At 39.6% G+C, this 57,671-nt stretch carries 58 protein-coding genes and 5 pseudogenes (2 of these 63 running past the window's edge); 37 read left to right on the plus strand and 26 right to left on the minus strand.

Annotated elements, in window-relative coordinates; all coding sequences use genetic code 11:
* A protein-coding gene (gene glyQ / locus JEU79_RS04265; protein ID WP_198265854.1) for a glycine--tRNA ligase subunit alpha crosses the window boundary here: on the minus strand, positions 1 to 752 show its 5' portion. 145 nt of this gene lie to the left of the window's left edge; only the first 752 of its 897 coding nucleotides appear in the window; its start codon is at positions 750 to 752; its stop codon lies beyond the left edge, outside the window.
* Positions 753 to 1,323: 571 nt separating this feature from the next.
* Between glyQ and JEU79_RS04270 the strand changes: the two genes are divergently transcribed.
* From JEU79_RS04270 to ntrC, 8 genes are all read left to right on the plus strand, one after another.
* Entirely contained in the window at positions 1,324 to 1,608 is a 285-nt protein-coding gene (locus tag JEU79_RS04270; RefSeq protein WP_198263103.1) for a DUF6559 family protein, read from the plus strand.
* 344 nt (positions 1,609 to 1,952) lie between these two features.
* On the plus strand, positions 1,953 to 3,014 hold the full coding sequence (locus JEU79_RS04275; protein WP_198263104.1) for a tRNA (5-methylaminomethyl-2-thiouridylate)-methyltransferase: 1,062 nt from the start codon (positions 1,953 to 1,955) through the stop codon (positions 3,012 to 3,014).
* Entirely contained in the window at positions 3,002 to 3,268 is a 267-nt protein-coding gene (locus JEU79_RS04280; protein ID WP_246539989.1) for a sulfurtransferase TusA family protein, read from the plus strand. The genes JEU79_RS04275 and JEU79_RS04280 overlap by 13 nt, the downstream gene beginning before the upstream one ends.
* Before the next feature lie 114 nt (positions 3,269 to 3,382).
* A complete protein-coding gene (locus JEU79_RS04285; RefSeq protein WP_198263105.1) occupies positions 3,383 to 3,808 on the plus strand; it encodes a hypothetical protein in 426 nt (141 codons plus the stop codon).
* A gap of 415 nt (positions 3,809 to 4,223) precedes the next feature.
* Positions 4,224 to 6,398 carry a glutamine synthetase III family protein gene (locus JEU79_RS04290; RefSeq protein WP_198263106.1) on the plus strand — a complete coding sequence of 725 codons (2,175 nt, stop codon included), beginning with the start codon at positions 4,224 to 4,226 and terminating at the stop codon, positions 6,396 to 6,398.
* 181 nt (positions 6,399 to 6,579) lie between these two features.
* Positions 6,580 to 7,728, plus strand: coding sequence for a cation diffusion facilitator family transporter (locus tag JEU79_RS04295; protein ID WP_198263107.1), 1,149 nt, complete (start codon positions 6,580 to 6,582; stop codon positions 7,726 to 7,728).
* Positions 7,729 to 8,150: 422 nt separating this feature from the next.
* Complete coding sequence (gene glnL / locus JEU79_RS04300; RefSeq protein WP_246539990.1) at positions 8,151 to 9,305, plus strand: nitrogen regulation protein NR(II); 1,155 nt, start codon at positions 8,151 to 8,153, stop codon at positions 9,303 to 9,305.
* Positions 9,302 to 10,705, plus strand: coding sequence for a nitrogen regulation protein NR(I) (gene ntrC / locus JEU79_RS04305; RefSeq protein ID WP_198263109.1), 1,404 nt, complete (start codon positions 9,302 to 9,304; stop codon positions 10,703 to 10,705). The genes glnL and ntrC overlap by 4 nt, the downstream gene beginning before the upstream one ends.
* 73 nt (positions 10,706 to 10,778) lie before the next feature.
* On the opposite strand, the gene JEU79_RS04310 is transcribed toward ntrC, so the two are convergent.
* Positions 10,779 to 11,525 carry an MlaC/ttg2D family ABC transporter substrate-binding protein gene (locus tag JEU79_RS04310; protein WP_198263110.1) on the minus strand — a complete coding sequence of 249 codons (747 nt, stop codon included), beginning with the start codon at positions 11,523 to 11,525 and terminating at the stop codon, positions 10,779 to 10,781.
* A gap of 132 nt (positions 11,526 to 11,657) precedes the next feature.
* Positions 11,658 to 12,561, minus strand: a pseudogene (locus tag JEU79_RS04315) (IS1595 family transposase).
* 284 nt (positions 12,562 to 12,845) lie between these two features.
* Here JEU79_RS04315 and trhP point away from each other — a divergent pair.
* The 4 genes from trhP (at position 12,846) to aroE (ending at position 16,588) form a co-directional block, all read left to right on the plus strand.
* Complete coding sequence (gene trhP / locus JEU79_RS04320; protein WP_198265856.1) at positions 12,846 to 14,219, plus strand: prephenate-dependent tRNA uridine(34) hydroxylase TrhP; 1,374 nt, start codon at positions 12,846 to 12,848, stop codon at positions 14,217 to 14,219.
* A gap of 23 nt (positions 14,220 to 14,242) precedes the next feature.
* Positions 14,243 to 15,250 carry a porphobilinogen synthase gene (hemB, locus tag JEU79_RS04325; protein ID WP_198263111.1) on the plus strand — a complete coding sequence of 336 codons (1,008 nt, stop codon included), beginning with the start codon at positions 14,243 to 14,245 and terminating at the stop codon, positions 15,248 to 15,250.
* Between the two features lie 214 nt (positions 15,251 to 15,464).
* Positions 15,465 to 15,728: a hypothetical protein gene (locus JEU79_RS04330; RefSeq protein ID WP_198263112.1), complete on the plus strand. Its 264-nt coding sequence runs from the start codon at positions 15,465 to 15,467 to the stop codon at positions 15,726 to 15,728.
* On the plus strand, positions 15,725 to 16,588 hold the full coding sequence (gene aroE, locus JEU79_RS04335; RefSeq protein ID WP_198263113.1) for a shikimate dehydrogenase: 864 nt from the start codon (positions 15,725 to 15,727) through the stop codon (positions 16,586 to 16,588). The genes JEU79_RS04330 and aroE overlap by 4 nt, the downstream gene beginning before the upstream one ends.
* A gap of 113 nt (positions 16,589 to 16,701) precedes the next feature.
* Here the strand turns inward: aroE and JEU79_RS04340 are convergent, their stop codons facing one another.
* Positions 16,702 to 17,292, minus strand: coding sequence for a transposase (locus JEU79_RS04340; RefSeq protein ID WP_343075002.1), 591 nt, complete (start codon positions 17,290 to 17,292; stop codon positions 16,702 to 16,704).
* Between the two features lie 90 nt (positions 17,293 to 17,382).
* Here JEU79_RS04340 and istA point away from each other — a divergent pair.
* Positions 17,383 to 18,874 (plus strand): annotated as a pseudogene (gene istA, locus JEU79_RS04345) (IS21 family transposase).
* 1 nt (position 18,875) lies between these two features.
* Positions 18,876 to 19,624: pseudogene (gene istB / locus JEU79_RS04350) on the plus strand (IS21-like element helper ATPase IstB).
* Between the two features lie 235 nt (positions 19,625 to 19,859).
* Here the strand turns inward: istB and JEU79_RS04355 are convergent.
* A complete protein-coding gene (locus JEU79_RS04355; RefSeq protein WP_198263114.1) occupies positions 19,860 to 20,576 on the minus strand; it encodes a helix-turn-helix domain-containing protein in 717 nt (238 codons plus the stop codon).
* Between the two features lie 329 nt (positions 20,577 to 20,905).
* Between JEU79_RS04355 and JEU79_RS04360 the strand changes: the two genes are divergently transcribed.
* The 7 genes from JEU79_RS04360 to JEU79_RS04390 all read left to right on the plus strand — a co-directional run bounded on the left by JEU79_RS04360 (position 20,906) and on the right by JEU79_RS04390 (position 28,757).
* Complete coding sequence (locus JEU79_RS04360) at positions 20,906 to 22,162, plus strand: cyclic di-GMP phosphodiesterase (protein WP_198263115.1); 1,257 nt, start codon at positions 20,906 to 20,908, stop codon at positions 22,160 to 22,162.
* 40 nt (positions 22,163 to 22,202) lie between these two features.
* Complete coding sequence (locus JEU79_RS04365; protein ID WP_198263116.1) at positions 22,203 to 24,584, plus strand: ATP-binding protein; 2,382 nt, start codon at positions 22,203 to 22,205, stop codon at positions 24,582 to 24,584.
* Positions 24,585 to 24,666: 82 nt separating this feature from the next.
* Positions 24,667 to 25,053 carry a substrate-binding domain-containing protein gene (locus JEU79_RS04370; RefSeq protein ID WP_198263117.1) on the plus strand — a complete coding sequence of 129 codons (387 nt, stop codon included), beginning with the start codon at positions 24,667 to 24,669 and terminating at the stop codon, positions 25,051 to 25,053.
* An 84-nt stretch (positions 25,054 to 25,137) separates the two neighbouring features.
* Complete coding sequence (locus tag JEU79_RS04375; protein ID WP_198263118.1) at positions 25,138 to 26,082, plus strand: IS1595 family transposase; 945 nt, start codon at positions 25,138 to 25,140, stop codon at positions 26,080 to 26,082.
* 12 nt (positions 26,083 to 26,094) lie between these two features.
* A complete protein-coding gene (locus JEU79_RS04380) occupies positions 26,095 to 26,736 on the plus strand; it encodes an ABC transporter substrate-binding protein (protein WP_198263119.1) in 642 nt (213 codons plus the stop codon).
* Positions 26,737 to 26,753: 17 nt separating this feature from the next.
* Positions 26,754 to 28,286: a sensor histidine kinase gene (locus JEU79_RS04385; protein ID WP_198263120.1), complete on the plus strand. Its 1,533-nt coding sequence runs from the start codon at positions 26,754 to 26,756 to the stop codon at positions 28,284 to 28,286.
* Positions 28,287 to 28,316: 30 nt separating this feature from the next.
* Positions 28,317 to 28,757: a response regulator gene (locus JEU79_RS04390; protein ID WP_198263121.1), complete on the plus strand. Its 441-nt coding sequence runs from the start codon at positions 28,317 to 28,319 to the stop codon at positions 28,755 to 28,757.
* 11 nt (positions 28,758 to 28,768) lie between these two features.
* Here the strand turns inward: JEU79_RS04390 and JEU79_RS04395 are convergent, their stop codons facing one another.
* Together JEU79_RS04395 and gorA are read right to left on the minus strand one after the other, a co-directional pair.
* Entirely contained in the window at positions 28,769 to 29,296 is a 528-nt protein-coding gene (locus JEU79_RS04395) for a gamma carbonic anhydrase family protein (protein WP_198263122.1), read from the minus strand.
* A 60-nt stretch (positions 29,297 to 29,356) separates the two neighbouring features.
* The gene (gene gorA / locus JEU79_RS04400) at positions 29,357 to 30,709 is read right to left on the minus strand and encodes a glutathione-disulfide reductase (protein WP_198263123.1); all 1,353 of its coding nucleotides are present in this window, start codon (positions 30,707 to 30,709) and stop codon (positions 29,357 to 29,359) included.
* Between the two features lie 115 nt (positions 30,710 to 30,824).
* Here gorA and JEU79_RS04405 point away from each other — a divergent pair, with 115 nt between their 5' ends.
* Positions 30,825 to 31,340, plus strand: a complete 516-nt coding sequence (locus JEU79_RS04405; RefSeq protein ID WP_198263124.1) for a sugar O-acetyltransferase — start codon at positions 30,825 to 30,827, stop codon at positions 31,338 to 31,340.
* A 13-nt stretch (positions 31,341 to 31,353) separates the two neighbouring features.
* On the opposite strand, the gene JEU79_RS04410 is transcribed toward JEU79_RS04405, so the two are convergent.
* Positions 31,354 to 32,538 (minus strand): tetratricopeptide repeat protein, encoded by a 1,185-nt coding sequence (locus JEU79_RS04410; protein WP_198263125.1) that lies wholly within the window; start codon positions 32,536 to 32,538, stop codon positions 31,354 to 31,356.
* A gap of 239 nt (positions 32,539 to 32,777) precedes the next feature.
* Between JEU79_RS04410 and prlC the strand changes: the two genes are divergently transcribed.
* The 4 genes from prlC to JEU79_RS04430 all read left to right on the plus strand — a co-directional run bounded on the left by prlC (position 32,778) and on the right by JEU79_RS04430 (position 38,178).
* On the plus strand, positions 32,778 to 34,853 hold the full coding sequence (gene prlC / locus JEU79_RS04415) for an oligopeptidase A (RefSeq protein ID WP_198263126.1): 2,076 nt from the start codon (positions 32,778 to 32,780) through the stop codon (positions 34,851 to 34,853).
* 81 nt (positions 34,854 to 34,934) lie between these two features.
* On the plus strand, positions 34,935 to 35,771 hold the full coding sequence (locus tag JEU79_RS04420; protein WP_214660490.1) for an SH3 domain-containing protein: 837 nt from the start codon (positions 34,935 to 34,937) through the stop codon (positions 35,769 to 35,771).
* A gap of 290 nt (positions 35,772 to 36,061) precedes the next feature.
* Entirely contained in the window at positions 36,062 to 37,525 is a 1,464-nt protein-coding gene (gene ubiD, locus JEU79_RS04425; protein ID WP_198263128.1) for a 4-hydroxy-3-polyprenylbenzoate decarboxylase, read from the plus strand.
* Between the two features lie 119 nt (positions 37,526 to 37,644).
* Complete coding sequence (locus tag JEU79_RS04430) at positions 37,645 to 38,178, plus strand: lipid-binding SYLF domain-containing protein (protein WP_198263129.1); 534 nt, start codon at positions 37,645 to 37,647, stop codon at positions 38,176 to 38,178.
* Positions 38,179 to 38,928: 750 nt separating this feature from the next.
* Here JEU79_RS04430 and JEU79_RS04435 read toward each other — a convergent pair.
* Positions 38,929 to 40,311: a sigma-54 interaction domain-containing protein gene (locus JEU79_RS04435; protein ID WP_198263130.1), complete on the minus strand. Its 1,383-nt coding sequence runs from the start codon at positions 40,309 to 40,311 to the stop codon at positions 38,929 to 38,931.
* 97 nt (positions 40,312 to 40,408) lie between these two features.
* The gene (locus JEU79_RS04440; RefSeq protein WP_198265857.1) at positions 40,409 to 40,597 is read right to left on the minus strand and encodes a Tn3 family transposase; all 189 of its coding nucleotides are present in this window, start codon (positions 40,595 to 40,597) and stop codon (positions 40,409 to 40,411) included.
* A 371-nt stretch (positions 40,598 to 40,968) separates the two neighbouring features.
* Here JEU79_RS04440 and JEU79_RS26000 point away from each other — a divergent pair.
* Positions 40,969 to 41,208 (plus strand): annotated as a pseudogene (locus JEU79_RS26000) (ribbon-helix-helix domain-containing protein).
* A gap of 384 nt (positions 41,209 to 41,592) precedes the next feature.
* Positions 41,593 to 42,420 carry a transposase gene (locus JEU79_RS04445; protein WP_246539994.1) on the plus strand — a complete coding sequence of 276 codons (828 nt, stop codon included), beginning with the start codon at positions 41,593 to 41,595 and terminating at the stop codon, positions 42,418 to 42,420.
* Positions 42,421 to 42,733: 313 nt separating this feature from the next.
* On the opposite strand, the gene JEU79_RS04450 is transcribed toward JEU79_RS04445, so the two are convergent.
* The 14 genes from JEU79_RS04450 to JEU79_RS04515 all read right to left on the minus strand — a co-directional run bounded on the left by JEU79_RS04450 (position 42,734) and on the right by JEU79_RS04515 (position 50,011).
* Entirely contained in the window at positions 42,734 to 43,093 is a 360-nt protein-coding gene (locus tag JEU79_RS04450; protein WP_198263131.1) for a helix-turn-helix domain-containing protein, read from the minus strand.
* Complete coding sequence (locus JEU79_RS04455) at positions 43,083 to 43,391, minus strand: type II toxin-antitoxin system HigB family toxin (RefSeq protein WP_198265858.1); 309 nt, start codon at positions 43,389 to 43,391, stop codon at positions 43,083 to 43,085. Before JEU79_RS04455 ends, JEU79_RS04450 begins: the two co-directional genes overlap by 11 nt.
* Positions 43,392 to 43,534: 143 nt before the next feature.
* Positions 43,535 to 43,834 (minus strand): NadS family protein, encoded by a 300-nt coding sequence (nadS, locus tag JEU79_RS04460; protein WP_198263132.1) that lies wholly within the window; start codon positions 43,832 to 43,834, stop codon positions 43,535 to 43,537.
* Positions 43,827 to 44,102 carry a type II toxin-antitoxin system RelE/ParE family toxin gene (locus JEU79_RS04465; RefSeq protein WP_246539996.1) on the minus strand — a complete coding sequence of 92 codons (276 nt, stop codon included), beginning with the start codon at positions 44,100 to 44,102 and terminating at the stop codon, positions 43,827 to 43,829. Before JEU79_RS04465 ends, nadS begins: the two co-directional genes overlap by 8 nt.
* A 205-nt stretch (positions 44,103 to 44,307) precedes the next feature.
* Positions 44,308 to 44,754 carry a hypothetical protein gene (locus JEU79_RS04470; RefSeq protein ID WP_198263133.1) on the minus strand — a complete coding sequence of 149 codons (447 nt, stop codon included), beginning with the start codon at positions 44,752 to 44,754 and terminating at the stop codon, positions 44,308 to 44,310.
* 314 nt (positions 44,755 to 45,068) lie between these two features.
* Positions 45,069 to 45,341, minus strand: coding sequence for an addiction module antidote protein (locus tag JEU79_RS04475; RefSeq protein WP_198263134.1), 273 nt, complete (start codon positions 45,339 to 45,341; stop codon positions 45,069 to 45,071).
* Positions 45,342 to 45,344: 3 nt separating this feature from the next.
* Positions 45,345 to 45,641 (minus strand): type II toxin-antitoxin system RelE/ParE family toxin, encoded by a 297-nt coding sequence (locus JEU79_RS04480; protein ID WP_198265860.1) that lies wholly within the window; start codon positions 45,639 to 45,641, stop codon positions 45,345 to 45,347.
* 334 nt (positions 45,642 to 45,975) lie between these two features.
* Positions 45,976 to 46,254 (minus strand): helix-turn-helix domain-containing protein, encoded by a 279-nt coding sequence (locus tag JEU79_RS04485; RefSeq protein WP_198265861.1) that lies wholly within the window; start codon positions 46,252 to 46,254, stop codon positions 45,976 to 45,978.
* Complete coding sequence (locus JEU79_RS04490) at positions 46,251 to 46,571, minus strand: type II toxin-antitoxin system RelE/ParE family toxin (RefSeq protein ID WP_198263135.1); 321 nt, start codon at positions 46,569 to 46,571, stop codon at positions 46,251 to 46,253. The genes JEU79_RS04485 and JEU79_RS04490 overlap by 4 nt, the downstream gene beginning before the upstream one ends.
* A 726-nt stretch (positions 46,572 to 47,297) precedes the next feature.
* Positions 47,298 to 47,816 (minus strand): hypothetical protein, encoded by a 519-nt coding sequence (locus tag JEU79_RS04495; RefSeq protein ID WP_198263136.1) that lies wholly within the window; start codon positions 47,814 to 47,816, stop codon positions 47,298 to 47,300.
* Between the two features lie 87 nt (positions 47,817 to 47,903).
* The gene (locus JEU79_RS04500; RefSeq protein WP_198263137.1) at positions 47,904 to 48,533 is read right to left on the minus strand and encodes a hypothetical protein; all 630 of its coding nucleotides are present in this window, start codon (positions 48,531 to 48,533) and stop codon (positions 47,904 to 47,906) included.
* A gap of 86 nt (positions 48,534 to 48,619) precedes the next feature.
* Positions 48,620 to 49,024: a transposase gene (locus JEU79_RS04505; RefSeq protein WP_198263138.1), complete on the minus strand. Its 405-nt coding sequence runs from the start codon at positions 49,022 to 49,024 to the stop codon at positions 48,620 to 48,622.
* On the minus strand, positions 48,982 to 49,449 hold the full coding sequence (locus JEU79_RS04510; protein ID WP_198263139.1) for a hypothetical protein: 468 nt from the start codon (positions 49,447 to 49,449) through the stop codon (positions 48,982 to 48,984). The genes JEU79_RS04505 and JEU79_RS04510 overlap by 43 nt, the downstream gene beginning before the upstream one ends.
* Before the next feature lie 55 nt (positions 49,450 to 49,504).
* Positions 49,505 to 50,011, minus strand: coding sequence for a transposase (locus JEU79_RS04515; protein ID WP_198263140.1), 507 nt, complete (start codon positions 50,009 to 50,011; stop codon positions 49,505 to 49,507).
* Positions 50,012 to 50,274: 263 nt separating this feature from the next.
* On the opposite strand from JEU79_RS04515, the gene JEU79_RS04520 reads away from it, so the two are divergent.
* The 9 genes and pseudogenes from JEU79_RS04520 to JEU79_RS04560 all read left to right on the plus strand — a co-directional run bounded on the left by JEU79_RS04520 (position 50,275) and on the right by JEU79_RS04560 (position 56,384).
* Positions 50,275 to 50,592: a hypothetical protein gene (locus tag JEU79_RS04520; RefSeq protein WP_198263141.1), complete on the plus strand. Its 318-nt coding sequence runs from the start codon at positions 50,275 to 50,277 to the stop codon at positions 50,590 to 50,592.
* A 343-nt stretch (positions 50,593 to 50,935) separates the two neighbouring features.
* Positions 50,936 to 51,931 carry an IS30 family transposase gene (locus tag JEU79_RS04530; protein ID WP_198263143.1) on the plus strand — a complete coding sequence of 332 codons (996 nt, stop codon included), beginning with the start codon at positions 50,936 to 50,938 and terminating at the stop codon, positions 51,929 to 51,931.
* 42 nt (positions 51,932 to 51,973) lie between these two features.
* Positions 51,974 to 52,342: a hypothetical protein gene (locus JEU79_RS04535; protein ID WP_198263144.1), complete on the plus strand. Its 369-nt coding sequence runs from the start codon at positions 51,974 to 51,976 to the stop codon at positions 52,340 to 52,342.
* A 44-nt stretch (positions 52,343 to 52,386) separates the two neighbouring features.
* Positions 52,387 to 52,764: a hypothetical protein gene (locus tag JEU79_RS04540; RefSeq protein WP_198263145.1), complete on the plus strand. Its 378-nt coding sequence runs from the start codon at positions 52,387 to 52,389 to the stop codon at positions 52,762 to 52,764.
* A gap of 92 nt (positions 52,765 to 52,856) precedes the next feature.
* Positions 52,857 to 52,982 carry a hypothetical protein gene (locus JEU79_RS27325; RefSeq protein ID WP_281400831.1) on the plus strand — a complete coding sequence of 42 codons (126 nt, stop codon included), beginning with the start codon at positions 52,857 to 52,859 and terminating at the stop codon, positions 52,980 to 52,982.
* A 341-nt stretch (positions 52,983 to 53,323) separates the two neighbouring features.
* Positions 53,324 to 53,562: pseudogene (locus tag JEU79_RS04545) on the plus strand (DUF4160 domain-containing protein).
* Entirely contained in the window at positions 53,522 to 53,788 is a 267-nt protein-coding gene (locus tag JEU79_RS04550) for a DUF2442 domain-containing protein (protein ID WP_198265862.1), read from the plus strand. The pseudogene JEU79_RS04545 and the gene JEU79_RS04550 overlap by 41 nt, the downstream one beginning before the upstream one ends.
* A gap of 867 nt (positions 53,789 to 54,655) precedes the next feature.
* Positions 54,656 to 55,915: a dissimilatory-type sulfite reductase subunit alpha gene (gene dsrA, locus JEU79_RS04555; protein ID WP_198263146.1), complete on the plus strand. Its 1,260-nt coding sequence runs from the start codon at positions 54,656 to 54,658 to the stop codon at positions 55,913 to 55,915.
* 124 nt (positions 55,916 to 56,039) lie between these two features.
* Positions 56,040 to 56,384 (plus strand): hypothetical protein, encoded by a 345-nt coding sequence (locus JEU79_RS04560; RefSeq protein ID WP_198263147.1) that lies wholly within the window; start codon positions 56,040 to 56,042, stop codon positions 56,382 to 56,384.
* Positions 56,385 to 56,439: 55 nt separating this feature from the next.
* Here JEU79_RS04560 and JEU79_RS04565 read toward each other — a convergent pair whose 3' ends face one another.
* Together JEU79_RS04565 and JEU79_RS04570 are read right to left on the minus strand one after the other, a co-directional pair.
* Positions 56,440 to 56,811 (minus strand): cupin domain-containing protein, encoded by a 372-nt coding sequence (locus JEU79_RS04565; protein ID WP_198263148.1) that lies wholly within the window; start codon positions 56,809 to 56,811, stop codon positions 56,440 to 56,442.
* Positions 56,812 to 56,822: 11 nt separating this feature from the next.
* Positions 56,823 to 57,671: the 3' portion of a DMT family transporter gene (locus JEU79_RS04570; protein ID WP_198263149.1), read on the minus strand. 75 nt of this gene lie beyond the right edge of the window; the window shows 849 of its 924 coding nt (coding positions 76–924); the start codon falls outside the window, past its right edge; its stop codon occupies positions 56,823 to 56,825.

A 57,671-nucleotide genomic window follows, 5' to 3' on the forward strand; every position in this document is an offset into this window, starting at 1 on the left:
TTAAATGCATGAGAGGCCTTGACCATCATTTCATAAGCAGGCAAGGGCAGATTGACTTCAATCAAGCGTTTGCTTTCTGCCTCTAGGTGATCAAATTGGGTGAACAAAGCATCAACTGGAGCTTGTTCAAAATTGTAGGTCGACATTTCGACTTCATTTTGATGAAAAACATCACCATAAGTGACTTTGCCCAAGGGACCATCAGTCCAGACCAGATCATAGATACTTTCTGCACCCTGTAGATACATGGCAATCCGTTCTAGACCATAAGTGATTTCACCGGTAACGGGCTTGCATTCAAGACCGCCCACTTGTTGGAAATAGGTAAATTGTGAGACTTCCATACCATTAAGCCAGACTTCCCAGCCTAAACCCCAGGCACCTAACGTGGGCGATTCCCAATTGTCTTCAACAAAACGAATATCATGCACTAAAGGATCTAAGCCCAGCATCTTCAACGAGCCCAAATACAGTTCCTGAATTTCCAGTGGTGACGGCTTAATCACTACCTGAAACTGATAATAATGTTGCAGGCGGTTAGGATTCTCACCATAGCGGCCATCTGTCGGGCGACGACAAGGCTGAACATAGGCTGCACTCCAGGGCTCAGGGCCAATGGCGCGCAAAAAAGTAGCGGGGTGAAAGGTGCCTGCACCCATTTCCATATCATAGGGTTGCAGTAGGACACAGCCCTTCTCTGCCCAGTAGTTTTGTAGGGATAGTATCAGACCTTGAAAGGTAGACACATCCATGGGATCGGATGAAGGCATATTTGTAGACGATTTAGACATTGTATTATTTGTTTTCTAATGAGTTTATTAAAGTTGGGTGCATAAAAATGGTCGTAATTATACCTTAAATCCATCACTGGCTGTAGGTTTAACTGACTTATAAGACAAATAAATTCCACGGCTTAAAGTTGTTTTATTTTGTGATGTTCATCACGTTCTTTGGTGCTGGCGGGTATTCCCCAATCTTTGCATAAAAGTTAGATCCATTAGACTGAGCAGTAGACAAATGGATGAAAAGAAAAATAAAACTGCATTCATTTAAAGCGGAGCAGAGCCGCAGAGAACCAGCAAAGTCCTGATTGGCTAAGAGCCAATCAGGTAAAACAAGGAGGTATTATGGTTATCGAGCAGTATTCAGCGGTATCGCGACCACAATTTGGTCTAAGAGCCATTAAAGAACAGATTAGAAGTCAGATTTCCTTCTGGCTTTGGGATCGAAAGTTATCTAAGCAATATAATGACATCATGAAGCACAATAGTGATCTTGAAAGAACTGTTGTGAATAGCGCTGTTATAAATAATGGGGTTAATCATGCTTAAATTGCTTGCCAATACCCGACAATATCTAGCTCAACGAGCCTACCATAGCAAGCTCCCCTATCAGCTTCGTGCCTTATATGGCGATCGAGTGCAATATACACCGACTCAAATTACTATTGCTATTCGTAAGGCGGGTTTGTGTGTGGAGCACCGACAGTTAGCTTATGAAATGTATCTCAGCAAAGAAGAAATTATCGCTTTTCGTAAAAAAAGTAATGTGCATCGTTCTAATGCCCCTTTGCCCAGAGTGACTTTAAACAAAAGCGTTTTTAATTAGTGTCCATCCGTTTATTCTAAAATTATTTGTTAATTTTGACCGTAGGGTGGGCACGCTGAAAGTGTTCATAATAAGCGCTTGAGTCAGCGTGGGCAGATAAAGCCATGCCCACCCTACGGTTCTTTATATAAAAAACCTATTTACGGATGAGCACTAATTAGGCTATTATCAAGCTTTAATCATCACCTTTCCTCTCCTCTCCTCTTAATAAAGGGGCGTTATAGCGTCCCTGAATCTTATATCGTATCCCACTTATATAACTGGTCTCTTTTTAAGCAAATTTTCGTTATAATAGCCGCTTGATTTTTTATTCCTAATATAAAGTATGAGTAGAGCGGTCGTTTATGAAACAACAAGCAGCAGAAAAACAACGTAAAGCCGTGGCTTTAATCTCCGGTGGTCTGGACTCCATGTTAGCGGTCAAAGTCATACAGGAACAGGGCATCCATGTTGAAGGGATTAACTTTTTTACCGGTTTTTGTGTTGAAGGTCATACGCATGCCGTTAGAAAAAAACATAAGGATAAGCAAAAACGTAATAATGCCTTATGGGTGGCTGAGCAGTTGGGCGTTAAACTGCATATCATTGATGTGGTTGAGGAATACAAAGACGTATTACTAAACCCAGTGCATGGTTATGGCAAAAACGTTAATCCCTGCTTAGATTGTAAAACCTTTATGGTGAAAAAAGCAGTGGAATGGATCAAAGCAAATGACTTTGACTTCATTATAACAGGTGAAGTGGTAGGGCAGCGTCCGATGTCACAGCGTCGGGAAACCATGCCGATTGTTGCCAAAGAATCTGGAAGTGATGACTTGCTGGTCAGACCCTTAAGCGCACAGCAATTACCTGCGACCTTGCCGGAGCGTGAGGGTTGGCTGGATCGGGACAAAATGTTTGATTTTAATGGCCGTACCCGTAAGCCACAAATGGCCCTGGCGGCTCAGTATGGATTCAAAGACTATGCCCAGCCTGCAGGGGGTTGTTGTATGCTGACCGATGAAAATTATGCCGTCAAGTTGCAGGATATGTGGACCAATCGTCCGACCCGTGAATATGAGCTGGATGATATTATTATGCTAAAAATGGGACGTCATTTCCGCCTCGCATCGCACTTAAAAGTGATCATTGGTCGTGAAGAGGGTGAGAACAACTTTATGCAAGGCTACAAAAATCAATTTGTCAGTATTTTTCCGACCAGTCATCATGGTGCTTTGTGTCTGGTTGATGGTGTATTTAAAAGTGATGAAGAACTGCAACAGGCTTTGGGCTTAGTGGCACGTTATAGTCAGGGAAAAAATGCCTCGGAAGTGATATTAAAAGTGCGTCAGGCAAATGGCACTGAAGAGGAACATACGATTGCACCCATGGCTGCCGATGCGATTAAAAGGGAATGGGTAATATGAGTATCGATGAAAACTACAGTGAAGCACATCAATTGGATGCTCGCCGCTTGCTCTGTCCTCTGCCGGTGATCCGTACTCAGGATGCTGCGCTGGAACTCGCAAGCGGTGAATTGCTGACGGTGACCTGTACCGATCCGGGTACTAAAATGGACATTCCTAGTTGGTGTCGCATTAATGGTCATGAAGTCCTGGCGATTAAGGAGCAGGATCTTGAAGTTATTATCACCCTCAAGGTCAATCATGACACAGAATAAAAAAATCTAAAAAAAGAATATTAAATGTTGCTTATATTAATACTATCTAATATACTGAGCGCATGTTGTAAGGAATTTACACATTAAAATAAAAAACGTACTGGAGAGTATAAAATGAAAACATTAATGATCGCTACAGCTATCGCAGCCTCTATTGCTTCTATGACAGCAAGTGCTTGGTGGGGTGATGACAGCAATTCAAACACCAACTGGAATGGCAATGGCTATAACAACATGAACAACAATGCTTCTAGTAATGGCTATGGCAATGGTTGGGGTGATGGTAGCATGGACAGTGATATGGATGGTGATTTTGAAATCACTATCAAAGCACGTGGTCGCGGTCGTGGCAAAGGCAACACTAAAGGTTCAGCTTATGGTAATGCTTATAGCAACTATAATGGTAGCAATGACATGAATAACCGTTTTAATGGTTATAACAACTATGCTAACCAACAGCAGGGATATGGTTATTATCCTCGCCCTGTTGCTGCACCCGCTCCTGTAGCACCTGCACCAGTTGCGCCTGCTGCAAAATAAGTGCTTAATAGGCTGAGACTTATCTCAGCTTAGTTTAGCTTAAAAAAGCCGTCACCTGAATTTCATGTGATGGCTTTTTTTGGCCAAGAAAAGACCTCTTTATAAAAATTAAAGAATGATTGTACGCCCAAGTATCACGGCTATATTTGGCTTTTGATGAAAATCGCAGTATGATTCTAGTCCTTAATTATAAAGCAGCGCTGAATTTCGCACTGTTTTAGGGCAAAAAAACCAGATTTGAGTATAAAGAACACTGTGTTTTGATATGGTGATTCGTTTAATGACGCCTTAAAGAATGCCGTTATTAGCTTTGGGCAATGGTGGTACAATAATTGCTCAAAAGATTTAAAGTTAACATGATCATACAAGCTAAATTTTTTAGCTATCTATTAGTTACAGTAGAGGAAAATAAGCAATGAGTGGAAATGAGTCACGCCTTCAGGCAATTTACCAAATTACCAATCGTGAAAGCGCAGCAATGGAAAAAGCCGGTACTCTGAGTGAGATCTGGGCAAGTGATGTCTTTAATCTTGCAAAAATGGAAGATTCTCTTTCCAAAAATGCTTTTAAAGCCATTAAGAAAACAGTACAGACAGGTGAAGCGCTAGATTCATCCAATGCTGATATTGTTGCAGCAGCAATGAAAGAATGGGCTGTCTCTAAAGGTGCTAAATTTTACTCACACATTTTTTACCCACTGACACATGCGACTGCTGAAAAGCACGACGGTTTTATTATCACCAATTCTGATGGTAATGCCATTACAGAATTCACCGGTAGTTTATTGATTAAGGGCGAGCCAGATGGTTCATCTTTCCCTAATGGTAGTATCCGTATGACTAATGCAGCACGTGGTTATACTGCATGGGATCCCACTAGCCCGGTTTATATTCAGGAAACTGAAATCGGTGCGACTCTAATGATTCCAAGTGTTTTTATGTCTTGGACGGGTGAAGCTTTAGATAAGAAAATTCCTCTACTACGTTCTAACGATGCAATGAACAAAGCCGGTAGCCGGGTACTATCTTTAATGGGCGAAACAGATATCGCACCATTGAATTCAAGCTGTGGTGCTGAGCAAGAATACTTCCTAGTTGATTCAAACTTTGCCAATAGCCGCCCTGATTTATTATTAACGGGTAGAACTTTATTTGGTGCACCTTCTGCGAAGGGGCAAGAATTTGATGACCATTATTTTGGTGCTATTCCTGCCCGCGTTCAACTTTATATGCAGGACATCGAAGATCAACTTTATAAATTAGGTATTCCCGCTAAGACCAGCCACAATGAAGTGGCACCGGGTCAGTTTGAAATTGCCCCTTATTTTGAAGCAGCCAATGTTGCCGCTGATCACCAGCAGCAATTAATGACCACTCTAAAAGCCACCGCTAAGAAGCACGGCTTTATTTGTTTGTTACACGAAAAGCCTTTTGCCGGTATCAATGGTTCAGGTAAACACGTTAACTGGTCAGTCGGTAATGCGACTCAGGGTAATTTATTAGATCCCGGTCAAACACCTCATGATAACCTGAACTTCTTATTATTTTGTGGTGCGGTTATTCGTGGCGTACATAAGTTTGGTCCATTATTGCGTTCAGTTATTGCTTCTGCAGGTAATGACCATCGTTTAGGCGCTAACGAAGCACCTCCTGCGATTCTTTCTGTTTACCTAGGTGAGCAATTAGAAAAAGTCTATGAAGACATTAAAGAAGGTAAATTGACCCCAAGTAAAGCCGGTGGTGAAATGGACTTAGGTTTGTCTCAAATCTTGAACTTCGAACGTGATCCTGGTGATCGTAATCGTACTTCTCCTTTTGCTTTTACTGGTAACCGTTTTGAGTTCCGTGCAGTGGGTTCAGCTCAGTCTGTTTCTGGACCTCTGGTGGCAATGAACACGATGCTTGCTGATTCACTGAACTGGATTGCGGATAAATTAGAAGGTGCGCTAAGTGGTGGTACGGATAAAACAGTTGCTGTGATTGAAGTCTTGAAGCAACTGATTGAAGAAAACGGCAACGTCGTTTTTGGTGGCGACGGCTATTCGAGCGAATGGCATGAAAAAGCCGTATCAGAACGTGGCTTGAAAAACATTCCGACGACTGCTGATGCTTTACCAGCTTTGCAAGAAGAGTCAGTTAAAGAATTATTCTCTAGCACTGGCGTACTTTCTCCTATAGAACTGGAGAGTCGTTACGAAGTGTATGCAGAACAGTATATTCTTGCTATTGAAGTAGAAGCGAAGCTGGTTGTTGATATGGCAACAACCATGATTTATCCAGCAGCAACCCGTTATTTATCTGAATTGACAATGACCAACTCCGGCTTAAACGAAATGGGTATCGAAATGGACAACTCCATTGCGATGACCGTTGCAACTGAAGCCAGTGCGATGATGACTGAAGTGGCAAACTTGAAAGAAGCCATGGCAAAAGAAGATTTTGCTGACACGGATGAGCATACACAATACTTTGCCAATACTATTCTTGGTTTAATGGTTGCTGTTCGTACTCATGCAGATACTCTGGAAACAGTGGTTGCTGATGAATTATGGCCTCTACCTAAGTACCATGAAATGTTATTTATCAAGTAAATAACAGGTAATATTATCAAGTTTGAGTCAGTAAAATAGTTCAAGCCTGATAAGGTTGTACAATAAAAAAGCCACTATTTATAGTGGCTTTTTTTGTTAAATCACGTATGATCTAAACCTTAAATCACATCGATTTGAACCTTTTTCCCTAGTTTGAAGCTTTAAGCATTACCACAAAAATATGACAACCGAAAAGAATCATTCTGAAGATCGTTATAAGATCACTGCCAAAGTCACTATAGTTGGCGCAGTAATCAATTGTATCCTGGCAGTGCTAAAAATTGTTATTGGTGTAATCGGTCACTCCCATGCTTTAATCGTTGATGGTATCCACTCTTTCTCTGACCTACTCAGTGATGCGCTAGTCGTTTTTGCGGCCAAAAAAGGCAATCAATGTCCTGATGAAGATCACCCCTATGGCCATGCTAGAATCGAAACCGCCTTCGCTGCGGTATTGGGTGGTATTCTTATTGCTGTTGGTATCGGTATTGTTATCGATGCCCTAGATCGCTTAACGAGCGGTGATATCGTTACTCCGCAAAGCATGACCATTTGGGTGGCTTTACTCTCGGTATTATCCAAAGAAGCACTCTACCGTTATACGCTTGTTTATGCTGAACGGCTGAATTCCAATATTCTCAAAGCTAATGCCTGGCACCATCGCAGTGATGCGATTTCATCTATCGTCGTTTTAGTCGGTATTATCGGCAGTATTTCCGGTATCCCCTATTTAGATGCTGCTGCCGCTGTGATTGTGTCAATGATGATTGCTAAAATTGGTTGGGATATTGCTAAAGAAAGCATAGAGCAATTAGTTGATAAGGGACTTGATGGTGAAAAAGTGCGCTTTATTAGTTCACACATTACCGAAATCCCCGGTGTTAGACACATGCACATGCTACGTACTCGACAAATGGGCGCTGAAGCCTTATTGGACGTACACATTGAAGTAGCCCCCCAATTGAGTGTCTCCGAAGGTCATCGTATCAGTGATGAAGTAAGCAAAGAACTCACTAAAGAATTCCCCGATATTTCCCAGGTATTGGTTCATATCGACCCGGAAGATGATGAAGAAGACTCTACTTGTTCAAACCTGCCTTTAAGAAAAGAAATATTATCTGATTTAGATCAGTTATGGGCCGATATCGAACAATCTAAACTCATTGAGGAAGTGACGCTACATTACTTATACGGTAAAGTCAGCGTACAAATCATTATGCCCTTATCGGTGTTATCGTCATTTGAAGAACCCGCCTTGCTTGCCAAGCACTTTGTTTCATCGGTCGAAAAACTGGATTATATTGATAAATTAGAATTATTATATCGATAAAATGCACCCCATTTGTGCAAAATGACATTTGTTGCACAAATAGGGTGCACCCCGAATAGTGACCTCTAGGAAAAACTAAGCCATATATTCTACTCTTGCCATTTTTACCTCAAATACTTTTAGCTCAAGAACCGCAATGGAAGACAACGAATGTCTGATGGCGGTGGTGGTCAGGTATGGCATTACCTAGCCAATCAAACTATTAATAGATCTTCGCACCATAAAAGAGCATTATAATAAATATAAAGTATCCAATAAGCTTCATAATGAATGATAAATCATTGTTTTCTAGTTAAAATAATAGTTAAAACAACAGCTTAAAAATATACTATTATCTTTATAAACGTTGGTTTAATTATTGCATTGAAGCAAAATGACGCATAAACAATGGACTAGCTAATGGTGCAGTGGATAATTAAATGGTGAACAGCTCTAAACGACAGCAATATGAATTTGCTGAAACAGTGCTGGATAATTTAAACACAGCCGTGGTATTGCTCGATAGTCAATTAAATGTACTTTATATTAATCCTTCCGCTGAAATGCTCTTGGGCGTTAGTTCCAACAAAATTACTTCAAAGCCCATCAGTAAACTACTTACCGATGAAGCATTAATTACTGCAGTAAAAGATACTCTGCTCAGTAACCATCCCTTTACTCAACGTGAGCGTATCATTCTCATCAATGACCGCAGGCTAACGGTTGATATCAGTGTGCAGCTTATTTTATCTGAAAATATGCCGGATAAAAATGACAAGCGTTTACTCATTGAGTTCAGTCAGCTTGATCGGCACTTAAGGATTTCCAGAGAAGAAAATTTACTGGCACAACATGAAACCATTCGTGCCCTATTACGCAGTATGGCGCATGAAGTTAAAAATCCTTTGGGTGGGATTCGTGGTGCCGCTCAATTACTCGAGCGAGAATTAAAAAATTCTGAGCAGACTGAATATACCCAAGTCATTATTGATGAGGCGGATCGATTAAAAAATCTGGTGAATCGGATGTTAGGGCCCAATGCCCGACCGAATCAGACCCTGGTGAATATACACTCAGTTTCAGAGCGAGTACGAAGCTTACTTAAAGCGGATAAAAGCCGTGATGTTAATATTTATTTTGACTATGATCCCAGTATCCCAGAAGTTACTTTTGATCCGGAACATTTGATACAAGCTGTATTAAATATTGTGCGTAATGCGGCACAGGCGCTGACAGAACAAGATAAAAATAGTCCTTTGAATGAAAGCCATTCGAATTCAGAGCAGGAAAAAACCATTACCATAAAAACGCGGATCATGAGGCATTTTAATATCGGTCATAAGCGTTACAAATTAGTCGCTAAGATGGACATTATTGATAATGGTCCAGGTATTTCAGAACATATGCAAGAAAGAATTTTTATGCCCCTAATCACAGGCCGTGCTGAAGGGACGGGGCTTGGTCTTTCTATTGCGCAATCATTGATTAGTCAAAATGGCGGCCTAATTGAATGTCATAGCAAACCCGGCAATACAGTATTCAGTATATTGTTACCCATCAATGATAACAGTAATAAACCACATCGGAGTTTTACGTGAGCGAACAAAATATAGTTTGGGTGATTGATGATGATCGTTCAATTCGTTGGGTATTAGAGAAAGCATTTAAGCAAGCTGATCTACACGTTGAGAGCTTTGAAAATGCCGAAAGTGTATTAAGTGCTTTGAAAAAAGCACAGCCAGATACTATCGTGACGGATATTCGTATGCCCGGCATGGATGGCTTTGATTTATTAAAAAAATTACAACTAGATTACAAGGATATTCCGGTCATTATTATGACCGCACATTCTGATCTGGATAGTGCTGTTTCTGCATATGAAGGGGGAGCTTTTGAATACCTGCCTAAGCCTTTTGATGTCGATGAGGCAGTAGAATTAGTACAACGCGCATTGAGCTTGCGTAAGACAGAAAAAAATCGCCAGCATAAAGAAGTTCAAGACAATGCCACACCAGAGATTATCGGTGAAGCGGCTTCTATGCAGGAAGTCTTTCGTGCCATTGGCCGATTATCCCGTTCCAATATTACCGTGATGATCAATGGTGCTTCGGGTACGGGTAAAGAATTAGTGGCGCAGGCACTACATCGTCATAGTCCCCGCTCCGATAAACCTTTTATCGCACTGAATACCGCTGCAATTCCTAAAGACTTATTAGAATCTGAATTTTTTGGTCATGAACGTGGTGCTTTTACCGGTGCTCAGGCACAGCGCGTGGGACGTTTTGAACAAGCGGATGGTGGTACCTTATTTTTAGATGAAATTGGTGATATGCCGGCAGAATTGCAAACCCGTTTATTACGCGTTTTATCTGACGGTGAATTTTATCGTGTGGGAGGGCGCTCACCCATTAAAGTGGATGTGCGCATCATTGCTGCCACTCATCAGGATTTAGATAAACGAGTGGAAGAAGGCTTATTCAGAGAAGATTTATTCCACCGTCTTAATGTGATCCGAATCCACATGCCCACCCTGAGTGAACGTCAGGAAGATATTGCCCTGCTGGCCAGCTATTTTTTAAACCGGGCAGCCTTAGAGCTGAATGTAGAAAAGAAAACGCTGGATAGAGAAAGTGAAATCTTTTTAAGCAAGCAACCCTGGCCGGGCAATGTGCGCCAATTGGAAAATGTGTGTCGCTGGTTAACGGTGATGTCACCCGCCCAAGTGGTACACATTGAAGATATGCCACCGGAGTTACAAGGCACAAACCTTGAAGAAACGGTTAATAGCAATTGGGAAGATGCGTTAAGACTCTGGCTGGATTCTCAATTGTCAGCCGGTGCAGAGAATGTATTGGACACATTAATGCCTAATATGGAACGCATCATGATAGATGTTGCGTTGAAGAGCACTGGTGGTCGTAAACAGGATGCTGCACGCTTGCTTGGCTGGGGCAGAAATACCCTGACGCGTAAGATCAAAGAATTAAATATTGAATAAAGTGACTAAGAAGTAATGTCCATGCTAACTTATTTTGTGTAACATAAGTTAGCATGGTTGAGACTCGCGTATTTTAACTTTTTTCTGCGATTTGAGGCTCATTCGCTTTGTTTGAACTTGAATTTTTGCTTGCCAATTCCATCAATAAAGCATCCATGCCTTTCTTAGAGATAATTTGCTTAAAACTAGAGCGATAGGTGGTCACTAAGCTGATGCCTTCCACTGAGACATCATAAACCTTCCATTCACCATTTTTACTATGGTATAAATCATAATTAACCTTAACAGGTTCTGCACCACTGGGTGGGTTGACCTGAGAACGAATGGTAGCATATTTGCCTTTAAGCTCACCACGAAATGGTTTGAAGGTAATGATGTCATCAGAGAGATCATTGCTTGATAAGAATTGAATCAGAGCTTTAGAATAGAATTTGACCACCAATGTCTGAAATTCAACAATGAATTTTTTTTGTTGCTCGGGAGTGGCTTTGCGCCAATTTTTTCCTAATACCCAGCGTGACATGAGAGGAAAGTTTATTTTTGGTACTAAATTATGGTTGACCAATTGCAAGGCGATTTGAGGATCGTTACGAATCGCATCGGTATTGTTTCTGAATTCATTAATCATGTGTTTTGAGGTATCTTCCATCAGTTTTTGTGGCACAGGCACATCGGCATAACTGATTGATGATAGAACAATAGCCAATAGGAAGGATTGAATAAGAATCCTTCCTATTGGTGATAAATTGGTAAGAGTCGATAAACTAAACATATTTTTCCCCAGATTGTCTGCTTCTAATTTCAGGTGCAACGTCAACATGCTTAACGCATAAAATTCTTTTTAAATAAGAATAGTACATAAGACCTGCAAAAGCTGAAAGTAATTTCCATTTACATTAACCGATACTCAATGAACCGCTGGTGAATAAAAAATCTAAAAAATCATTCTTGATTACCCATAAAGCTCCGCCATTTTTAGGAGCTTTCCATTCATAGGTGGCGTTTTCATCGCCACGCATAAAAACCTTGGCATCATGTCTTTTAAGTTAAAGCGTCTATTAAACCGATAACAAAATTCAGCAAGATACCGAGGTATAATATTACCTATCATAGTGTTAACCCAGATAAACTCAATTTTATCAACACTTGCCGCACCACCACCCGTGACGATTGGAACATGCTTACAGTCAGCTTCTTTAACCGCAGGAAAACAATTTAACCCATCTGAGTAAACAGTACTTCCAGGTGTTAAATGAGTTTGTGCCCATCGTTTTATTTCACTGGATTTAAACCCTTTAAGCACATTTAAATTCATTGCAATCGGGTGTCCATCTTCATTAGTAGAAACGGCTGCAACGAACGGTGTTTTATTTTCTGAACCACGACCTCTGGAGCCGCCTCTGTGCTCACCACCCCAGTAGGCATCATCAATTTGAATGATGCCTGATAAAGGATTTACTGTCATCACGTTCTTTCATAACCTGCATGATCTTTTGTTTCATACTCCAGGCTGTATTGTAGCTTACCTTAAGCTGTCTCTTTAATTCTAATGCTGAAACCGCTGTCTTCAATTGAGTCATAAGATGAATCGCTAAAAACCACTTAGATAAAGGCAGTTTGGTACTATCAAATATTGTCCCACAGGTTGCTGATGTCTGATGATGACAATGGTGGCACTGATAAAGATGGCGATGTTCTAGAGTGCAATAAGTCTTATTGCCACACTCTGGGCAAACAAATCCATCAGGAAATTTCCATTTAAATAAGGCTTGTCGGCACTGTTTGTCAGTGCCATAATCATTAAAAAGCTCAAATAAACTATAACCTTCTTGAAACTGAATTTTATTTTTTGACATCATTCTACTCCACACATAATCTATACTTTAATTATAGTATAATTATAGTATAATTATAGTATAATTATCGAAATATGGCGGAGCTTTGTGGGTAATCAAGAAATCATTTAAAAACGATCTAAAAAATGATGCTAGATAAAATAACGGATTCATTCGGTTATTCCAAGTTAGTATTTTCTAATAAAGAGCGCATATAAACAAGAAAAAAGAGTATAATTGTGAACTGTTTATAGCTAAATATGGCTAAAATGAGACAATTAGATTAAATTTGGTCAAAAAATGTGATAAAAAAACCTGAATTACTGCTCCCAGCGGGTACCATAAAAAACATGCGCTACGCTTATGCCTATGGTGCAGATGCCATTTATGCCGGTCAGCCACGTTATAGCTTGCGGGCAAGAAACAATGATTTTACCTATGAAAATATTGCCATAGGTATCAATGAAGCCCATGAAAACGGCAAAAAGTTCTTTCTCGCATCCAATGTTATTCCTCATAATTCTAAGATCAAGACCTATATGGATGATATTGCTCCTATTATTGAACTGAAACCGGATGCTCTTATTATGGCCGATCCCGGCCTGATTATGATGGTGAGAGAACGTTGGCCTGAAGTCAGTGTTCACCTGTCAGTACAGGCGAATACGGTGAATTATGCTGCGGTACAATTCTGGAAATCCGTGGGAGTTGAGCGGGTTATTTTGTCGCGAGAATTATCTTTGGATGAAATTGAAGAAATTCGTCAACAATGTCCGGATATGGAATTAGAAGTATTTGTTCATGGGGCATTATGTATCGCCTACTCAGGGCGTTGCTTGCTGTCAGGTTATTTTAATCATCGCGATCCCAATCAGGGTACTTGTACCAATGCTTGTCGCTGGGAATATAAAGTGCATGATGCCAGTGAAGATGTCACCGGTGATGTGATGATTAAGCCCCCAGAGCCGCAAAAAATAGATTTTGACCCTTTTGCCGCGATGAATTCTCCCGAAGCCTTTCCCGATGAGAGCAAAATGAAGCGTCACCCGGATGCGGATAAAATCTATCTCATTGAAGAAGCGGAACGTCCGGGTGAATATATGCCGATCATTGAAGATGAAAATGGCACCTATATCATGAACTCAAAAGATTTACGTGCCTTAGAACATGTCGAGCGATTGATGCAGATTGGTGTTGATTCACTAAAAATAGAAGGCCGAACTAAATCCCATTATTATGCAGCGCGTACAGCACAGGTTTATCGTCAGGCAATTGATTCACTGGCGCGTGGTGAAGCCTTTGATATGGAATTGTATGCGGACCTAAATAGTCTGGCAAATCGTGGTTATACCGATGGTTTTTATCAGCGTCACCACACCCATGAATACCAAAACTATATGGATAATCATTCCCGTAGCAAAAGCCAGCAATTTGTCGGTGAAATTCTGGAGTATAATGAAGCAGAACAAACCGCCATCGTTGATGTCAAAAACCGCTTCAGCGTAGGTGATACTCTGGAGCTTATTTTACCTGAGGGTAACAAGGCTTTTACATTAGAAGCCATTACCAGCAATAAAAATGGTGAAGCAATGGATGTCGCACCGGGCAGTGGCCATATAGTCACCATCCCCTTGCCATTTAAGGCCGATAATTATAGCTTGATTGCACGAATTTTTTAACATAAACCCCAACCGGAGTAACCATGAATAGCTCTAGCGTTTATCCTTATACCCGTAAGCGCCGTATGCGTCGTGACGATTTTTCTCGGCGTTTAATGCGTGAATCACAGCTGAGTGTTGATGATTTGATTTATCCTATGTTTATTCTGGAAGGTGAAAATCAACGTGAAGTTATTGCATCTATGCCGGGTGTTGAACGTGTCAGTATCGACCAGTTATTGCTTGAAGCTAAAGAATTAGTGGCTCTGGGCGTACCTGCTGTCGCCTTGTTTCCAGTGACACCACAGAGTGCCAAAAGTGATGATGCCAAAGAAGCTTATAATCCTGATGGTCTCGCGCAACGTGCAGTAAGGGCATTAAAAGCTGATTTTCCAGAACTGGGTGTCATTACCGATGTGGCACTGGATCCATTCACGTCTCACGGACAAGATGGCTTGATCGATGAAACTGGCTATGTATTGAATGATGAAACAGTTGAAGTCTTGATCAAACAGGCTTTATCACATGCCGAAGCGGGTGCAGACATTGTTGCCCCCTCGGACATGATGGATGGTCGTATTGGTGAAATTCGCGAAGCCTTGGAAGAAAATAATTATATCTATACCAAAATTTTATCCTACTCAGCAAAATATGCTTCAAGCTTTTACGGCCCCTTTAGAGATGCTGTGGGCTCGGCGGCAAATTTAGGTAAGGCAGACAAAAGTACTTATCAAATGGATCCCGGTAATAGTGATGAAGCCTTACTCGAAGTGGCGATGGATTTAGAAGAAGGTGCCGATATGGTCATGGTGAAACCCGGTATGCCCTATCTTGATATTGTCCGCCGTGTTAAACAGGAATTTGGTGTACCCACTTATGCCTATCAGGTGAGTGGTGAATATTCCATGCTCAGAGCCGCCATTGATAATGGCTGGTTAGATGAACGTAAGGTGATCATGGAGTCATTATTGTGTTTTAAACGTGCCGGTGCCGATGGCATTTTGACTTATTACGCCAAACAAGTAGCGCTCTGGTTGAAAGAGAGTGGCTGATAGAGAATAATTGTCAGTCTAGTTTCCGTACCAGGTTGAAGTGTTTGTCTTTACAGGGGCGCTCAAGCACATCCATGTGATCGCTTTATGAAAATATCCCTATTTTCAAAACCCTGTAAAGACAAACACTTCAACCTGATACTCTATTGTCACTTTGCAAAATGCTGTGTAGCTACGAAAGAAATAGTTAAATGAATAAACGAGAAAACTGTTAGTGAAAATAATCCTTAATATTGTGTATTTCTTGGTCTTCCTCATGCTGGCAATGCTGGTGATGTTTCTTGGTGGCTTATCAGGTGTGGCCGGAACATTCTATATCATGGTCGAGGCGGGGGATTTACAAGCCAATTTGAGCAAGGCTATTGCTGTTTTGCTTATCGTCTGGCTAGTGGTGGTGTTTTTGAGAAATCGAAATAAAAGAGCCATAAAACGTATCAAGCGCTTGGCCAAAGAAGAGCAGGCGAAGGAAAACAAATGAGTGATATTTTTGATTTTGATAAGCCGGATCGTTATGCCGTGATGGGTAATCCGATTAATCATAGTAAGTCACCACAGATTCATAGCGCATTCGCCAAAGAAACGGGACAAAAGCTGGAATATACGGCTATTCATGTGGATGTGGGTGGTTTTGCTCAGGCCGTCAGTCATTTTCAGGCTCATGGTGGTAAGGGCTTAAATGTCACTGTGCCCTTTAAGTTGGATGCCTGGAAATTAGCCGATACTTTAACTGAACGGGCAACCAAAGCCGGTGCAGTGAATACCCTTATTTTAGAAAAAAATGGTGATATTCAAGGGGATAATACCGATGGTGTTGGCCTAGTCAACGATATCATCAACCATCTGGGTTGGAGCATTGCCCAACAACGGGTATTGATATTAGGCGCGGGTGGCGCTTCACGAGGAGTGATCGGCCCTATTTTGGAACATCAGCCTAAGTCTTTGACTATTGCCAATCGTACTGCCTCCAAAGCGGCTGAATTAGTAGAACTCTTTAGCGATGTGAAAGCTGATAACACCCAGGCTATTGTGGGGGGAAGCTATGATGCTTTAAATGGACAGCAATTTGACTTGGTGATTAATGCCACGGCAGCTAGTTTAAAGGGTGAGGTGCCTCCCATTCCCGATAATATATTAGCAAGCAATGCCTGCTGTTATGACATGATGTATGCAGCACAGCCAACTGCATTTATGCTTTGGGCGAGTGAACATGGCGTCACTCAGATCAGTGATGGTTTGGGCATGTTGGTAGGACAGGCTGCCGAATCTTTTACGATCTGGCGTGGTGTAAGGCCATCGGTCGTACCCGTGATTGCTAGCATAAAAGCGGCATTGAAGTAGCGTACAATTAAACCTAAAAAAATCAGTTGAACCTACTGTGACCGCCTTATGCACTGAATCTTAAGGATTTTCCAGAATATTTTGGGCTCTTCTCCGCTTTGATGAGTGAGGGTTTACCCAAAATAGAACATACTCTGCTCATCAGGAATGGAGGTTTGCCTGATTTTAAGTTTAAAATATTCGGTATCCCGAATCCCTCTGGCCCTTTTTCTTATTAAGCCAATACTGACATTGCCTGCTTCAATTCTAGCGGATGTCAGCTGATGTTTTGCATAGTTGCAAATACCATCTTTATTCTTTCTCATTGAGCGAGCAAATGTTTTTAAGTAGCTCATATTGCTTTGATCAGCCATGACACACCATTGCTCTAATTCATCTTTCATTTCAGTCACGTCATTGTTATTCCACAGTGCTTGTAACTGTTCTTTCATCAGATATAAAATATTTAAATTCTGATTTTCTGATAACAGGTTATTCAATCGGTCAGATTGTTTCTCAGTGAGCTTGTCTTCATTTTTTAGTAGCAAGTAATAGCATCCCTTGAGTAAATCTTTTCCAGGCTTGCTGGCTCGTCTGAATTCAATCCTACGTTGATTTTTTATCACGTTAGAGAAATTCTTCATGACATGAAATCGATCAAAAACAATATCTGCATTGGGCAATATTTCTCTCACTGATTTTTGATACGCGGGCCCCATGTCCATGGTATTAGGCGACAATTAACTTGTCCGGTCGGCGACAACTAGCTTGGCCGGTTTGATACACTCCAGACACATTAATCGAGAAGGATTTTTATGTCTGGAAAATCAATTACCCAAGAACAGGTCAAGTTATACATGTCACATCGAAAACAACCGAATCACACTCAAGCTTCATCAGCAGCCAAAGCAGGATTTTCAGAAAGATCAGCGCGACGCATTGATACAGGTAAGCACCCCGGCGGCACCACACAGCCCAGACAGTACAAAACTCGAAAAGATCCCTTAAATGGTGCTTTTGAACAACATTTAGTGCCCTTACTTGAGATTGAGCCCAAACTACAGCCCATTACCTTATTAGAAGCACTGGAAGAGCTAGAACCCGGTCAATTTGACAACACTCACCTAAGAACACTGCAACGCCGAGTCAAACGCTGGCGTGCTCAGGAAGGACCGGAGCAAGAAGTTATTTTTCAACAAAAACACATTGCCGGTGATATGGGTATTTCAGATTACCTGGGCTAATGAGCTTAAAATCACGATTGACGGAGAAGATTTTAAACACAAACTTTATCACTACCGATTGGTTTATAGTGGCTGGACTTATGTTCAAGTTGTCTTAGGTGGAGAGAGCTTTGAATCTCTTTCTTCAGGCTTACAAAATGCGCTATGGCAATCAGGCGGTGTCCCTGTAAGCCACCGAACCGATAGCCTAAGTGCTGCATTTAACAATCATTATGAACAAGAAAAGCTGACCGAGCGTTATGAAAAATTATGTCAATACTATGGTATAAAAGCCACTCGAAACAATAAAGGCATTGCCCATGAAAATGGAGCCATTGAATCCCCTAATGGTCATTTAAAACGCCGAATCGAACAAAAGCTACTCCTTCGTGGCAGTCGAGATTTTACCGCCTTATTGGATTATGAAGCCTTTATTGATGACATCGTTCGCCAAATAAACATACGCTGTAAAACACGATTTAATGAAGAAAAAGCACACTTAAAACCGCTTCCCAGCCGCCGCACCAATGGCTTTAGTGAGCTCTATGTTAAAGTCACCACAAGGAGTACCATTTCAGTTAAACGAGTCACTTATACCGTACCCTCCCGATTGATTGGTACCACGTTATTGATCCATATTTATGATCAACATTTAGATTGTTTCTATGGTCATGAATTGACCTTAAGTTTAAAGCGTATTTATGCACACCGCCATATCCGTTCGCGTTCAATCAATTATAAACATATCATTCACTCGTTAGCCAAAAAGCCCAATGCCTTTAAATCATCGGCTTACCGAGATGATATTGTCCCAGAAGGTGATTTCACCCTGATTTGGGAAAATCTCAAACAAACGGGCATTCATGATGATGATTGCCGTTATATGGTGAGCTTGCTGTCCATTGCCGATGCCTATGATTGTGAAGCAGCGCTGGGTCGTTTTGTCTTAGCCTCGTTAGAAGCCGGCAGTCGAGTTTCCATCAAAGCGTGCCGTGACTTTTTTGCGCCCATGTCGGTTGATAGACCTCAGTACACCAGTCAGCAACATGACTTATCGACCTACAATGTATTACTGGGGAATTAATATGGCCAATGCACAAAGTTTACCGTTTTTACTCAAAGAATTACGTTTAACGACCATGGTCAAACAATGGCAGCAGGTTTCACAAAAAGCCATTGAATTAGATTGGGAGCCTGAATTATTTTTAGCCCATTTATGTGAATTAGAAACCAGTTACCGGCATGACAATAAATTAAAGCGCTTATTAAGAGAAAGCAAACTACCCATTGGTAAACAGTTATCACAGTATGACTTTAATGAAATAACCGGTGTGACAGCCCAACAGCTCAAACAAAAATCACTCAGTTAAACTGGCTCAGGCAAGGACATAATCTGCTTTTATTTGGTGCCAGTGGTCTGGGGAAAACGCATTTAGCCGCCGCTATTGGTTACGCACTCATCGAGCAATCAGTGCGGGTTAAATTCATGAGCAGCACTTCATTGGTGCAAATGCTTCAAAAGGCAAAAGAAGCGTTATCTCTGGAATTTGAACTGAAAAAGCTGGATAAATATGAGTTACTTATTCTTGATGATATTGGCTATGTCAAAAAAACCAATAGTGAAAGCCAGGTACTATTTGAATTAATTGCGCACCGATATGAACGCAATAGCTTGCTCATTACCTCAAACCAGGCTTTCAGTGAATGGGATAGTATCTTCACTGACAATATGATGACAGTGGCTGCCATTGACCGACTCATTCATCATGCGTCTATTTATCAAATTGAAGGCGACAGTTATCGTAGAAAACAAGCGATGAAAGGCTTAGATTAATGGCTAACTCATTGATCGCTGAACATTTTAAAAGCAAGATAAAAAGCATAGAGCGGGCGAAAAGCCAAAAAGCTCAAAGTGGCCTCGTGCAAGAGCAAAAGCCGCACATCGGTCGCTTTTCGCCCTAGAGCCAGATCAAGAGCAGCGACTAAAGAAAAATCAAGTTAAAAAGAAGAGCAGACAATTAAAGGAGAATAATCGATTGTAAAAAACTCACTATGAATAAAATAATAAATTAGAAACCGGCCAAGCTAATTGTCGCCAACCGGACAAGGTAGTTGACGCCAGATACCATGGCCACCGCCTCTATTTTTTCAGTGGTTTCCTTCGGTATTCGTTTTAAAAACTTTGTAAATACATCTGAAGTTCGACCTGTTTCTACCCCGATTAAATGTCCTTCAACCATATCATAAATGACCGTCATATAATCATGGCCTTTTGCTCTGGCCACTTCATCAACACCGATATATTTTAAGTCCTTTAATTTTTCGGGCTCTAATGCAGGCAATGTTTTTTCAAGATAAGCTTTGTCAATATTCTTAACGGTTTCCCAACGTATATTGAGATGCCTGGAAACAGCCTGAATGCTGATATGACGACAAAGACCACTAATCATATGACAAAATCGTTGTGTAAAACGACAGCCTTTATCAACAAAGTCACATCGCTCTATTCGGCGTTCATTTTTACTGATACAAACCTGAGCTAACTCAATTTCCAGATAGCATGGATAGCATGGATAGCATGGATAGCCCATAAATGGCACATCACGTACTTGTCTTTTTATGTATCGATTTATCGTCCCTTGCTGACCGGTTAAGGGATCAATTACCTTCCTTCGCTTGTCTCTTTGACAGATTATATGAACTGTCTCATGGTGTTTATTTAACGTTATTTCATTGACTCTTTGGCCAGTCAGTCCCAAAATGGTTGGTGAGATGTTGATACTCATATTACCTATTGCTTATAAAACCTTCAGAAGCTTTATATTTCAACAGGTTTCTTGAATATTAGCATCTTTCTTCACTCATCAAAGCGGAGAAGAGCCATATTTTGACTTCACCCGTAGGGTGACTACGAATAAAGCCAAAATAACCTGTAAAACCCTTAATCTTCAGCGTCTAAGTCGCTCTCGCTACGATTCAACTGATTATTTTAGGTTAAAATGTTTATTTGTCAGAAAATACTGACAATAGACAAATATCAATAGATTAATACTCCCTGTCTGATGGGCAACTATCTGAGGTATATTTTTAACAAAATACCGCTATACTTGAACCCATGTCAACAAGAAAAATTTCCATTTCCCAATTACGAAAAGGTATGTTCATCCATGAGCTTGATATCTCATGGATGAAAAGTCCCTTTTTACGTCATCGCCGCAAGATAGGTAGTAATAATGATATTGCCCTATTAAAAAAAGCCGGTGTAAAACAACTCACCATCGACCTATCCCGTGGCGATGATCTGCAAACATCAACACCTGAATCTATCGAAGCACCTGTCATTGAAGAAAATAGAGTCTCTGAACACGAGCAACAGCCAGAGAAAGAAATTCCAGCGCCTAAAGCAACGGAAACAAAATCAAAACTGACCGAAGAACTAAAAATAGCTAAAGTCTTGCAAAGTAAGATAGGCAAATTGGTTAACCAACTGGCCTCACTGGTGAAGGATGGCCAGCCGATTTCAGCACAAAGTATCACTCCTGTCATTAATGAGGCCTTAGAAAGTATTACTCGAAATGATCAGGCATTATTAACCATGTTGCACTTGCAGCGTCAGGACTTAAAATTAAGTGATCATGGTTTTGGGGTGTTTGCAGTGACCCTGCCTTTGGCATTAAAACTGGAATGTAGTGAAGAAGAAATTAATGAATTGGGTATGGCTGCCTTGCTGCATGATACGGGCTGGGCACGTTTACCGATGCATTTATTTGGCAAAAAAAAGGCCTATACCACCTCAGAAATGACTTTGATTCAACAGCACCCTGCTATTGTCGAAAATGTATTAAATAAAAGTGCTGACTTTCCTGAACGCGTTAAATTGATTGTTAAACAGCATCATGAATTAGGCGATGGTAGTGGCTATCCCGGCAAACTTAAAGGTGATGCCGTCCATAAACTGACAGAAATTTTACAAGTAGCGGATGCCTATGATGAGTTAATGCATGGGCTTATGGACAAGCCGGGTATGTTACCGTCAAATGCGCTGAAAAAAATATATCAAGCTGCCAGAAGTGGTCAGTATAGCGAAGTGGTTGTCAGTGCCATGATTCATGTGATGGGGATTTTTCCACTTACCAGCGCCATTGAATTAAGCAATGGTGAAAAAGCACTGGTAATAGAAATCGATAAACAGAAACCCTTATTACCCCGCATACAAATCGTTTATCAAGCGAATGGAGAAGCCAGTAAAGAAGAAAAAATCATTGATTTAGCCAATCAGGCAGAAGGTGAAGATATTAAGATTATTAAAGTAATCGATCCCATCAATGATAAGGATGATCCGTTAAATTTATTGCGAGTGGAAAGTGTTTAGTCACTTTTCAAAGCTATCTTGAAATATCGGATGAATGCTTATGGATAAGAAGTCACAACTCAGCAGCAAAACAGCCATTACACTCTATCAACACCTGGCTGATGGTGTGCTCCATATTGCTAAAGATAATACCATTATTGCCCTTAATCCTGCCGCAGAAAAGATGCTGCAATGGCAACAGCATGAGCTTGTTGGACGTAAGGCACATGATATTATTTGTGCTTTAGATGGGCGCTATCGTCATACTCGAGAAAATTGCTGTCTGAGTAATCCTCAGTCAAACGTCGATGACGCAGAGATAGAGCCAGAGCAGGAACAAAGTTCTGAGTTTGTCTGGGTGGATAAAAAAGGTTCTTATCTACAAATTGACGCGCGAATTATAGTGGTTGAAGCAGATCAAAGCTTTATTATTTTATTTCGAGACTGTTCTGAGAGTGGTTATAGCGAAGGTGAAATTAAACGTCTTTCACTCTTTCCTGAATTAAACCCCGCACCTATTCTACAAGTTGATGATCAGGCGATGATTCATTATGCTAATCCGGCAATGACTGAGCTAATGGTGGAATATGGCTTTGATGATATGGGCAGACCACAAATATTCCCCGATAATATTGAGCAATACCTTGCTCGTTGCATTGAACATGAAGAAAGCATTGAAGGCATAGAAAAAGAATTTGAAGACAATTGGTATCTATGGAATTTTCATCCCATAGAACACCATGAACTCAATTTGGTTCAAGTCTATGGCCTAGAGATCACCGCAAGAAAAAAATATGAGCAAAACTTAAAACAACTTAAGGAGCTGGCTGAAGCGCATAATGAGCAAAAAAGTAATTTTGTTGCCAATATGAGCCATGAATTAAGAACACCGATGAATGGTGTGATTGGTTTGAGTGGCTTATTACTGGATACCGAATTAAATAATGAACAAGAAGACTTTGTTCACAAAATACAATCATCTGCCAGCTCATTGCTCTATATTATTAATGATATTCTGGATATATCAAAAATAGAGTCTGGAAAATTAGACATTGATCCAGTCCCCTTTAATTTTTATCAATTGATTATTGAAGCAATTAATATTGTTGAACTTAAGGCCAAAGAAAAAAATGTCGAGTTAGAATATCAGCTTGATATCGATATGCCTGAATATCTTATTGGTGATGCAATACGCATTAGACAAATTCTCATTAACTTTATTACCAATGCGGTTAAGTTTACTGCCAAAGGTTATGTGTTAATCGATATAATCTGTCATGAACGCAGTGCTGATAAAGTTGATTTTAGTATCCGGGTGAAAGATACCGGGATAGGCATTAGTGCAGACAAAATAGATTATGTGTTCGGGAAATTCAATCAGGCAGACCTGTCAACCACAAGGGAATTTGGTGGGACAGGTCTTGGTTTGGCGATCAGTAAGGAACTCACTGAATTAATGGGTGGAGAAATTGGTCTTGAAAGTGAATTAGAACATGGCTCTACTTTCTGGTCACGGTTTAGCTTTGAAATAGACAAACGTCAGGCTGAGATTGAGAAAAATGATGTTACATTAGAAACACCCTTAACATTAATAATAATTGGTGGCTTACCGCTTGCCATTAAAGTACTCATAAAATTAATTCAATCATGGCATCAGGTTACTATCATAAGCTCTGCAAAGATTTTAGATGCAGAAAAATTTATAGCCGGACAGATAAAGAAAAATCTATCAATGGGAACCTTAGTGGCTGTCTTTTTTGATAATTTCAGTGACTATGATATCCAATCATTTTTACAATCACCAATGCTTCAAACGCAACAGAAGTTTAGGGCTTTAGCCATTAACAATAAAAGTGAAACTAATCTTGAGACTAGGTATAAAAAATTAGGCTTGCATGGCTTTATTAAAAAACCCTTTAGCCCGAGATTATTCAAAGAATTTGTGCATGATTTAATTATGAGTGATTCTTTTGTGGTTGGCCATTGCCGTCCACAAAGTGAAGCATTGGCACAAGCTGCAGAGATTAAGCTCAAAGTACTATTGGCAGAAGATAACTTAGTCAATCAAATGGTCGCTAAAACCTTGCTCAAAAAAGCAGGCTGTGACGTGGATGTAGTGGTTAATGGACAGTTAGCCGTCGAAGCCTGGCAACAAGGAAATTATGATGCCATTTTTATGGATTGTCAGATGCCGGTGATGGATGGCTATCAGGCCACTCGAGAAATACGTAAGCAAGAAGCTGAGAAAAACAACTCTGAAATAAATGGCTCAGAAAAAGGTAGCAATGAGGAAAAAAGCATTCCTATTATTGCCCTGACGGCAAATGCGATGGATGGTGAGCAGGACAATTGCTATGCTGCAGGTATGGATCAATTTCTTACTAAGCCAATTGATATTAAACCCTTACATGAAGTATTACATCGAGTCATGCGAGCTTCATAGAAATATATCCAAACTTGCTAATTCAATTACATGAGCTAAACTGAGAATTGATTAAATCCCTTTCTTATCCTAGGTTGAGGCAATGAATTTTTATCCTAATAGCAAGCTAAAATATGGCTTTAAATACTTTCTACTCATCATCAGTGGCTTGCTGATAGCATCTTGTTCAGACGACAAGCAATCACTTGATAGTAGGCCCATAGAAATAGTTCTAGCGGCTGAAATGAGCCTATTGCCTGCTACTGTCTGGGTGGCTGAAAAACAGGGCTATTTTAAAAAACATCATATTAATCTAATGATCCGTGAATACGACTCTGGGAGAAATGCTCTGGAAGCGATGCTCAAAGATCCACAAATTAACATATCGACTGTTGCTCAAACGCCGGTGGTATTTAATAGTTTTAAACAAGAGCCCTATGTGATTTTTGCTACTATGGCTTATTCACTGGATGATATTAAAGTATCTTGATTACCCACAAAGCTCCGCCATATTTCGATAATTATACTATAATTATACTATAATTAAAGTATAGATTATGTGTGGAGTAGAATGATGTCAAAAAATAAAATTCAGTTTCAAGAAGGTTATAGTTTATTTGAGCTTTTTAATGATTATGGCACTGACAAACAGTGCCGACAAGCCTTATTTAAATGGAAATTTCCTGATGGATTTGTTTGCCCAGAGTGTGGCAATAAGACTTATTGCACTCTAGAACATCACCATCTTTATCAGTGCCACCATTGTCATCATCAGACATCAGCAACCTGTGGGACAATATTTGATAGTACCAAACTGCCTTTATCTAAGTGGTTTTTAGCGATTCATCTTATGACTCAATTGAAGACAGCGGTTTCAGCATTAGAATTAAAGAGACAGCTTAAGGTAAGCTACAATACAGCCTGGAGTATGAAACAAAAGATCATGCAGGTTATGAAAGAACGTGATGACAGTAAACCTTTATCAGGCATCATTCAAATTGATGATGCCTACTGGGGTGGTGAGCACAGAGGCGGCTCCAGAGGTCGTGGTTCAGAAAATAAAACACCGTTCGTTGCAGCCGTTTCTACTAATGAAGATGGACACCCGATTGCAATGAATTTAAATGTGCTTAAAGGGTTTAAATCCAGTGAAATAAAACGATGGGCACAAACTCATTTAACACCTGGAAGTACTGTTTACTCAGATGGGTTAAATTGTTTTCCTGCGGTTAAAGAAGCTTGTAAGCATGTTCCAATCGTCACGGGTGGTGGTGCGGCAAGTGTTGATAAAATTGAGTTTATCTGGGTTAACACTATGATAGGTAATATTAAAAACTCTATGAAGGGAAGCTATCATTCCATTAACTCAAAACATTTACCTCGGTATCTTGCTGAATTTTGTTATCGGTTTAATAGACGCTTTAACTTAAAAGACATGATGCCAAGGTTTTTATGCGTGGCGATGAAAACGCCACCTATGAATGGAAAGCTCCTAAAAATGGCGGAGCTTTATGGGTAATCAAGTAAAGTATTGGCACGTAAGGATCATGGTATTAGTACGCCTCTTGATCTTAAGGGTAAAAAAATTGGTGCGACGGTACGTTCAACTGGGCATTATTTTCTGGAAGGTTTTTTAAATCACTATAATTATAGCTTGAACGATATTGAATTAATTGATATTAATGCGGCAGAGTTGAAAGGTAAATTAGAGGAAGGTGAAGTGGATGCCATTACCAGTTGGGAACCGCATATTTCTAATGCTGAAAAATCTATCGGTAAAGACAAGCTGAGTTTATTAATTAGTCCGACCCCTTTTAGAAAAGATTTCTTTTTTACTGCCAATAAACACTATGCTCAATTGCATAATGATGACTTGAAACGTTTTTTACTGGCACTGATTGATGCTGAAGATTATATCAGCAACAATCCAAATGAAGCACAAGTCATTATTGCACAGAAACTAAAAGTTTCTCCTGATGTCATTAAAAAGATCTGGAAAACTTTTACCTTTGAAATAACACTGGAACAATCTATTCTGGTGAACTTGGAAAATGAAGCCATTTGGGCGAAAGGACTATCAAATGATTATCAAGAGATCCCCAACTATCTGGAGTTTATTGATGTGACACCCTTGTCAACAGTCAAACCACATGGTGTGAATTTAATTCATTAAACTAAAGTTTAAATTACATGTCACTGACTAAACAATTAAGATTATTTGTGGCCATCATTATTGTGATGGCCTTATTCTCCTTGTCAATTTATTTTGAGTTGACCCATAGTGTCAGGGAGCATAGAAAAAACTATGAAAATTTAAACACAATTATTCAGGGCGTTTTTGAACTCAACTTATTGACCACTGAATATTTATCAGTGCGTTCTAAGCGCTCAGAAACGCAATGGAAAAAACGTCATGCCTCACTTACTAACCAAATTCTTATTTCATCTCGTAGTGTAGGCAATAAGTCACGACAGATATTAATGCGAGCAAGATTTGATTTAGCCAATATTCGTAGTCTATTTTTCAAAATTTTAGTCGCACATCAACAAATTGCGATTGATAATAAACATAATTTACGGCTAGTAAAAAGGTTGGCCGATCAGGTTCGTCTAACGTCACAAAAAGTGGTTTCAGATATTAATCGTGTAGGCACTTTGACCCTTATTACATTAAAAGAAACTGAAGCAAAGGCCATCAGTAGTTTACAACTGCTTATGGTATTAGTCTTTCTTGTGTTAGTTGGCATTATGATTTGGGTACAGCGCTCTTTTATTGTGCCGATTACAAAACTCAAAGATTATTCGGAAAAATTAATTGGGGGTGATTATCATCGTGCAATAAAAATTAATGGTAAAAATGAAATGGCAGATCTGGCGATGAGTTTTAATACGCTAGCGGTCGCCATTGCCGATAAAATTGAGCGTTTGACCGAGCAAACGGTTTATCTGGAAGATTCAAAAGTACAGCTGGAAGTGACTAACAAAGAATTAGAGTCCTATGCTTATTCTATTTCCCATGATTTACGCTCACCATTACGCAGTATTGATGGTTTTAGCTTGGTCTTATTAGAAGATTTTGGTGATACTCTGGATGAAGAGGCACTTGGTTATTTACAGCGTATTAGAACCGGTACTAAAAAAATGTCTGAACTGATCACAGAGTTATTAAATATATCCAGAATCATGAAGGAAGGCATGAAGTTGGAAAAAATAGATTTACAGAAAATGGCCAACGAAGAAATAAATGTGCTGAGAGACACCTATATAGATAAGAATATCCAGTTTTCATGTGCAAAATTATCAATGGTTGTGGGTGATAATGCTTTATTGCGTTCGGTCATTGAAAACTTGCTGAACAATGCTATAAAATATTCTCAAAAAGAAGATCCTATTATTGTCAAAATGGGTCTGTTGCAAATGCAGATGGTTGATGAAAGCACTAAAGAAGTTCATAATCAAAGTGTGTTCTTTGTCAAAGACAATGGCGTTGGCTTTGATATGAAACATAAAAACAAACTCTTTAAACCATTTCAGCGCCTGCATAAGGTGAATGAATTTGAAGGTTCAGGTATTGGACTGGCAACGGTACAACGCATACTGATTCGGCATAATGGTGAGATCTGGGCAGAATCAGTCATGGGCCAAGGTGCAACATTTTACTTTACCCTGAACTTAAGTGAAGAAGAGTTAATACAAACTGAATTAAATAACAAATCTGACTAATATGGAATTCTGGCAACAAGGACTTTTACAATGAGCGAAGAAAAACATTATATTCTCTACGTCGATGACAGCGAAGATGATGTCATTATGGCAAGGCGAGCCTTTAAAAAAAGTAATTTAGCCACCGCTATTGTTACCCTAAGCGATGGTCAGGAATGTATTGACTATATTTTTGCTGAGGGTGATTTTGAAGGTGAAGCGCATAGTTTGCCGATGGTGATCTTATTGGACTTAAACATGCCTCGGGTCGATGGTTTTGAGGTGCTGGAATATTTACGCAGCCATGAAGAGACAAAAAATATCCCGATTGTGGTACTGACCACCTCAGATGCGAAAAATGATATTTCCAAAGCTTATGAGCTGGGCGCAAATAGTTTTATCACCAAGCCTCTTAAAACAGAAGATTTTTTTAGCACCATCGTTGATATCAATATGTACTGGTCAGTCCACAATAAAATAAACTCAGACTAAGCTACAGACAGCTACAAATAGTCATTTTTTAGCTTCACATAATGCTCAGAAGAATATTGTAATCCAGTAATTTCTTCTTCGGTGAGAGGACGGATTCTTTTCGCAGGACTGCCAACATAGAGATAACCGCTTTCCAGACGCTTATTCGGTGCGACCAGCGCACCAGCAGCCAGAAAAACGTTTTTTTCCAGATGAGCGCCATCTAATACAATTGCACCCATACCAATCAGACAATTATCTTCAACGGTGCAGCCATGTAAGACAACATTGTGCCCTACCGTCACTTGACTACCAATGCTTAAAGGAAAACCGCCGGGGTGCTTATTGGTGTGATCATGGGTCACATGCAAGGTGCTACCATCCTGAATACTGGTATTCGCACCAATTTTAATCCAGTTAACATCACCACGCAGAGTGGTATTAGGCCAGATTGAACTATCAGTGCCGATACTGACCTGACCAATCACTTGAGCAGACTCATCAATATAAACACCTTCAGCAATATCCGGTGCATGGTTTTTAAAGTCTCGAATACTCATATTTATTAATGCTCGCTGGTCTATTTATTTAGCGCCTGGCTCACTTAACGCATAGCTCACTTAGCGCATAGTGACTAATTCTTCAGCGCTACAAGGGTGGATGGCAATGGTATTATCAAAATCAGCCTTAGTCGCACCCATTTTGATAGCGACAGCAAAGCCCTGCATCATTTCATCAACCCCGGGGCCAATCATGTGACACCCGACAATTTTTTCCTGTGCACCAATACAAATGAGCTTCATGGCGGTGGGTGCTTTATGTTCGGTAAAAGCATGAGACATGGGGTTAAAGCGAGTGCTATAAACCTTAACAGTATCCCCATGAGAATTATGTGCCTGTTCTTCAGTCAGACCAATCGTTGCAATGGGCGGATGGCTGAAAACGACCGTGGCAATATTGCTATAATCCAGCTTTCTATCAGGCATATTATTAAAGAGTCGATCAGATAAACGACGCGCTGCAGCAATCGCTACTGGGGTTAAAGCCGCCTTGCCATTCACATCACCTAATGAACAAATACCCTTAACATTGGTTTCTTCATACTCATCACTGGGAATGAAACCATTTTTATCCATCTCAACACCTGCTGCCGATAAATTAAGATCGGCAGTATTAGGTGCGCGGCCAATGGCCCAGATCAGAGCATCGACATTATTCACCTGCTGATTCTTAGTGCAGTGTAAGGTGAGCATTCCATTGTCGTTTTTCTCTACGGTCTCAACTTCTGTGGTACTGAGTAAGACAATATTCGGATCGTCCTGTAATACCTGGGCAAGTGTTTGCGATACGATGGGATCAAAACTACCCAGCACATGGCCTTTACGTATCAGTAGTGTTACTTGACTACCCAGACTGCTCATCAGCCCTGCAAGTTCGACTGCGATATAGCCAGAACCGACAATAGTAATATGCTTGGGCTGTTCTTTTAGGGCAAAGAAACCATCGGAAGTCAGACCTAAATCAGCACCGGGCAAGTCCGGTATGACCGGATAGCCACCTGGCGCAACCACAATATGGTCAGCGGTGAATTGTTCACCATTCACTTCAATGGTTTTGGCATCGACAAAGCGTGCTGTACCATTGATATAATCAATTTTCGAGTCTTTTAGGTAATTACCATACCAGTCAGTGATACCATTGATATAGCCTTCACGTTGTGCGATTAATTTACTCCAGTTTAGGCCGTTATTGCTGACATCAAAGCCATAATCGCGTGCATCAGCAAGGCCATGGGCTAAATTAGCCGCATTCCACATGATTTTTTTCGGTACACAGCCAATATTGACGCAGGTTCCGCCCACCTTACTGCTTTCTATTACCAGACACTGCTTACCATACTCAGCGCCACGTTCCGCTGCTGAAATACCACCGCTACCAGCGCCAATAGAGATTAAATCATAGTGTTTTGACATATAGATACCTAAAAAAGTCTGTGAAAAATGTTTATCCTTACTATGTTGGGGATCTCTGCTAGTATTGTCAATATTTAGTCGCTTAATATTTTTCATTAATACGAGTTATGACGGTATGAGTTTCAATAGTTTGAGTGCAGAACTAAGACAACAACGGCATCAGATGCATGATACTTGCCGACAATTTAATCGCAGTCCTTCAAGGGGTAACTTACAGCGAATAAAAGCATTATTTTTAAGTTGTGGTGACGAGGTTTTTATCGAATCGGGATTCCATTGTGATTATGGCGATAAAATTACTTTGGGCGATCGGGTTTATTTCAATATAAATTGCACCCTATTAGATGGTGGCCTGATCACCATTGGTGATGATTGTTTAATTGGCCCTTATGTGCAGATTTTAACGATAAATCATGCCACCTCACCCCGAGAGCGTTTAGCAAAAGCAAGTTTTGCTCAAGATGTTAGCATCGCAAATAATGTTTGGTTAGGCGCAGGCGTAATTATTTTACCCGGCCTATGCATAGGGAGTGGCGCAGTGATTGCTGCGGGTAGTGTTGTGACTAAAAATATCCCGGAAAATTCCCTCTATTCGGGTAATCCAGCAAAATTTATTCGTTTATTAGAATAGCCACTTAATAAATTTAAAATTGAATACGCTTAATATTTTTTACTTTGCGTATCCAGGGTGTTGATTTTAATTGGAAAACAGCCGGTAGTTGAGCGATGGCTTGTTTCGCATTTGTATAGCTTTTATAGTGACCATAAAGTAAGACAAAGGAGGTTTTCTTTGCTTGTTTTAACTGCAAAATGTAGCTTGCTTCATCGATGTATTGATCGGTGAGATGGCTAATGCTACTGTATTGATTAGCGCTGAGGAGTTGTAAGACATAGTGATCATCATCAAGCTTTTTAAAACGCAGGGTGTCGTGTTCTAAACGCAAGTTAGCTGTGGAAGACTGGTGCTGCTTGGTTAAATTTTTATTTAGAGGCTTATGAGTACGAGCTTGATTTACTTCTTTTAAAGAAGGAGGGGTTAAAGATTTGCTAAGCTGCTGCAGGCGCAGTCGAGCATCTTGGTAGCCTGCCTTTTGTGCCAGACGAAACCATTTTTTTGCCTGAGAGGTGCTTTTTTTGATGCCATGGCCGCCGGTGCTATAAATTTCACCTAATAAAAATAAGGCCAGGCCACTGCCTTCTTCGGCAGGGATTAAAAGTAAATCATGTGCCTTTTGAAAATCTTGCTCAACACCCATGCCCTTAATATACATAAAGCCCAGATCACGCAAGGCATCAGAGTTACTTTGATCGGCGGCTTTTTCTAACCAGAAAATACCTCGTGACAAATTAAGCGATACACCTTTCCCGGTGAGATATCGTGTTGCCAGACTATGTTGTGCTGGGCCATAACCGCTTTCAGCTGCCTGAGAAAACCAATGAGTGGCAAGACGAGCATCTTGTGCGCCGCCAATTCCTTTGTTATATAAACTGGCTAATTGAAATTGTGCTTGTAAATAATCATTCTGTGCAGACTTTTTCAATAGTTGCCGGGCTTTGACCACATCTCTTTTTATATCGAGACCGGCATAATATTTCATCCCCAAATAATATTGGGCTGCAGGTAAATTTTGCGCAACAGCAGATTCAAAGTACTTAAGCGCCAGGCGGGCATCTTTCTTTACACCCTTGCCTTGCTCATACAATAATCCAATGGAATACTGAGCAACAGGATTACCCTGTTCCGCCAATGGTGCCCAAAGGCTTAAGGCTTCGAGGTAATTGCCCTGAGAAAAATAAAAAGCACCGCGTTCAAAATCATCTTCAGCCAATGTCAGAGGGGCATAAAAGAGAGTGCATATCAGTATGCAAAGTATAGGGATTTTTATGAGGTGCATGGTTCGCAAAAAATAAGCAGAAAAAATGTTAAATGAAATTAACATAACAACATCCTGTATAAATCCATCAAGATTCAGTATAGTTATTCTAGTTTAATTGAGTTTTATACTCGCTTTAATCCCATACTCTACCTGATCTATGTCGAGAAAGAAGCCTTTTTATTGGAAATTTTATGAGCAAGCCCCTATTAGATAAGCCTTTAGTTAACAACCCGTTATTGAATATAAGTGGCCTGCCTCGTTTTGGCCAAATTGAAGCCGAACATGTTATTCCTGCGATAGAACGTCTATTAAAGGATAATAGACAAACATTGGCACATTTATTATCTGCGCATAAAGGGGAATATGATTGGGGAAATTTATTGCAGGCGATGCAAGAAATGGATGATCGTCTTAGCCGTGCCTGGTCACCGGTGAGTCACTTGAATTCAGTCAAAAACTCCGAAGAATTACGTGCTGCACATGAGCATTGTCTGCCATTACTCAGTGAGTATCATACCGAGTTGGGACAAAATAGCGCATTGCATGATGCCATTAAATCCATAGCGGATAGCGAACAGTATGCCTTGTTGGATCAGGCGCAAAAGAAAGTCATCGATAATCAATTGCGTGACTTTAGGCTCTCTGGGGTGGACTTGAGTGCAGAAAAGAAAAAGCGCTTTAAGGCCATTAAACAACAATTATCAAAATTAAAATCCAGTTATGAAAATAACGTGCTGGATGCGACTAACGGCTGGCAAAAAAATATTTTGGATGCTGATGAGCTTGCCGGTTTGCCTGACTCCGCTCTGGCAATGGGCAAACAATGTGCAGAACAGGAGTCGCTACAGGGCTGCTTATTTAATCTGCAATTCCCCAGTTATTTTGCCATTATGACTCATGCTGACCAGCGTGACTTACGCAGAGAATTTTACACTGCCTATGCGACCCGTGCCTCAGATCAAGGGCCTAATGCCGGGAAATGGGATAATAGCCAGAATATGGAGCAACTCTTAGCACTACGGCAAGAACTGGCGCAATTATTGGGTTTTAATAATTATGCAGAATACTCCTTAGCGACTAAAATGGCCGATTCAACCGAGGAAGTCATTGGATTTTTGCAGCAATTAGCGGAAAAATCGACAGCAGTCGCTGAGCAAGATATTGCACAGCTAAAACAATTCGCTCAAGCACACTTGAATATTGATGATTTACAGGCCTGGGATCTCAATTATGTCGCCGAAAAACTACGCCTGCATGAATACGATCTATCACAGGAACAATTAAAACCCTATTTCCCTGAACATCAGGTTATTGAGGGCTTGTTTGCCATTGTTAAACGCCTTTATGATATTGACATCACGGCTGTGTCGGGGATTGAAACCTGGCATCCTGATGTGCGCTTTTATGAAATTAGAGATGCCCAAGGGACTTTACGAGGTCAGTTTTATCTGGACTTATATGCTCGCCCTCATAAGCGTGGTGGTGCCTGGATGGATGAATGCATTGTGCGCCATGCGACACAGGGCGTTGTACAAATTCCCGTGGCTTATCTGACCTGTAATTTGACCTCACCCGTGGGCGATAAACCTGCCTTATTTACCCATGATGAAGTGACTACCCTATTTCATGAATTTGGCCATGGCTTACATCACATGTTGACCAAGGTTGATTATGCGGGAGTATCAGGCATTAATGGGGTTGCCTGGGATGCAGTAGAATTGCCCAGCCAGTTTATGGAAAACTGGTGCTGGGAAAAAGAGTCCTTATTATTGATTGCCAGACATTATAAGACTGGTGAGGTGTTACCCGATGCAATGTTTGCTAAAATGAATGCAGCCAAAAACTTTCAGTCAGGTATGCAAATGCTGAGACAGATTGAGTTTGCCCTTTTTGACTTTAATTTACACATGCAATATCAATTGAATGGGCAGCCTCAGGTGCAGCCGATCCTTGATGCGACGCGACAACAGGTTTCGGTATTCATCCCCCCCGCATTTAACCGTTTTCAGCATGGTTTTTCACATATCTTTGCCGGTGGCTACGCCGCAGGTTACTATAGTTACAAATGGGCAGAAGTATTATCGGCTGATGCCTTCTCATTATTTGAAGAAAATGGTATTTTTGATCAGCAAACCGGTACGCTGTTTTTACATTCAATCTTAGAGCGTGGTGGTGTAGAAGAACCCATGGCTTTATTTACCCGTTTTAGAGGTCGCAAACCGAAGATTGATGCTTTATTAAGGCATTGCGGCATCGCCGCTCACTAAAATAATAATAAGGATCGGAGCGCAATGAAAAAAGACACTATAACGAACTGTTGGAGGCAAAGCATAATAGCGTTTGGATTATTGCTGTTAATTAGCCTCAGCTTTAGTACCGTACAGGCAGAAGAGCAGCAACTGAAACCAAACACCAAGCAAAATATAAAACAAAAGCCCTCGCATTATATCAGCCCCCGTTTACAGCTGGGTTTACATACCAAGCCAAGCCTCGAAAGTCCTATTGTGGATCTTATTAGTAGTGGTACTGCAGTGGAAGTACTTAAAGTTGAAGGTGCTTTTTCCAAAATAAAAAATCTTGTGGGAAACGAGGGCTGGGTAAAAAATAAATTTCTTACTCAGGATGAACCCGCGATATTACAGCTAAATACCATGCGCGCAGCCTTGCAGCGAGCTCAAGGCTTTATGAAAGAGCGCTTAGCGGATGGCTGCCCTGAAACGAATGCTGCTGAAACGAAGGGCTCTGAAACGAACCTAACTGATGAACCAGCGGCTTGCCCGGAAGTAGCAGAGATTCCAGCAGTAGAGAATTTATCTGAAGCAGAAAAAATGGGCTATCTTGCTACGATAGCAGAGCTTAAGGAAGAAATTAAAGCCTGGGAACAACTCGACCGACAAGACCGGCAGGCACAAAAAAGACAGGCAGAAAAAAACAATCAATTGCTTAAAGAAAAACTGGCCATGATTGCTTCTGTGGCTATAGGGCAGAACGTGGATGCTAGCCAATTTGATCTGACTACCATCGGTGAGTTGCCAGAAATTCAGCGTGAACACGGTTCAAGCTTAATGAAAGGTATTAAAAAGAATTACTTGTTGTTAATTGTGGTGTCTGGCCTCAGTTTTCTACTGGGTATTTTTGTGATGGACTTATTTAATCGTCGCCGTCATGGTGGTTATCGAATATAGGGTGCTTATTTTGTTGCAAAGCGTGCGGGCATAAAAATGCCGGGGTGGGATGAACCCCGGCTGATTAAGTAATCAAAGGAAATGTAATGATTAGGAAAGTCTCTTACTTCCACGAGACCACCCTATACCCGTGATATTGATATATCACGGGTTAAACAACTCGCTGCTGCTGTTTGCATTAAGTTGCTTATACATATAGACAGTGTAGTTGCTCATTCGTTCAATGCAATATTTTAGGTAAAGTTTTTTATCTATTTTTATATTCTAAGTAGTTATTTTTAAAGGTTTTTATGAAATACAAAGACTTGCGTGAGTTTATTGATAAACTAGAAGAGATTGGTGAACTCAAGCGCATTAAACACCCAATTGATCCCAATTTAGAGATGACAGAAGTGTCTGATCGAGTCTTGCGTGCCGAAGGACCAGCCTTATTATTTGAAAATCCCATTGGTCATAGTGTGCCGGTGCTGGCCAATTTATTTGGTACGCCAAGGCGTGTGGCCCTGGGTATGGGCGAGGATGATGTGTCAGAATTACGAGAAATTGGTCGCCTGCTGGCCTTTTTAAAAGAGCCTGAACCACCAAAGGGCTTTAAGGCAGCCATGAAAACCCTGCCTATTTATCGTAAAGTGCTGGATATGGCACCTAAAGTGGTTAAACGTGCGCCCTGCCAACAAGTCGTCTGGGAAGGTGATGAGGTAGACTTAGGTCGTTTGCCCATTCAAACGTGCTGGCCTGAAGATGCGGGTCCCTTGATCACCTGGGGCTTAGTCGTAACAAAAGGCCCCAATAAAGACCGCCAGAACCTGGGAATTTATCGCCAGCAGGTAATTGCTAAAAATCGTGTCATTATGCGTTGGTTGGCTCATCGTGGCGGGGCATTGGATTATAAAGACTGGCAGGAAAAGCATCCGGGAGAGCGTTTTCCTCTTTCCGTTGCGTTGGGAACCGATCCAGCCACTATTTTGGCGGCGGTCACGCCGGTTCCCGACTCACTGTCGGAATATGCTTTTGCTGGCTTATTGCGCGGTGCTAGAACAGAACTGGTGAAGTCCATCGGCAATGATTTACAAGTGCCTGCGGGCAGTGAAATTGTTCTGGAAGGTTTTTTGGAACCGGGTGATGAAGCACCGGAAGGCCCTTTTGGTGATCATACCGGTTATTATAATGAAGTCGGCAATTTTCCCGTGTTCACCATTGAACGCATTACCATGCGTAAAGATCCCATTTACCATAGTACCTATACCGGACGGCCACCGGATGAGCCTGCGGTATTAGGCGTGGCACTAAACGAAGTTTTTGTGCCAATTTTACAAAAACAATTTCCGGAAATAGTTGATTTTTATTTGCCTCCCGAAGGTTGTTCCTATCGTATGGCAGTCGTAAGTATGAAAAAACAATATCCCGGGCATGCAAAACGGGTGATGTTTGGCGTATGGTCTTTTCTACGGCAGTTTATGTACACTAAATTTGTCATCGTTTGTGATGATGATGTAAACGTTAGAGACTGGAAAGATGTTATCTGGGCGATGACGACACGCATGGATCCTGCGAGAGACACCTTGCTGGTGGAAAACACCCCGATTGATTATTTAGATTTTGCTTCACCGGTTTCTGGCCTAGGTTCAAAAATGGGTATGGATGCAACGAATAAGTGGCCGGGTGAAACTGATAGGGAATGGGGAAGGGCGATTGTAAAAGATGAAGCGGTGGTGAAAAAGATAGATGATATTTGGGATGAATTGGATCTTTAAGGAGGTAAAATTCGCTTAGCCGTTTACAAAACTGGGCTATGTGTGTGGTAATTACAATTACTTGATATACTGGTGATAGTATTTTTACATCTATTATTATCTACAAAAGGAATATTGGAATGTTTCAACTGTCAAAATTATTATTAATGGCGCTAATAGTGATTACCTTTTCTTTCTCTAGCCAGGCTTGGGCCTGGGATGCTAATGCCGAGCTAAAAGCCAATCAGACATTGGCACATTTTAAAAATAAAGATAAATCTTTACATAACTTTTTTCTACAAGCCTATGGTTATGCAATTTTTCCAACGATAGGCAAGGCAGGTTTTGTGATTGGTGGTGCTCATGGGGATGGCATGGTTTATAAGCAGGGCACAATAACCGGCTCGACGACAATGACTCAGGTCAGTGTGGGATGGCAAATCGGTGCTGAAGCCTATAGTGAAATTATCTTTTTTCAAAATAAAGCCGCTTATGAACGCTTTATACAAGGTAATTATGAATTGAGCGCCCAAGCTTCAGCAGTGGCTGCTAAATCAGGTGTTGCGGCACAAACGGCCTATGAAAATGGTATTGCTATTTTTACAGACTATAAAGGTGGTCTAATGGCTGCGGCCAGTGTTGGTGGCCAGAAATTCTCATATAGAGCTAAATAGTGTGCACCACTACTAAATTAACTTGCTCGCATATATTGTCCAGAAATTAGGTTAAATAATGTCAAGGCTGAGTTCCTTTAAATTTATCACTTGGCACAAGGTTTGCTATATAAACACCAGTAAGAAAGTGTTTGTGCACTTTCTTACTGGTGTAAGCTTTTGTGCGGCAAACGACCCTCTGTCTTGCCGTACCTTTTTACTTTGATTTTCCTCTTATTTCTCATATTATTGTACTTTCTTATTTGTAACTCCTTATATACCTCTGCTATCCAAATTACATAAGGTGTCGAAGTCAAATGGCATTAGATGACTCTTCTCAGTTTTGATGAGCGAGTTTTATTATAAATATCATACTATTAAGCCATTTGACTCCGACCCCAGTTGCAATATATCCAATTCATAAAATTGTAAAGGAAAAATACATTATTTGATCTGTGCCAAATAATAGGCTGAAATGAATATGACATGACAAAAGCATGACATATATTATTTTGTCATGACAAAAAAGGAGTTTTGTCATGTTTAAAGTATTTTTATGACAAATGAAAAATTGTTCAAGCTTGTATTTTGATAAGTTTTTTTAGAATTGGCATAGTCAATGCTACATAAATGAGTATGAACGGAATGTGTCTGAGTTATTACTCTTTTTTCGTTTTAATTAGTAACCTCTTTATGTTGTCAGGTTTGCCCATCCACCCTCTTTGAGGATTTAGGTTGGGCTTTTTTTTTGCCTGAAATTAAATAATAGCCTTATGACTGGTTCTTTTTCAAATAGCGATAGAGAGTACGTTCACTGATACCAAGAGCTTGTGCCGTTGCAAGGCGATGTCCGTCATGATTTGCCAAGGTTTTTAACACAGTCTCTCGATCGGGCTTTATGCTCCAAGGGCGTACTGTTTTTTCTGACTGAGAGCGTGTGACCTTAGGAAAATCTTGCACGTCCACATCATTATAATCATTACTAAATGGCTGGTGTGAATTCTCATGTGAATGGTTATCAATGGTTAAATGTTCTTCTGAAATCGTGTCACCGGCACAAAGAATCACTGCTCGCTCCATGATATTGCGTAATTCACGGATATTTCCGGGAAAATCATAAGACGATAAAATGGCGACAATGTTGCTTGGTAAAGGAATATGTTGAGCACCATCTTCTATTTTGCGTAAAAAATGTTCTGCGATGGCGGGCACATCCGCCTTGCGCTCTCGAAGCGGGGGGACATGAATAGGAAAGGTGGCGAGCCGATAATAGAGATCCTGACGAAATGTCCCTTCTTTCACCATTTTTTTAACATCCTGATTGGTTGCAGCAATGATGCGCACATCCACATCAAAATAGTGAGTGCCGCCAATGCGGCGAATACTGCTACTTTCAAGTACGCGTAATAATTTGGTTTGTAAATCCAGTGATAGCTCACCTATTTCATCAATAAATAAAGTCCCCCCATGAGCAGACTCGATTAAACCCATTTTTTGTTTGTTCGCTCCGGTAAAAGCCCCTTTTTCATAGCCAAACAACTCGCTTTCAATCAAAGTTTCACCAATAGCACCACAGTCGACGACGATCATAGGCTGTTCACTGCGTTTAGAATACTGATGAATATAATTTGCTACACAGTCCTTACCTACCCCGCTTTCTCCTTCTATAAAGACGGTAGACTGAGTGGGGGCAACTCTTTGTAACATATTAATGAGTCGTAAAATGGCCGGTGTACGACCAATTAGTAATTGTGGATCATTTTCTTCTTGAGGAATGGCCACCATGGTTTCACCCATGTATTGAACCTCCCCTTGCTCATCCAATATTGGGCTGGCGCTGATTTGCACCTGTTCTTCATGGCCACCATGATTGTGGATATGCAATACGCTGGTTGACTTACCTGTGCGTAAAACCGTTTCTAAAGGGCAGTGTTCACCTTGGAGACTACAGGGTGAATCATTGTTGTGGGAAATTTTATAGCAGTATTGCCCTTCTATATTGCTGGGTACTTGAAAAGTGTTTTGGTAAGCCGTATTGGATGCGACAATTTGATAATGGCGGTCAATAATAACAAAAGGATCATTAAAAATATTAATGATATCATCACAGGAAGGCTTGGCTGGGGAAGTTTTTTTAGCGTTAAATGTTTTCATGCAATGCTTCGTCGGGTTAATGAATCGGAAATATTTTGTAGCAAAGCTCTAAATCAGATACTTTTTTTGTCATGACACTTCGAGTATAGAGGTATTGCTACATAATGTACCTAATAAATGGCATTTTTGTGTATTTTGTTCTATTTCTAGCAGTTCGTATGGCTTTTCTGAGTTGCATATCATCAATTAGATTTAATACATGAATGCTTTTAAATGTCTTATTGTATTTAAAGAGCGTAGCTTTAAGTTTTGCATATCGAGCATGTGAATTTAACTTCCTTATGATGGCACTCTGTGTTTTCTTGCATGATTAACGATAATAATACTCTCAGAACATCTCTTTTCTGTGACTTAATTCTATCGGTTTTATTCCTGTATATCATGTCAAACGGCAGTATATTTAAAATCTTTCTGATCGATCAGTATGATGTTGAGCTGACTGTTTAGATTTATTCAGTGAAAAATAAAGTGTCTGCTCATTGGTACTAAATTCTGGTCGGGTATAGATTTCTTCTACCTCAGTGTCGGACAACAAATTCTAAGTGCGTAGATACGAATATCATCAGATATTTAAGTATTTCAAAATATTGAGTGTGGCGCAAATATGGTGCAAATGTGGTGTAATATTGAACCGTATATTATTTTGGAGTACATATTATGCCAAGACAAAGTATCTCATTTACACCACCTAATGATGAGTGGTTGAAAACATAGGTTGACAGTGAAGAATTTACTAGCAAAAGTGAAGTAGTAAATGATCTTATTCGAAAAGCCCGCAAAATTGAATCAATTCAAGAGTATTTAATCCAAGCAGAGAAAAGTGGATTTACTCAACAATCTCAAGCTGAAATTCTTAAAGAAATAAAGGATGAAGCAAAACATAATGGGGATTTATAAGCTTAGTGAAAATGCAAAATTAGATCTAAAAAGGATCTATTTTCAAGGCCTTCGTATGTACGGTGAAACTCAGGCTGATAAATACTTTAACGAATTTTTTGAAATAGCATCCATTGAATAACGTACAATTACATTGTATACTCTCCATTATAGCTGTCATCCCGATTAAACGGAGTTAATCAAATGCCCACCCCAAGAAGTCAACAAATCAGTCTTTCAGATACTCCCTTTTACCACTGCATCTCCCGCTGTGTTCGCAGAACGTTCTTATGTGGTATCGATAGCGTCACCAATAAAGATTACAGCCATCGCAAACAATGATTTGTTGAGCGACTAGCCTTACTATCAAAAACCTTTGCCATTGACGTCTGTGCCTACAGTATTATGTCCAACCATATACACACCGTGTTAAAAATCAATGCCTCACTTGCCCAAAGTTGGTCAGATGAAACCGTAATACAACACTGGCAACAACTTTGTTCAATTCCAGTATTGGTAGAGCGCTACCTTAATGGTGAATGTCATTCTAAGGCTGAGCAAAATAGGGCACAAGAAACCATTGCCGTCTTCAGAGACCGGTTAATGGATATCAGTTGGTTCATGCGTTGCCTCAATGAACACATTGCTCGCAGAGCCAATACTGAAGATAAATGTACGGGCCGTTTCTGGGAAGGACGTTTTAAGAGTCAGGCATTGCTTGATGAGCAAGCCATTCTTAGCTGCATGGTCTATGTTGATTTAAATCCCATTAGAGCGGGTATCAGTCGAACGCTAGAAGGCTCTGATTACACCTCAGTAAAACAGCGTATCGACTTAATTAAAAAGACAACAAGCATTAGCCAAAAAATAACGCAACAAAACACAGCCACGATTAAGCTCGCCCCCTTTATCGGTAGCTCACTTAAAAACAAGGGCATTGCCTTTGACCTTAACGACTATCTGGAACTTACAGAATGGACAGGGCGAATAAAGAGAGATGATAAACGTGGCTATATCAAATCAGGCACTCCCGCTATATTACAAAAATTACAACTCGATGAAGACTCTTGGCTAGAAACAGTCGATGGTTTTTCAAAAGGCTTTCATTCCTTTGTTGGCTCAGAGAAACAATTAAAATCCTTATGCTTAAAACAAAAACGGCATTGGGTGCGCGGTATTAATTTATGCAGAAGATTATTTAAAATCGATTCTGCCGTCCCTATCACGACTTAAACGTAACAGCTTACCAAAGCACACACCTTAGCAGAACAATGCTGGCCTCCCCTTGTTCGTCATGCAGAGCAACCCATTTAATTAGCTACTTTTACTACCCATTCCACTGAAAAATATTTAATTTTTTGTAAATTTACATTTCAAGAAGAAATTTTTTTACAATTTAGCTTTGATATTGCTTTTTATTTGGTGGGTGGCAATAATGATACAGCAATAATGATACACAATAATGATACAGCAATAATTGATATCATAAATGTATATTATCTTTTTGCCTCCGATGCATTTTTTGGTTATGTCTCTATCGTTCAGTTTAAGCAATATCAGCTAATAGACTTTCGTATGGAATCTTTAGCCCATCATGAAGACGTTTTACCATACGCAAACTCAAGGGACGTTTTTTATTTAGTATTTCTGATACTCTTCCACTGCTCCCAATAAAAGCTTCTAAATCTCTAGCGGTTAATCCTTGTTGTTCCATTCTAAATCTTATTGCTTCTACAGGGTTAGGAGGGCTAATAGGGTAATGCTTATTCTCATAAGCTTCTATCAAAGTTACTAAAATCTCCATTTCATCAAATTCTGAAGTACCTTGTTTAGATTGAAATACCATATCTAACTGGCTGAAGGCAAATTTTAAGTCTTTATCATTTCGGATTGGTTTAATATTCATTTACATTCTCGACTGTAATTTTATCGTATTGAGTATGAGTGCCTATAAATTTCACCCAAACAATACCGGCTTGATATTGAATTTCGACTACTAATCGGTATTTATTGCCACCAATATTAAAAACCACTCGATTATTTCCACATATGCTTACATTACCATATTGATTTTTAACATCTTGTGGTGATAACCAATTTGCTTTTATGGTTTCTTCATACCAACTTTCAAGTGAGCCTTTTGAATCGCCATAGGCTGGTTGCTCCCAGAAATTTCTTATAGTGCTTTTAGCAATCACTCTCATAATCTGCATTTATCTCCCATATAGGGAGATTGTAGCCAAAATAAAGAATTTAATCAATAAAAACTATGAGGAGAACCAGAATTTTCTAAAGACATAACGCCTAAATCATGGGGGTGTCTCTTTGCCTCCCATGCATTTTTTGGTTATGTGTGATTTGTGTGTAAATTTCTAAACACAGATTCGGGATCAGCGTGAACAAGCTTTAGTAAAACTTTTGCTGGACCTGTTGGAGCACGATGCCCTTGTTCCCAATTCTGTAGAGTTCTAATACTAACACCTATTAACGTTGCAAATTTTGATTGAGAAAAACCAATATCTTCTCGAATAGCTTTAACATCCGGTTCATCAAACTCGAACTTGCGTGAAGGTTCAAGCTCACCTCTCATAATTTTACCAGCTTCCTGCACGCTGGTTAATAATTCATCAAATAATTTATTATCCATTTCCGAACTCCAATTCAACTGCATTTTTTAGAGCTGACAATTGATCTTTTGTTAAATCACTAAGTTCATTTTTTTCATAAATGAAAAGCATGTAAATTTGGTCTTTGTTTTTCTCCCAATAATAGATTATGCGGGAACCACCTCTTTTTCCTCTTCCACTACCACTCCAACGGATTTTTCTTATACTACCACTACCTGTAATTATTTTTCCTGTATCTGGTGATTCAATAAGTTCATTTTGAAGCTCTCGATAAATTTCTTCATCCATTAAGCGGTTGATACGTTTTGTAAACGTGTGGGTTTCTATAATGACCATACATAAAGTATACGTCATTGACGCACTTTGTCAATTAGAAAAATGAGGTTGTCGAATTAAGTGTGCAGAATGTTGAACACATAACGACAAAGCTGTGCGGCGCAAACGAAGCGCAGCGTAGTTTGCGTCCGAACGAGCGCCTTGTTATAAGGCATTTTCATGGTTGCGCTTTCACTACGGAAAATGCCACTGACAAAACCAAAATAAATATTCCTGCGCTAAAAGTACCGATTTGCCACCAAAAAATACCCCACGTCTTTTTTCCTAGTTTTTTTGTGAGTTCACGAAGATCCGCTAACTCAGATTCATTACCATCTTTTCGTTTTAGATTTGTTATTTTTGCTATTGCCCTAAAATCTCTTAGCCGATTTATGGTGCACCATATACCTAATGCGCCAGACGCTAGTAAAAGCAATAAAGACAGAAAAAACGCATAAGCTTGGCAAGAGGTAGGCTTAAAGTTTTCACTTATTAGTAATGACACTGAAAAGCCAATAGCAGCGACTGAAAATGTGAGGATGAGATTTATAGAATAGGATAGCTGGGAAATTGTAATACCCTGCCATCTTATAAATTTCTCATCGTTGTTGCTATTGTCGGACATTATTGTTTTGCCTTATAACAGTTAAATCTACTGAAACATGATGATTAGAAATACACGCGTCCGTATTTCTAAATATTATTGCCGATTTCAATAAAAATATCATTAAATAAGGATGAGTTGACGTTGGTGCATGTGACTTGCTGCTATCTGGAAGAAAAGAGAGATTTATCCACATCATATGACTGGCCGTTATAGGTCATCAGCAGCTATTGATGAGAAAATTAGATTTTTTATCAAAATAATCTGTTAATTGCAGCTGCCGTCCTCAAACAGTTTTTCGGCATAATTTTGAGTGGCAACGACAAATATGAGACTTACACAATTACAATCTTACAACCTAATGCTTCAACAACTTTCTTAATTGTATCAAACTTTGGAGTGCCATTTTCTGATAATGACTTATATAAACTTTGTCGATTAACACCCGCTTGATTGGCTACATCTGTCATACCTTTTGCTCTTGAGGCAATATTGAGTGCATGAATGAAATCATTACTAGTGCCAGTCTGAGAAACTTCTGTCAGAAACTCTTTTATATCTTCATCAGAATGAAGATGTTCAGCTATGTCGAATTTATTTGTTTTCATGATTTATTCCAATTCTTTCAGTATTTCACTGGCTTTATTAATATCTTTGTTTTGAGTGTTTTTATCTCCACCATTTAACAAGAGAACAACTTTATTACCTTTTATTGTGTAATAAATTCGATAACCAGAACCAAAGAAAAAACGTAATTCAAATACATTATTTTCAGATGTATCACTCCAATCCCCAAAGTTACCATTTTCAATGCGGGCAAATCTTGCAAGTATGCGTCGTTTGGCGGTTAAATCTTTTAATTTATAAAACCATTTTGAGAAAATCTCTGTTTCTTCTATTTCATATATCATTAACACACTGTCGCACATGAGCGACATCGTGTCAATATGTTTTTGATATTATCAATAATATTTAACATTCCATTTTCTGCTGTTTTCTGATGGATTATTAAGTGTTCAGGCATTCATTTTTGTGCTGAGGCGAGTAGCCGCTATGGAGGAATTCAAGAATAATTCCTATTTGGTAGTGAGTGGCGGCTAAAGGTCAAAATCGTACAGAATGAAATGACTGTTCCCATCCAAAGAAGCTATTTTTAACCATTTTTACATCCATTCCAAATGACCGCTAATTGTACATTGCTACGAGAGAGAATTATCATATCAAAGCCGATAAGGCTATCTATTAAGTAGCTTTAATTTTTATTTCAACTTCTTCGCCCATAGAAGCTAACATGTTAACCAACATATCCAAGCTGAATAAATCAATTTTACCTCGTAGTAAATCAGATATTCTAGGCTGTGTGACCCCCAGCTCCTTAGCCGCTTTCTTTTGTGTCCAACCATTCATCTCAATGGTCTGCCTGATCTGCAGCATTAAGTCTGATCTTAATTTCATATTAAGTGATTCTTGGGGAGTATCCATAATGGCATCCCACACACTATTATACCGTTCTCTCATTATTTATCCCCAATCTCTTTTAGTCGTTTTTTAGCTAGATCAATATCTTCCTGGCGTGTTTTTTGATCTTTTTTCTGAAAGGCATGTAAGACATAAATAGCCTCTTTAAATTTAGCAATATAAATTGTTCTGTAGATCCCATCAGATGCTGACACTCTAATTTCATTCACTCCAGAACCAATATTGGTCATTGGTTTCCAATTGTCCGGTTTCAAACCACTCTGTACTTTGTGTAATTCATAGCCAGTTCTTTGCTTGGCTATATCAGAGAACAACTGAATGTTTTCTAGGGAGTTACCTAAAAATTCTAATTCTTTCATACAACAACTATACAAAATATTGTATAGAAAATCAAGTAACTACGCTTCAAAGCTTAACTCTTAATAAAATGACTGCTCCTACCAACAGAAGTCATTTTAATCATCATTTACAATGGATAAACATGACCGTTATTTGTAGATTTTTGTCATTCTATTAAATATGAAAAATGAATATTCTCTGTTTTTGAATGGCTACTTTCACACTTCGAACGTGAGTCTGTAAAAATCTATCTATTACTGCAATGGGATGATAGCACTAAGTCACGGCTACACAGATTGCCTGCTCTTATTCGGTAAACGGTCACTTCATAAAAAAAGGGCTAATTGGTTCATTTATGCTGATGGCTGACGACTTAATACCATCAATTTGCTAATGATTTTAAGTAACAGTTTACTGGAAAGTTGGGAATCAATCTTATTTGACTTGAATAGGAAAACTATTATTGCCACCCACCAAATAGGAAAACTATTATCAAACTATTATTGCCACCCACCAAATAAAAAGCAAACTATTATTGCCACCCACCAAATAAAAAGTAATATCAAAGCTAAATTGTAAAAAAAATTCTTCTCGAAATGTAAATTTACAAAATTTGAATGTTTTTCAGTGGAGTGGGTAGTGAATGGGGTAGTAAAAGTAGCTGCTAGATGGGGTTGCTCTGCATGACGAACAAGGGGAGACCTGCATTGTTCTGCTAAGGTGTGTGCTTTGGTAGGCTGTTATGTTTAAGTCGTGACGGGGACGGCAGAATCGATTTTAAATAATTTCCTACACAAATTAATACCGCGCACCCAATGCCGTTTTTGTTTCAGACATAAGGATTTTAATTGTTCTTCCGGGCCAACAAAGGAATGAAAGCCCTTTGAAAAACCATCGACTGTTTCTAGCCAAGTATCTTCATTGAGTTGTAATTTTTGTAATATAGCCGGAGTGCCCAATTTGATATAGCCACGTTTATCATCCCTCTTTATTCGCCCCGTCCATTCTGCAAGTTCCAGATAGTCGTTAAGGTCAAAGGCAATACCCTTGTCTTTGAGTGAGCTACCGATAAAGGGGGCGAGCTTAATAGTGGCTGTGCTTTGTTGCGTTATTTTTTGGCTAATGCTTGTTGTCTTTTTAATTGAGTCGATACGCTGTTTTACTGAGGTGTAATCAGAGTCTTCTAATGTTTGGCTGATATCCGCTCTGATGGGATTTAAATCAACATAGACCATGCAGCTAAGAATGGCTTGCTCATCAAGCAATGCCTGACTCTTAAACCTAAAAACCGCAGTAGCCCCTGCAATGACATAAAATCCTGCAAAAAATTTCTTTTAGCTGAACGGTTTTGTCTAGGCTGGAGCAGGTAGCTTAATTTGTCGTGATTTATCTGAAACCAGTTCAAATTTTTCCATCGCTTTCTCTAAAATATAGCCCCAACACTCATCTAAAGTTAACTGCGGAGCAATTGCTTTAAGTTGTTTAAAAAACTGATTTAATCGCTTGTATATTCCCTGCAATTTTTTCACGTCACCATGGTTGCTGGTAATGAACATTTTCTTTTGGTTGCCTGATTTTGTTAAACGTCCAATACTACTCAGTAATAAGGGACGGCTTGTGATGGCTTCATGGTGTTTTTCTGGAATGGCTAAACGAACAAATAAATTCCACCAATTATAAACCAACGCAATCATTCGAGACATGAACTGACAACTCTTAATATCTTGAGTGGCATATCCACCCCAGCCCCATTTTTTCATTTCATCAAAGTTATTTTCACAGTCCGCTCGGTCACGATAATGGTAAAACATTGAGACTAAGTCATCTTCTAAATCAGTCACTAATACGGAGTACTCATAGGCTTTAATATTTTCCTGTCCATCAACAAATACCATCTCTTGTTGACCCTCTTTTTTGTACTCAATGGCCACCATGTTGTCATTAGATAAACGTCGGCGGATAATAACAACTCGGCGTGGCATTTCCCAACCATCCAGCTGAATATCATCATCCTTAGCTTCCCAACCTTTACGAACAACTGTCCATTCACCTAAGCCATGATGCTTTCCTATAAGCTCTTTAACGTTTTTGAACGTTTAAGCTTGAACAGATAAGGTTGATTAATACTCTCCAGTTCTTTCATGAATTTATCCGTACCATAACCAATATCACCTCGAACAAATTCCGGTCTTTCATCGACCGAAAAACGTTTGAGTAAGCTCATTAATCCAGGTAATGAATGGTTTGAATGTGCCTGGTTTCCAGATTGAACTTCAACCTCTAACACTAAACGAGTATTCGCCATCATATAGGTATGATAGGTGTGTGATGGTCGTCCTGGCTTTTGTGGATTGTAGCCTATCTTGGCACCTTCCTGATGTCCATAAAGCGGTTTAACTGTGATATCAGCATCTAAAATCCAGGGTGTTTTCAGTAAGGGGAATAGCTGGATTGTAAATGTGTCTGTAACCATTTTATTCCCATTTCTTCATCAATCTTTTTTAAACCTCGACGTGCAGAATCATCACTCACGACTTTACTCATGCCTAATAATTCAGAGTTGACTCGATCACTCATTAAATTCGTTATATGAGCATAACGCTTATGACCGGATAAAATGGATAAAAATAATGAACCCAGCACATCAATTTTTTTAGGGGCATTATTGCTTTTGTAATGAAGTGGGCAATCATCAACCCAGGGTTGAAATCGACCACCGAGTTTTAGAAATTGAATAAAAAATGGAAGTTGACCTATCGGAGTAACGGCTGCATCAGGATCCCATTCGACTTGTAATTTTCCACCATAAGTCTCTACTTCAACCGCTTCAAATAGGTCTGTTTTCTCGGGCAATTGGGATACACCCATAGGGTGAATGACTTTTGGCGGTAATTTCATGATATTTCACTATAAATTCAACAGGTTATGATTATAGCCGATTTTTAACTGATTTTTATAGGTTAAAACGTCCTTCCCAGAAACGGCCCGTACATTTATCTTCAGCATTGGCTCTGCGAGCAATGTGTTCATTGAGGCAACGCATGAACCAACTGATATCCATTAACCGGTCTCTGAAGACGGCAATGGTTTCCCGAGCCTTGTCTTGTTCAGCCTCAGAATGGCTTTCACCATTAAGGTAGCGTTCTACCAATACTGGAATTGAACAAAGTTGTTGCCAGTGTTGTATCACGGTTTCATCCGACCAACTTTGGGCGAGTGAGGCGTTGATTTTTAACACGGCGTGTATATGGTTGGACATAATGCTGTAGGCACAGACATCAATGGCAAAGGTTTTTGATAGTAAAGCGAGTCGCTCAACAAACCATTGTTTACGATGGCTATAGTCTTTATTGGTGACAGTATCGACACCACATAAGAATGTTCTGCGGACACAGCGAGAGATGCAATGATAGTAAGGGGTATCTGAAAGGCTGATTTGTTGGCTTCTTGGGGTGGGCATTTGATTAACTCCATTTAATCGGGATGACGGCTAGAATGGAGAGTATACAATGTAATTGTACGTTATTCAATTGGTGCTATTTCAAGAACATTTGTTTCAGCTTATTATTTGTATTACACTGGGTTTAGATCATGGGTGGCTATGATTGGTTTTTTTTTTGTATTACACTGGGTTTAGATCATGGGTGGCTATGATTGGTTTTTCTATGATTGGTTGAAGAAGTTATAGCTGCAAAAAGTAGCACAAATAAAGGAGAGTAAAAAATGGATATTTATGAACGTGATTATATAGCAGCCGTTATAAACTATTTTTGGGGGCCAAATATCACTACTTCGCAAGGTGTAAATAAATCAGCGGCGGTAGTTGCTTATAAGGCACTTGAGAAAGCAAATATATGCTCGAGGTCAATGGATCTGGTTCCTCGACCTATGGGGTTGCCAAGCTCCACCTATGCAATAAAACAGTTGGCAAAAATTGGGAAAAGAATAATGTCGGGTAATTCTTTGATATATCATGTGTGTAAAGTACGGGTTAGTGCAAATGATAAAACAGACATACTTATGGCACTAAGGGGGATTTAATATGTTAAGAATTGCTCTTACTTCAGTTTTATTAATGTTATCTTTAAACGTTTTTTCTAGATCGGCTATAGAACTTGTATACTCTGAATTAAAAATTACTTAGATTCAACTCATAAGTGCAACACTATTTGGTTGTATTTGTGATATTTGCTGGTTTATCGCTGGCTCATGAAATTCCCGGGGTGGCCGAGCGTAGCGATGGCCACCCCGGGAATTTCATGAGCCAGCGACGCGACGCTGACGGCGCTACTAAAAAAATCATAAGTACAGCAATGATTTGCTCGAAAAAATGGCCAATTGCTTGTAAAATCGGCCATTTTCTCCTGCAAGAGTAAAGTGACTTATGAGAACTTACAAGCAATTGACACAAGAACAAAGATACTACATTTCGACTGAGATTAAAAATGGCATTTCCCAGTCTAAAATTGCTCAGGCGATTGAGGTGAGTAAATCTACTATATGCCGTGAAATTAAACGCAACGCTGGTTTACGTGGCTATCGATTTAAGCAAGCTCAAGAAAAAGCCGTTAAGCGTCGCTACAATGCTTCTAAAGCAATTAAAATGACGGATGACATGATTGCCCTTATTGATGAAAAGCTTTCACAGCACCAGTGGAGTCCTGAACAGATATCAGGTTGGTTACTGAATGACAAAATGCTACTTCTTAGCCATGAACGTATTTATCAACACATATGGGATGATAAGAAGCAAGGTGGTGATTTACATCAGTATTTAAGGCGTCAGGGAAAGAAATACCAAAAGCGTGGTAGTAACGGTAAAAGCAGTCGAGGACAAATAATTAATCGAATTTCCATTGATGACCGTCCTAAGATTGTTGATGATAAACGTCGTGTTGGTGACTGGGAAATTGATACAGTGATCGGTAAAGGACACAGTGGTGCTCTGGTCACGATTGTAGAAAGAAAAACGCTTTACACATTAGTAGCAAGAGTGAATGGCAAACAGGCTGATTGGGTGACACAAGCAACAATACAATTGCTTAAACCCTTTAAAGACAGGCTTCATAGTATTACCGCAGACAATGGTAAAGAGTTTGCTTATCATGAGCAGGTAAGCAAAGCTCTTGATACAGCATTTTATTTTGCCCACCCTTATTCTTCATGGGAGCGAGGGTTAAATGAAAATACTAATGGACTGATTAGACAATATTTTCCTAAAGATACAGACTTTAAAGAAGTGACTGATAAAGAGGTTTACAACATGATGGAAAAACTTAATAATAGACCTAGAAAGGCACTCGGCTTTCAAACACCATTCCAGGCAATGAAAAAATCATTTGCAAGAACTGGAATTTCCTGCGTTGCACTTCAGAGTTGAATCCGCGTTAACTTACCAGGTGGTTTTACGCTGATTGGTGATATGGGTGGGCAAGATAACATTCTTATCTTTAGGTATGGTAATGAAAAAGGAAAGAAATACATTGCGTTTACAGACATGACTAACGATATTACCATTGAATATGGATGTGCTGTAAATGTTTTTTATAATGATCTTTTTTCTGAGAATAAGAATACCAGCTGTAATCTCGAGAACCTTGATATAATGCGTAAAACGTTTATTGAAAATAAAGATGTAGTTGTATGGAAAATTAATAACTATATTTTGAACTATTCGTCAGGAAAAGATAAATCCTTTTTATTTCTTAGTGGTAGAAGTGGCAAGCTAATAAAAGTAGATTCAGACTTTATAGATAAAAAAATATACAAAAATATTTTTAAAAATATTTAATCAGAGTGACTATAATAAATGATTGCTCATGGAAAATTTTGTCTTTGGCTGAAAAAGCGCCAATGACAAAATTTCCGGAGAATCAAACGTTAGGTGCCAAAAAACGCCCAGCGTCTAGCAATTTCAACTTCACAGGGCGTGAAGATATTATTATGGATTCTAAAATTGCTGAGGAACTGAAACAATTTGAAGAACATCTTGATGATATTACATGTTTAGAGTGTGGTTATGAAGGTACTGTTGGAATTATAAGCGAAGAACCTACATTCCATTTTTGGAAATATTTTTTATCTACAGCTTCATTTGTATTTTCCATTTTTGTAATAGGCTTATTTGTAGATAATGAATCAATGATATTGTACCCACTTTTAAGTATTGATTTATCTTCAAAATATTATCCCTATCCCATATATGTGTGGTAGAAATTTTGAAGTCCATTGCCCTAACTGAAAAAAAGACATTGAGTTGACTTATAAATATTGGAACTAATCAATACAATATGGAGAATGATAAAATGGCTCAAGTTGAAAGCAAATCAAATATTTCTATTGATATTGAAGTAAAGGCAAGAACCGGAGAAAAAAAGGGGCATATTTCAATAACAAGTGGTAACTTGTACTATTATCGAGTAAATGCCTAAAATGAAACCGCAATATACACATTTTTGAGTTCTTCTCCGCTTTGATGAGTGTAAATCCACATTCAAAACCCTGTTAAACATTGATACATAAAAGCTTTTCTTATCAAGAAGGCTTTTTATAGTTTTACCTATACACATAACCTTGCTTATGTTGATCAGCCAAATAAAGATGAGCTCTATAGACTGAAATGGATAAGTTGTTCACTCATCAAAGCGGAGAAGAGCCCATTTTTGCAACTAATTGACGCCAGATACTTAATTGAACAAGATGTGGAAAATAAATAAATCTGTTTTTATACTAAGTTTCGAAATTACATATTCAGTTGAGGATAAGGGGAAAAATGAGTCCAACTGTATTTAGAGAAAAGGGACACAGGTTCTTCTTTTTCTCAAGAGAGGAAGACCGTATGCATGTTCATATTTTATCAGGTGATGGGGAAGCTAAGTTTTGGCTTGAACCAGAAATTGAACTCGCAAAAATTACAATTATTCAAGAAAGCATCTTAAAGAAATTGAATCAATAGTGGAGGTTCATTATGATGAACTCATTAGCGCATGGAAAAAACACTTTAGCAGTTGAGGTGACAAATGTTTCAGCTCATGGAGTATGGCTTTTAACTTGTAGTAATGAATTATTTATGTCATTTGATGATTTTCCTTGGTTTAAAAACCAAACCATTGAATCTATTGTTAATGTTGAAGAACAATCATCAGGTCATTATTACTGGCCTGATATTGATGTTGATTTAACAGAAGAAATGATCGAGCACCCAGAACGCTTTCCTCTTAAAGCGAAAATTACCTAACCAAAAAATGCATCGGAGGCAAAAAGACGCCCCGATGATTTAGGTGTTATTTTACTCTGATTTCATCCAGCATTCAGAGCCTATAACTTATCTTTTTGAGCATTTCAATTAAAAAATAATTTGACTGCTTTATTGGACAAAAAATTGTATTTGCAGGTAATCAAAGCGGTGTAAAATGTCCGCTTATTGTACTTTTTTGTCATTTGAGTGAACGTTAAAAATGAATATTATCTGGTTTTGAATGTCCGCTTTCTCACTTCCAACGTGAGCCCATAAAAAGTTCCGAATAGCAGCTAAGGGATGATAGCACTAAATCACGGCTACACAGATTGCCAGCTCTTATTCGGTAAACGGTTACTTCATAAAAAAAGGGCTCATTTATGCTGATGGCTGACGACTTAATACCATCAATTTGCTAATGATTTTAAGTAACAGCTTACTGGAAAGTTGGGAATCAATCTTATTTGACTTGAATAGGCGGAATGGCTCATGACAGACCTGAATAAGAAAAGACTCATATATCTGCTTTACGCCCAAACCGACTGGATTAAGAAGTTACTAGCTCAGATTCGTCAAATTTTTGGGGAGGGGCTTCCACATAGCCCCATATTGAGGCTTTTATTTAAGAAAAATGAAAAAATCATTGCTCATAAATTAATAAAAGTTGACTTTTATACTAAAGTATTCTTAAATATGACCATAAATCATTGTTTTATAACCATATTTTATATAAGGTTATTTGTTTTTAGCCCTCCTCTCATTTTATCAGGGAGTGAAAAATGTGTTTAAATTTATGCTTTTAGATGAAAAAGTGGCAGTAATAACAAGTAACGTATAATAAGTATTAAGTATAAGTAGGAGGACATTATGTCTAAGGTAACAATTTACGATACGCCCATGCTAGATGAGTTGGAAAATGGCGAATGGCCTAGCTTTATTACAGCGTTTAAACGCTTAAGAGATGACCATCCAAGTGAGCGCATTAATTCAATGGTTGGCGGACTATTAGGCCAACTGGAACATTCCTACGAAACTCGTATGGGTTGGTGGAAAGGTGGAACAGTTTCTGTCTTCGGTTATGGCGGTGGTATTATTCCTCGTTTCTCTGAAGTGGCTGAACATTTCCCTGAATCAAAAGAATTTCACACAGTCCGTGTACAGCCACCTGCGGGCAACTTCTATACAGCTGACATCCTGAATCAATTAGCTGACGACTGGGAAGCTCACGGTTCTGGTCTGCAAACATTCCACGGTCAGACTGGTAACATCATGTTTATCGGTGCAACCACGGATGAAATGCAACCATTCTTTGACAAAGTGAACTCCTATGGTTGGGATTTAGGTGGTGCTGGACCTTGTGTTCGTACTGCAATGGCCTGTGTCGGTGCTGCTCGTTGTGAACATTCTTGTACTAACGAACACGGCATGATGCGTCACTTGGTTAACGAATTCCAAGATGACTTACACAGACCAGCTCTTCCATACAAATTTAAAGTAAAAGTCTCTGGTTGTCCTAACGACTGTACCAATGCCATTGAACGTGCTGATATGGCCGTGATTGGTATTTGGCGTGATGAGATGAAAGTTGACCAAACAGAAGTGAAAGCATTCGTTGCTGACAAAGGCCGTGACTACGTCATTGATAACGTTACTGACCGTTGCCCAACCAATGCCATTAAACTGGCAGATGATGACACCTTAGTCGTTAACAACAAAGAATGTGTCCGTTGTATGCATTGTATCAATGTTATGACCAAAGCCTTAGCGCCTGGTGATGACAAGGGTGTGACCATCCTAATCGGTGGTAAGCGTACACTGAAAATTGGTGACATGATGGGTACTGTTGTCGCACCTTTCTTGAAAGTAGACACCATGGAAGAAATCGAATATCTGGTTGAACTGACTGGTGAAATGATTGATTTCTTCGCAGAAAATGCTTTAGAGCATGAACGTACCGGTGAAATGATTGAGCGTATCGGCCTGGTTAACTACCTTGAAGGTATCGGTCTTGACTTAGATCCCAACATGGTTAGCGAACCCCGTCAGTGTTCATACGTACGTATGGATGGCTGGGACGAAGAAGTTAAGAAGTGGTATGACAAAAAAGCTGAAGCGGCAACTGCTTAAGTTTTTTCGTTAACATTGCGCTTAAAAAGCCACTTAGATGCAAATCTAAGTGGCTTTTTTTATTTTAGATTTAAAAATGCTTTATACTCAAAGAAAATAAAAATTTCTTAATCGAGAGCATCTCATGGCTACCAGTATTACTTTTCATAGTGAACAAGCAATAATCTATTTTTCAGAGCAAGAACAATACTTTGTTTTACAATTATTTTTTTATGATGTATCCCGACAGGCAATGATGGATAATCAAAATAAAATTAACTTATCCTTCGATCAATGTGAGCAAAATGGTGCGGTACTAAAAGATGGGATTAGCTTTGAAATGGAGTTAAATATTGAGTCTTGGGAGGATATTTCTGAACAAGAAGCGGTCTATCCTGAATTAGGCAATGACTTTATCTGTGGCTTGTCAAAACAAGATAAGCAATGGTTTAGTGAGCGATATCAGCAAGCTTGTGAGCGTTTAATTTGAGAATAAATAATCGCTCTTAAGTAAATTGCTTCATAGACCCCCTGCTTTACGGCCATTATTCTTCCTCCAAAGTATAATAATTTTTTTGTTCAAAGCGAGGCGTGCAGATACATAAAAATACCAATTCCGTTTGCCCGGTATTTTCAATTTTTTGTGCGACATCAGCAGGAATGCTAATACTATCCAGTGCAGATACCTCTTCAGGTGCTTCATGATTAATGAAAACTCGCCCCTGACCAGACAAAATAATATAACGCTCAATGGTGTTTTTTAAGGCGTGTAACTGCGTGCAAATTCCCGGCGCAACAGCAGCACGAGCAATAGAACATTGACTATCACCCGCATGGTTGAGCAATTCATTTATGGTGCAGCGCTCTGGTGTTGAAAATTGCTTGTTGGGATCATAGGGGGTTAAATAGGTATTCAAAAAAATTCTCCTTAGCTAAAAAAATGCTTACGTAAAGGCTCATAGAACTGGTGAATAAGCAGTCCTGATAAAACACAGGCCGTGCCAATAAAAATAGCGCTGGTAATGGTCTCATGATTAAACCATTTGCCCAGTAACAATGCTGTAATAGGCGTTATTAAGGTTGCCAGTGCCACGGTCGAGGCTGATAGTCGAGATAAGACAAAATAATAACTGACAAAGCCAACGACCGATCCCATGATACCTAAGTAAACAATAGACCAGAGTGTGCGTAGGGGTAATTGTTCGGGGAGTGGATCAGCAAATAATAGAAAACTCAGCAGGAACAAGGGCAGTGCAAACAGCAAGCCGCCAGTGGTCACAATGAGTGCCGGTAATGGTATATTGAGACGTTTGATTCTAACGGCACTACCCGTGTGTAATATGACTGCAATCAATACTGCCAGCATGCCCATTATTGCTTCTTCACCCCGGCTGATGCGTTCGATAAATATAATGCCCAGTCCACAAATGCCCACACCGGCACCCCATAATTTATGCCAGCCAAAATGCTCGTTTAAAGACACATGATTACGCAGCAATAAGACAAAGCCCGTGGTAAAAATGGGTGACAGCCCAAATAGCACCGACACTAGTCCGGAGGGTATAAACTGAGCCCCCCAATAAACCATCATCATTGAGCCATAAATTGAAAAAGCTGAAGCAGTGTAAACACTACGCGCATTTTTATGCATGGGTATTTTTTTGTGCCATAACAGTGCCAAGAACAATGCTAGGATGGCACCAATAAGCATTCGAGCCGACACGCCGGTAATAAAATCCAGTCCTTGCGAACTCCATTTGATCGCCAGAGGTGTGGT

The organism is sulfur-oxidizing endosymbiont of Gigantopelta aegis, assembly GCF_016097415.1.
In the GTDB taxonomy this organism is placed as follows: domain Bacteria; phylum Pseudomonadota; class Gammaproteobacteria; order GRL18; family GRL18; genus GRL18.

Excerpts from the sequence above, each read along its gene's own strand:
- JEU79_RS04500 (WP_198263137.1), bottom strand. The coding sequence starts at position 48,533 with ATGCCACGCCGAGTTGTTATTATCCGCCGACGTTTATCTAATGACAAC.
- JEU79_RS04370 (WP_198263117.1), top strand. The coding sequence starts at position 24,667 with ATGAATTTTTATCCTAATAGCAAGCTAAAATATGGCTTTAAATACTTT.
- JEU79_RS04450 (WP_198263131.1), bottom strand. The coding sequence starts at position 43,093 with ATGAATATTAAACCAATCCGAAATGATAAAGACTTAAAATTTGCCTTC.
- aroE (WP_198263113.1), top strand. The coding sequence starts at position 15,725 with ATGAGTGATATTTTTGATTTTGATAAGCCGGATCGTTATGCCGTGATG.
- JEU79_RS04375 (WP_198263118.1), top strand. The coding sequence starts at position 25,138 with ATGTCAAAAAATAAAATTCAGTTTCAAGAAGGTTATAGTTTATTTGAG.
- JEU79_RS04535 (WP_198263144.1), top strand. The coding sequence starts at position 51,974 with ATGGGTGGGCAAGATAACATTCTTATCTTTAGGTATGGTAATGAAAAA.
- JEU79_RS04470 (WP_198263133.1), bottom strand. The coding sequence starts at position 44,754 with ATGTCCGACAATAGCAACAACGATGAGAAATTTATAAGATGGCAGGGT.
- JEU79_RS04290 (WP_198263106.1), top strand. The coding sequence starts at position 4,224 with ATGAGTGGAAATGAGTCACGCCTTCAGGCAATTTACCAAATTACCAAT.
- JEU79_RS04285 (WP_198263105.1), top strand. The coding sequence starts at position 3,383 with ATGAAAACATTAATGATCGCTACAGCTATCGCAGCCTCTATTGCTTCT.
- JEU79_RS04270 (WP_198263103.1), top strand. The coding sequence starts at position 1,324 with ATGCTTAAATTGCTTGCCAATACCCGACAATATCTAGCTCAACGAGCC.
- JEU79_RS04430 (WP_198263129.1), top strand. The coding sequence starts at position 37,645 with ATGTTTCAACTGTCAAAATTATTATTAATGGCGCTAATAGTGATTACC.
- nadS (WP_198263132.1), bottom strand. The coding sequence starts at position 43,834 with ATGGATAATAAATTATTTGATGAATTATTAACCAGCGTGCAGGAAGCT.
- JEU79_RS04280 (WP_246539989.1), top strand. The coding sequence starts at position 3,002 with ATGGGTAATATGAGTATCGATGAAAACTACAGTGAAGCACATCAATTG.
- JEU79_RS04295 (WP_198263107.1), top strand. The coding sequence starts at position 6,580 with ATGACAACCGAAAAGAATCATTCTGAAGATCGTTATAAGATCACTGCC.
- dsrA (WP_198263146.1), top strand. The coding sequence starts at position 54,656 with ATGTCTAAGGTAACAATTTACGATACGCCCATGCTAGATGAGTTGGAA.
- JEU79_RS04490 (WP_198263135.1), bottom strand. The coding sequence starts at position 46,571 with ATGAAAGAATTAGAATTTTTAGGTAACTCCCTAGAAAACATTCAGTTG.
- ubiD (WP_198263128.1), top strand. The coding sequence starts at position 36,062 with ATGAAATACAAAGACTTGCGTGAGTTTATTGATAAACTAGAAGAGATT.
- JEU79_RS04355 (WP_198263114.1), bottom strand. The coding sequence starts at position 20,576 with ATGAGTATCAACATCTCACCAACCATTTTGGGACTGACTGGCCAAAGA.
- JEU79_RS04530 (WP_198263143.1), top strand. The coding sequence starts at position 50,936 with ATGAGAACTTACAAGCAATTGACACAAGAACAAAGATACTACATTTCG.
- JEU79_RS04465 (WP_246539996.1), bottom strand. The coding sequence starts at position 44,102 with ATGGATGAAGAAATTTATCGAGAGCTTCAAAATGAACTTATTGAATCA.
- JEU79_RS04385 (WP_198263120.1), top strand. The coding sequence starts at position 26,754 with ATGTCACTGACTAAACAATTAAGATTATTTGTGGCCATCATTATTGTG.
- JEU79_RS04405 (WP_198263124.1), top strand. The coding sequence starts at position 30,825 with ATGAGTTTCAATAGTTTGAGTGCAGAACTAAGACAACAACGGCATCAG.
- JEU79_RS04445 (WP_246539994.1), top strand. The coding sequence starts at position 41,593 with ATGTCCAACCATATACACACCGTGTTAAAAATCAATGCCTCACTTGCC.
- JEU79_RS04340 (WP_343075002.1), bottom strand. The coding sequence starts at position 17,292 with ATGGACATGGGGCCCGCGTATCAAAAATCAGTGAGAGAAATATTGCCC.
- gorA (WP_198263123.1), bottom strand. The coding sequence starts at position 30,709 with ATGTCAAAACACTATGATTTAATCTCTATTGGCGCTGGTAGCGGTGGT.
- JEU79_RS04275 (WP_198263104.1), top strand. The coding sequence starts at position 1,953 with ATGAAACAACAAGCAGCAGAAAAACAACGTAAAGCCGTGGCTTTAATC.
- JEU79_RS04455 (WP_198265858.1), bottom strand. The coding sequence starts at position 43,391 with ATGAGAGTGATTGCTAAAAGCACTATAAGAAATTTCTGGGAGCAACCA.
- JEU79_RS04560 (WP_198263147.1), top strand. The coding sequence starts at position 56,040 with ATGGCTACCAGTATTACTTTTCATAGTGAACAAGCAATAATCTATTTT.
- hemB (WP_198263111.1), top strand. The coding sequence starts at position 14,243 with ATGAATAGCTCTAGCGTTTATCCTTATACCCGTAAGCGCCGTATGCGT.
- JEU79_RS04510 (WP_198263139.1), bottom strand. The coding sequence starts at position 49,449 with ATGAAATTACCGCCAAAAGTCATTCACCCTATGGGTGTATCCCAATTG.
- JEU79_RS04475 (WP_198263134.1), bottom strand. The coding sequence starts at position 45,341 with ATGAAAACAAATAAATTCGACATAGCTGAACATCTTCATTCTGATGAA.
- JEU79_RS04515 (WP_198263140.1), bottom strand. The coding sequence starts at position 50,011 with ATGCCCACCCCAAGAAGCCAACAAATCAGCCTTTCAGATACCCCTTAC.
- JEU79_RS04310 (WP_198263110.1), bottom strand. The coding sequence starts at position 11,525 with ATGTTGACGTTGCACCTGAAATTAGAAGCAGACAATCTGGGGAAAAAT.
- JEU79_RS04365 (WP_198263116.1), top strand. The coding sequence starts at position 22,203 with ATGGATAAGAAGTCACAACTCAGCAGCAAAACAGCCATTACACTCTAT.
- JEU79_RS04435 (WP_198263130.1), bottom strand. The coding sequence starts at position 40,311 with ATGAAAACATTTAACGCTAAAAAAACTTCCCCAGCCAAGCCTTCCTGT.
- JEU79_RS27325 (WP_281400831.1), top strand. The coding sequence starts at position 52,857 with ATGGCTCAAGTTGAAAGCAAATCAAATATTTCTATTGATATTGAAGTA.
- JEU79_RS04395 (WP_198263122.1), bottom strand. The coding sequence starts at position 29,296 with ATGAGTATTCGAGACTTTAAAAACCATGCACCGGATATTGCTGAAGGT.
- JEU79_RS04520 (WP_198263141.1), top strand. The coding sequence starts at position 50,275 with ATGGATATTTATGAACGTGATTATATAGCAGCCGTTATAAACTATTTT.
- JEU79_RS04390 (WP_198263121.1), top strand. The coding sequence starts at position 28,317 with ATGAGCGAAGAAAAACATTATATTCTCTACGTCGATGACAGCGAAGAT.
- prlC (WP_198263126.1), top strand. The coding sequence starts at position 32,778 with ATGAGCAAGCCCCTATTAGATAAGCCTTTAGTTAACAACCCGTTATTG.
- JEU79_RS04360 (WP_198263115.1), top strand. The coding sequence starts at position 20,906 with ATGTCAACAAGAAAAATTTCCATTTCCCAATTACGAAAAGGTATGTTC.
- JEU79_RS04505 (WP_198263138.1), bottom strand. The coding sequence starts at position 49,024 with ATGGTTACAGACACATTTACAATCCAGCTATTCCCCTTACTGAAAACA.
- JEU79_RS04550 (WP_198265862.1), top strand. The coding sequence starts at position 53,522 with ATGAACTCATTAGCGCATGGAAAAAACACTTTAGCAGTTGAGGTGACA.